General features: G+C 56.6%; 49 protein-coding genes, 4 tRNA genes, 1 pseudogene and 1 other annotated feature (2 of these 55 running past the window's edge). Of the genes and pseudogenes, 27 read left to right on the plus strand and 27 right to left on the minus strand.

Annotated elements, in window-relative coordinates:
• Positions 1–1,228, minus strand: the start of a protein-coding gene (locus HV355_RS03000; RefSeq protein ID WP_120157906.1) for a flavocytochrome c. It extends 1,553 nt beyond the left edge of the window; only the first 1,228 of its 2,781 coding nucleotides appear in the window; it begins with the start codon at positions 1,226–1,228; its stop codon lies beyond the left edge, outside the window.
• Between the two features lie 609 nt (positions 1,229–1,837).
• On the opposite strand from HV355_RS03000, the gene HV355_RS03005 reads away from it, so the two are divergent.
• Together HV355_RS03005 and fumA are read left to right on the plus strand one after the other, a co-directional pair.
• Positions 1,838–3,346, plus strand: coding sequence for an anion permease (locus tag HV355_RS03005; protein ID WP_108417534.1), 1,509 nt, complete (start codon positions 1,838–1,840; stop codon positions 3,344–3,346).
• A 53-nt stretch (positions 3,347–3,399) separates the two neighbouring features.
• Positions 3,400–5,049 carry a class I fumarate hydratase FumA gene (gene fumA / locus HV355_RS03010; RefSeq protein WP_182400838.1) on the plus strand — a complete coding sequence of 550 codons (1,650 nt, stop codon included), beginning with the start codon at positions 3,400–3,402 and terminating at the stop codon, positions 5,047–5,049.
• On the opposite strand, the gene HV355_RS03015 is transcribed toward fumA, so the two are convergent.
• Positions 5,038–5,919 carry a LysR family transcriptional regulator gene (locus tag HV355_RS03015; RefSeq protein ID WP_182401228.1) on the minus strand — a complete coding sequence of 294 codons (882 nt, stop codon included), beginning with the start codon at positions 5,917–5,919 and terminating at the stop codon, positions 5,038–5,040. The genes fumA and HV355_RS03015 overlap by 12 nt on opposite strands.
• 116 nt (positions 5,920–6,035) lie before the next feature.
• On the opposite strand from HV355_RS03015, the gene HV355_RS03020 reads away from it, so the two are divergent.
• The 3 genes from HV355_RS03020 (at position 6,036) to HV355_RS03030 (ending at position 9,874) form a co-directional block, all read left to right on the plus strand.
• Positions 6,036–7,334 carry a serine hydrolase gene (locus tag HV355_RS03020; protein ID WP_182400840.1) on the plus strand — a complete coding sequence of 433 codons (1,299 nt, stop codon included), beginning with the start codon at positions 6,036–6,038 and terminating at the stop codon, positions 7,332–7,334.
• Positions 7,335–7,774: 440 nt separating this feature from the next.
• Positions 7,775–9,070: an MFS transporter gene (locus HV355_RS03025; protein ID WP_182400842.1), complete on the plus strand. Its 1,296-nt coding sequence runs from the start codon at positions 7,775–7,777 to the stop codon at positions 9,068–9,070.
• A gap of 15 nt (positions 9,071–9,085) precedes the next feature.
• On the plus strand, positions 9,086–9,874 hold the full coding sequence (locus HV355_RS03030) for a substrate-binding domain-containing protein (RefSeq protein WP_182400844.1): 789 nt from the start codon (positions 9,086–9,088) through the stop codon (positions 9,872–9,874).
• Here the strand turns inward: HV355_RS03030 and HV355_RS03035 are convergent.
• From HV355_RS03035 to HV355_RS03045, 4 genes are all read right to left on the minus strand, one after another.
• On the minus strand, positions 9,849–10,748 hold the full coding sequence (locus HV355_RS03035; RefSeq protein ID WP_182400846.1) for a LysR family transcriptional regulator: 900 nt from the start codon (positions 10,746–10,748) through the stop codon (positions 9,849–9,851). The genes HV355_RS03030 and HV355_RS03035 overlap by 26 nt on opposite strands.
• A gap of 92 nt (positions 10,749–10,840) precedes the next feature.
• Entirely contained in the window at positions 10,841–11,431 is a 591-nt protein-coding gene (locus tag HV355_RS03040; protein ID WP_275943564.1) for a hypothetical protein, read from the minus strand.
• The gene (locus HV355_RS24100; RefSeq protein ID WP_249420816.1) at positions 11,386–11,649 is read right to left on the minus strand and encodes a cryptochrome/photolyase family protein; all 264 of its coding nucleotides are present in this window, start codon (positions 11,647–11,649) and stop codon (positions 11,386–11,388) included. Before HV355_RS24100 ends, HV355_RS03040 begins: the two co-directional genes overlap by 46 nt.
• Positions 11,646–11,792: a DUF2256 domain-containing protein gene (locus HV355_RS03045; protein ID WP_074147234.1), complete on the minus strand. Its 147-nt coding sequence runs from the start codon at positions 11,790–11,792 to the stop codon at positions 11,646–11,648. Before HV355_RS03045 ends, HV355_RS24100 begins: the two co-directional genes overlap by 4 nt.
• Before the next feature lie 213 nt (positions 11,793–12,005).
• On the opposite strand from HV355_RS03045, the gene mtfA reads away from it, so the two are divergent.
• Entirely contained in the window at positions 12,006–12,803 is a 798-nt protein-coding gene (gene mtfA / locus HV355_RS03050) for a DgsA anti-repressor MtfA (protein WP_120157898.1), read from the plus strand.
• On the opposite strand, the gene HV355_RS03055 is transcribed toward mtfA, so the two are convergent.
• Positions 12,800–14,011 (minus strand): MFS transporter, encoded by a 1,212-nt coding sequence (locus tag HV355_RS03055; RefSeq protein ID WP_182400848.1) that lies wholly within the window; start codon positions 14,009–14,011, stop codon positions 12,800–12,802. The genes mtfA and HV355_RS03055 overlap by 4 nt on opposite strands.
• A gap of 138 nt (positions 14,012–14,149) precedes the next feature.
• Between HV355_RS03055 and HV355_RS03060 the strand changes: the two genes are divergently transcribed.
• The 6 genes from HV355_RS03060 (at position 14,150) to HV355_RS03085 (ending at position 22,356) form a co-directional block, all read left to right on the plus strand.
• Positions 14,150–15,892, plus strand: a complete 1,743-nt coding sequence (locus HV355_RS03060) for an IucA/IucC family protein (protein ID WP_182400850.1) — start codon at positions 14,150–14,152, stop codon at positions 15,890–15,892.
• Positions 15,892–16,839: a GNAT family N-acetyltransferase gene (locus HV355_RS03065; protein WP_182400852.1), complete on the plus strand. Its 948-nt coding sequence runs from the start codon at positions 15,892–15,894 to the stop codon at positions 16,837–16,839. The genes HV355_RS03060 and HV355_RS03065 overlap by 1 nt, the downstream gene beginning before the upstream one ends.
• Entirely contained in the window at positions 16,836–18,578 is a 1,743-nt protein-coding gene (iucC, locus tag HV355_RS03070; protein ID WP_346010219.1) for an aerobactin synthase IucC, read from the plus strand. The genes HV355_RS03065 and iucC overlap by 4 nt, the downstream gene beginning before the upstream one ends.
• A complete protein-coding gene (locus HV355_RS03075) occupies positions 18,575–19,900 on the plus strand; it encodes a SidA/IucD/PvdA family monooxygenase (protein ID WP_108417521.1) in 1,326 nt (441 codons plus the stop codon). The genes iucC and HV355_RS03075 overlap by 4 nt, the downstream gene beginning before the upstream one ends.
• Before the next feature lie 26 nt (positions 19,901–19,926).
• Positions 19,927–22,116 carry a TonB-dependent siderophore receptor gene (locus HV355_RS03080; protein ID WP_010432111.1) on the plus strand — a complete coding sequence of 730 codons (2,190 nt, stop codon included), beginning with the start codon at positions 19,927–19,929 and terminating at the stop codon, positions 22,114–22,116.
• A gap of 164 nt (positions 22,117–22,280) precedes the next feature.
• Positions 22,281–22,356, plus strand: a tRNA-Asn gene (locus HV355_RS03085).
• A 54-nt stretch (positions 22,357–22,410) separates the two neighbouring features.
• Here the strand turns inward: HV355_RS03085 and HV355_RS03090 are convergent.
• From HV355_RS03090 to nac, 6 genes and pseudogenes are all read right to left on the minus strand, one after another.
• On the minus strand, positions 22,411–22,743 hold the full coding sequence (locus HV355_RS03090; RefSeq protein ID WP_089600503.1) for a type II toxin-antitoxin system PemK/MazF family toxin: 333 nt from the start codon (positions 22,741–22,743) through the stop codon (positions 22,411–22,413).
• Positions 22,744–23,001 carry an antitoxin gene (locus HV355_RS03095; RefSeq protein ID WP_045286302.1) on the minus strand — a complete coding sequence of 86 codons (258 nt, stop codon included), beginning with the start codon at positions 22,999–23,001 and terminating at the stop codon, positions 22,744–22,746.
• A gap of 276 nt (positions 23,002–23,277) precedes the next feature.
• Positions 23,278–24,237, minus strand: coding sequence for a zinc-binding alcohol dehydrogenase family protein (locus HV355_RS03100; RefSeq protein WP_148399955.1), 960 nt, complete (start codon positions 24,235–24,237; stop codon positions 23,278–23,280).
• A 22-nt stretch (positions 24,238–24,259) separates the two neighbouring features.
• Positions 24,260–24,358, minus strand: a pseudogene (locus HV355_RS03105) (RidA family protein); the annotation flags it as partial.
• Positions 24,359–24,568: 210 nt separating this feature from the next.
• A complete protein-coding gene (gene cbl, locus HV355_RS03110; RefSeq protein ID WP_010432106.1) occupies positions 24,569–25,519 on the minus strand; it encodes an HTH-type transcriptional regulator Cbl in 951 nt (316 codons plus the stop codon).
• Positions 25,520–25,615: 96 nt separating this feature from the next.
• On the minus strand, positions 25,616–26,533 hold the full coding sequence (gene nac / locus HV355_RS03115; protein ID WP_010432103.1) for a nitrogen assimilation transcriptional regulator NAC: 918 nt from the start codon (positions 26,531–26,533) through the stop codon (positions 25,616–25,618).
• Between the two features lie 319 nt (positions 26,534–26,852).
• On the opposite strand from nac, the gene HV355_RS03120 reads away from it, so the two are divergent.
• A tRNA-Asn gene (locus tag HV355_RS03120) sits at positions 26,853–26,928 on the plus strand.
• A 134-nt stretch (positions 26,929–27,062) separates the two neighbouring features.
• On the opposite strand, the gene ldtA is transcribed toward HV355_RS03120, so the two are convergent.
• From ldtA to HV355_RS03135, 3 genes are all read right to left on the minus strand, one after another.
• The gene (gene ldtA / locus HV355_RS03125) at positions 27,063–27,959 is read right to left on the minus strand and encodes a L,D-transpeptidase (protein WP_182400854.1); all 897 of its coding nucleotides are present in this window, start codon (positions 27,957–27,959) and stop codon (positions 27,063–27,065) included.
• A gap of 62 nt (positions 27,960–28,021) precedes the next feature.
• Positions 28,022–30,715, minus strand: coding sequence for a cation-transporting P-type ATPase (locus HV355_RS03130; RefSeq protein ID WP_126546511.1), 2,694 nt, complete (start codon positions 30,713–30,715; stop codon positions 28,022–28,024).
• A 47-nt stretch (positions 30,716–30,762) separates the two neighbouring features.
• The gene (locus HV355_RS03135; RefSeq protein ID WP_029741859.1) at positions 30,763–31,194 is read right to left on the minus strand and encodes a universal stress protein; all 432 of its coding nucleotides are present in this window, start codon (positions 31,192–31,194) and stop codon (positions 30,763–30,765) included.
• 397 nt (positions 31,195–31,591) lie between these two features.
• Between HV355_RS03135 and HV355_RS03140 the strand changes: the two genes are divergently transcribed.
• The 3 genes from HV355_RS03140 to HV355_RS03150 are packed head-to-tail and all read left to right on the plus strand — an operon-like array spanning position 31,592 to position 36,701.
• Positions 31,592–32,677, plus strand: coding sequence for an efflux RND transporter periplasmic adaptor subunit (locus tag HV355_RS03140; protein ID WP_182400856.1), 1,086 nt, complete (start codon positions 31,592–31,594; stop codon positions 32,675–32,677).
• Positions 32,677–35,739 (plus strand): efflux RND transporter permease subunit, encoded by a 3,063-nt coding sequence (locus HV355_RS03145; protein ID WP_182400858.1) that lies wholly within the window; start codon positions 32,677–32,679, stop codon positions 35,737–35,739. Before HV355_RS03140 ends, HV355_RS03145 begins: the two co-directional genes overlap by 1 nt.
• Complete coding sequence (locus tag HV355_RS03150; RefSeq protein WP_089600493.1) at positions 35,736–36,701, plus strand: acyltransferase family protein; 966 nt, start codon at positions 35,736–35,738, stop codon at positions 36,699–36,701. The genes HV355_RS03145 and HV355_RS03150 overlap by 4 nt, the downstream gene beginning before the upstream one ends.
• On the opposite strand, the gene pagP is transcribed toward HV355_RS03150, so the two are convergent.
• Positions 36,698–37,273 carry a lipid IV(A) palmitoyltransferase PagP gene (gene pagP, locus HV355_RS03155; protein WP_120157884.1) on the minus strand — a complete coding sequence of 192 codons (576 nt, stop codon included), beginning with the start codon at positions 37,271–37,273 and terminating at the stop codon, positions 36,698–36,700. The two genes, HV355_RS03150 and pagP, sit on opposite strands and share 4 nt — an antisense overlap.
• A 256-nt stretch (positions 37,274–37,529) precedes the next feature.
• Between pagP and shiA the strand changes: the two genes are divergently transcribed.
• The 3 genes from shiA (at position 37,530) to HV355_RS03170 (ending at position 42,156) form a co-directional block, all read left to right on the plus strand.
• The gene (gene shiA, locus HV355_RS03160; protein WP_182400860.1) at positions 37,530–38,846 is read left to right on the plus strand and encodes a shikimate transporter; all 1,317 of its coding nucleotides are present in this window, start codon (positions 37,530–37,532) and stop codon (positions 38,844–38,846) included.
• Positions 38,847–38,919: 73 nt separating this feature from the next.
• On the plus strand, positions 38,920–40,374 hold the full coding sequence (locus HV355_RS03165; RefSeq protein ID WP_010432073.1) for an AMP nucleosidase: 1,455 nt from the start codon (positions 38,920–38,922) through the stop codon (positions 40,372–40,374).
• A gap of 15 nt (positions 40,375–40,389) precedes the next feature.
• Positions 40,390–42,156, plus strand: coding sequence for an aminopeptidase P family protein (locus HV355_RS03170; RefSeq protein WP_182400862.1), 1,767 nt, complete (start codon positions 40,390–40,392; stop codon positions 42,154–42,156).
• 142 nt (positions 42,157–42,298) lie between these two features.
• Here the strand turns inward: HV355_RS03170 and HV355_RS03175 are convergent.
• Together HV355_RS03175 and emmdR are read right to left on the minus strand one after the other, a co-directional pair.
• Positions 42,299–42,374: transfer RNA gene (locus HV355_RS03175), tRNA-Asn, on the minus strand.
• Between the two features lie 103 nt (positions 42,375–42,477).
• A complete protein-coding gene (emmdR, locus tag HV355_RS03180) occupies positions 42,478–43,932 on the minus strand; it encodes a multidrug efflux MATE transporter EmmdR (RefSeq protein WP_182400864.1) in 1,455 nt (484 codons plus the stop codon).
• A 161-nt stretch (positions 43,933–44,093) separates the two neighbouring features.
• Here emmdR and HV355_RS03185 point away from each other — a divergent pair.
• Positions 44,094–44,169 (plus strand) — tRNA-Asn (locus tag HV355_RS03185).
• 53 nt (positions 44,170–44,222) lie between these two features.
• Positions 44,223–44,555, plus strand: coding sequence for a gamma-glutamylcyclotransferase family protein (locus HV355_RS03190; protein WP_182400866.1), 333 nt, complete (start codon positions 44,223–44,225; stop codon positions 44,553–44,555).
• Between the two features lie 49 nt (positions 44,556–44,604).
• On the opposite strand, the gene HV355_RS03195 is transcribed toward HV355_RS03190, so the two are convergent.
• From HV355_RS03195 to dacD, 4 genes are all read right to left on the minus strand, one after another.
• A complete protein-coding gene (locus tag HV355_RS03195; RefSeq protein ID WP_010432067.1) occupies positions 44,605–44,940 on the minus strand; it encodes a DUF496 family protein in 336 nt (111 codons plus the stop codon).
• Between the two features lie 147 nt (positions 44,941–45,087).
• On the minus strand, positions 45,088–46,146 hold the full coding sequence (locus tag HV355_RS03200) for an FUSC family protein (RefSeq protein ID WP_100165945.1): 1,059 nt from the start codon (positions 46,144–46,146) through the stop codon (positions 45,088–45,090).
• 91 nt (positions 46,147–46,237) lie between these two features.
• Positions 46,238–46,711, minus strand: coding sequence for a DNA gyrase inhibitor SbmC (gene sbmC, locus HV355_RS03205; protein WP_010432063.1), 474 nt, complete (start codon positions 46,709–46,711; stop codon positions 46,238–46,240).
• Positions 46,712–46,829: 118 nt separating this feature from the next.
• Positions 46,830–48,002, minus strand: coding sequence for a serine-type D-Ala-D-Ala carboxypeptidase DacD (dacD, locus tag HV355_RS03210; RefSeq protein WP_182401232.1), 1,173 nt, complete (start codon positions 48,000–48,002; stop codon positions 46,830–46,832).
• A gap of 201 nt (positions 48,003–48,203) precedes the next feature.
• On the opposite strand from dacD, the gene sbcB reads away from it, so the two are divergent.
• Positions 48,204–49,631 carry an exodeoxyribonuclease I gene (gene sbcB / locus HV355_RS03215; protein WP_182401234.1) on the plus strand — a complete coding sequence of 476 codons (1,428 nt, stop codon included), beginning with the start codon at positions 48,204–48,206 and terminating at the stop codon, positions 49,629–49,631.
• Positions 49,632–49,739: 108 nt separating this feature from the next.
• On the opposite strand, the gene HV355_RS03220 is transcribed toward sbcB, so the two are convergent.
• From HV355_RS03220 to HV355_RS03235, 4 genes are all read right to left on the minus strand, one after another.
• On the minus strand, positions 49,740–51,098 hold the full coding sequence (locus HV355_RS03220; RefSeq protein ID WP_010432055.1) for an APC family permease: 1,359 nt from the start codon (positions 51,096–51,098) through the stop codon (positions 49,740–49,742).
• A complete protein-coding gene (gene yoeI, locus HV355_RS03225) occupies positions 51,088–51,150 on the minus strand; it encodes a membrane protein YoeI (protein WP_174339947.1) in 63 nt (20 codons plus the stop codon). Before yoeI ends, HV355_RS03220 begins: the two co-directional genes overlap by 11 nt.
• Positions 51,151–51,369: 219 nt before the next feature.
• Positions 51,370–52,299 (minus strand): LysR substrate-binding domain-containing protein, encoded by a 930-nt coding sequence (locus tag HV355_RS03230; RefSeq protein WP_042716033.1) that lies wholly within the window; start codon positions 52,297–52,299, stop codon positions 51,370–51,372.
• Positions 52,300–52,340: 41 nt separating this feature from the next.
• On the minus strand, positions 52,341–53,165 hold the full coding sequence (locus HV355_RS03235; protein WP_042716031.1) for an SDR family oxidoreductase: 825 nt from the start codon (positions 53,163–53,165) through the stop codon (positions 52,341–52,343).
• 173 nt (positions 53,166–53,338) lie between these two features.
• On the opposite strand from HV355_RS03235, the gene hisL reads away from it, so the two are divergent.
• The 5 genes from hisL to hisB all read left to right on the plus strand — a co-directional run.
• Positions 53,339–53,389, plus strand: coding sequence for a his operon leader peptide (hisL, locus tag HV355_RS03240; protein ID WP_099516347.1), 51 nt, complete (start codon positions 53,339–53,341; stop codon positions 53,387–53,389).
• Positions 53,365–53,488 (plus strand) — a sequence feature (His leader region). It overlaps the preceding gene by 25 nt.
• A gap of 45 nt (positions 53,489–53,533) precedes the next feature.
• On the plus strand, positions 53,534–54,433 hold the full coding sequence (gene hisG, locus HV355_RS03245; protein WP_028018500.1) for an ATP phosphoribosyltransferase: 900 nt from the start codon (positions 53,534–53,536) through the stop codon (positions 54,431–54,433).
• 5 nt (positions 54,434–54,438) lie between these two features.
• A complete protein-coding gene (gene hisD / locus HV355_RS03250) occupies positions 54,439–55,743 on the plus strand; it encodes a histidinol dehydrogenase (protein ID WP_182400868.1) in 1,305 nt (434 codons plus the stop codon).
• Positions 55,740–56,801, plus strand: coding sequence for a histidinol-phosphate transaminase (gene hisC, locus HV355_RS03255; protein WP_089600480.1), 1,062 nt, complete (start codon positions 55,740–55,742; stop codon positions 56,799–56,801). The genes hisD and hisC overlap by 4 nt, the downstream gene beginning before the upstream one ends.
• Positions 56,798–57,671 carry the 5' portion of a bifunctional histidinol-phosphatase/imidazoleglycerol-phosphate dehydratase HisB gene (hisB, locus tag HV355_RS03260; protein ID WP_042716027.1) on the plus strand. Its footprint extends 194 nt past the window's final position, so the window shows 874 of its 1,068 coding nt (coding positions 1–874); its start codon is at positions 56,798–56,800; its stop codon lies beyond the right edge, outside the window. The genes hisC and hisB overlap by 4 nt, the downstream gene beginning before the upstream one ends.

Raw genomic sequence — 57,671 nt, forward strand, 5'->3', positions numbered from 1 at the left:
CGATGTCTGCAATGCGGTCGGTTTCGAGGCTGACGTTAATCACCAGCTCGCTGGCGTCGTCCTGCACTTTCTCAGTGAAGGTGCCCGGTTTGAATTTAGATTCACCCATGCTCATGTCGCGGATCATCGCTTCCACCAGCGAGAAGCGCCACAGCGGTTCAGGGATGCTCAGCGCCTCGCGCTGGGTGCTGTCCATAAACAGCTCAAGGCTTTCACCCGCTGCGATGCGGTCGGTCCAGTCAGGGTACGCAATGGTCGCGCGACCAACGGCAATCAGATCGTAACCATGGTCCAGCGCTTCATTGACGTCAGCGGCATTCACCACGCCGCCCACGCCCATGACCGGAACCTGCGCCAGCGTGTCAGAACGCATTGCGCAGTATTTTTCGATAAGCGGCGTTGGGTCCTGGGTGTCGACAATGGAAGGACGCAGGGTCGCGCCGACGGAGAAGTGCAGATAGTCCACGCCGCGCGCCGCCAGTTTTTCCAGCAGGTACATGGTGTCGTCAAAGCGAATGCCGGGGACTTCCATCTCTTCTGGCGAGAAGCGATAGCCAATAATGAACGCGTCGTCCGCGTACTGGCGCACCATTTTGTGGGTGATATCCAGAACCGCCAGCGGGAATTTCGCGCGGTTATCGCGGCTGCCGCCCCACTCGTCGTCGCGCTGGTTTGAATTCGGTGAGTAGAACTGCTGAATCAGATAGGTGTTTGCCCCGTGGATCTCCACACCGTCGAAACCGGCCTGAATGGCGCGGCGCACGGCTTCACCAAACTTACCGATCATGCCTTCCACTTCTGCAGCGGTCAGGGCAACCGGCGTTGCGGCACCTTCACGCGGCGCGGCAACGGCGCTTGGGCCAACCGGCGTACGGCCACCGATCAGTTTTGGGTCGACCATGCGGCCGCCGTGGTAGATCTGCAGCAGGGCTTTAGAGCCTTTAGATTTAATCGCCTCCGCGATTTTCGCCAGCCCGGCGATTTTTTCGTCGTTATCGATGCCGATCGCGCCCGGGAAGGCAAGGCCGAGATCGTCAACAAAACAGCACTCGACAATAATGGTCCCGATGCTGCCAGAACGCGCCCGATAGTACTCCACCAGCTCGCTGGTGACCGTGCCATCATAGTAGCCCGTGCAGGTTGTCATGGGTGCCATTAACAAACGGTTTTTCAGTTCAGTGCCATTCGGTAATGTGAAGGGGCTTAGAATACGTTCGTTAGTGCTCATAATAAAAACTCCAAACTTTAAAAATTAAGAATTCGTTATCGGGCTCAGTTTTATTTCGCGTTTTTATGCCGATGTCATGATAGTAATATAATGATTTTTTTAGTTTCTAAAGTTATTACGTTAGTTAAAAAACTATTTAATCCCTTCGATAACATTAATAACACATTGGTGTTAGCAACAATAATTCACCCGTTCACAATAATTTAAAATTCGTTAAAATAACAATGGTCTTACCATAGAGCCAGTAACAATACAAAAAGAATAATATCAACAACTTAAATTGCACCCCGCTTTTATCATGTTATCAGATTGATAAATTTAATCTTAAAAAAGCATAATACCCACATACGCCAGAGTGGTTATTAAAAAAAGAATAAAAATAGGACGGCAATTCTGTTTTTTTGATCGCGATCAATAGTTATGGCATCCAAAGGCGCAATATATAAACATCATATTTTTTAATTTAACGCACACCAATATGCGTTAAACCATTATTCCAGAAACGACAAAAACGCACCTTAAATAACTAAATAAAGCAAAAGAAACTAAAGAAAGCGAATTTGTCATTTCAGTATAAAAAGCATTCTTAACAACTTAAGACGTGAAACTATGAATACAAAAACTGCTGTAACGCCTCCTGTGGCGAATCAGGCATCAAATGGACAAGCAAAACGACTGCTTATGATGGCGCTGCCCATCGTTGTCGCCGTACTGCTGCTGTTTGTTCCCGTTCCTGAAGGGTTGCCGCCTTACGCATGGCACTACTTCGCTATCTTTGTTGGCGTGATCGTGGGTTTGATCTTCGAACCGCTGCCGGGTGCGGTGATCGGTCTGACCGGTGTGGTCGCCATTGCCCTCTGCAGCCAGTGGGTACTCTTCAGCCCGGAACAGCTGGCTGACCCGAAATTCAAGCTGGCAGGTGCCTCCTTTAAATGGGCGGTGAGCGGTTTTGGTAACTCAACCGTCTGGCTGATCTTCGGTGCCTTCATGTTTGCCGCAGGCTATGACAAAACCCGCTTCGGCCGCCGTCTGGCGCTGATTCTGGTGAAGTACCTGGGCCGTCGCAGCCTGACGCTCGGTTACGCTATCACCTTCGCGGACCTGCTGCTGGCACCGTTTACCCCGTCCAACACCGCGCGCAGCGGCGGGACTATCTACCCAATCATCGCTAACCTGCCGCCGCTGTACGGTTCAAAACCTAATGACCCAAGCGCGCGTAAGATTGGTTCGTACCTGATGTGGGTGGCGATCACCGCGGCCTGTATCACCAGTTCGATGTTCCTTTCTGCTCTGGCTCCTAACCTGCTGGCGCTGGCGCTGGTGAAAAGCACCGTCGGGATCAACATCTCCTGGGGCACCTGGTTCATTGCCTTCCTGCCGCTGGGCGTGCTGCTGATTCTGACCATGCCGCTGCTGGCTTACTGGTTCTATCCACCTGAAGTTAAAGTGAACGACGAAGTACCGCTGTGGGCGACCCGTGAACTCGAAAAACTGGGCAAACTGTCCCGCAACGAAATCCTGCTGCTGGTGTTCGTATGCTGTGCGCTGCTGATGTGGATCTTCGCTGCCGCATGGATTGAACCGGCAATGGCTGCCCTGCTTATCGTAGGTCTGATGCTGTGGACCGGCGTACTGGAGTGGAACGATATCACCGGTAACAAAGCCGCATGGAACACCTTCGTCTGGTTCGCCACGCTGGTAGCGCTGGCAGATGGCCTCTCCTCCACCGGCTTTATTAGCTGGCTGGGTAAAGAAGGCGGTCTGTTAATGAGCGGTATCTCGCCGGGTGTGGCCACCATCGTCCTGCTGCTGGCGTTCTACCTGCTGCACTACCTGTTTGCCAGCACCACCGCGCACACTACCGCGCTGCTGCCAGCGATGCTGACCATCGCCTCCACCATCCCGGGCATGAATATGGAAGTGTTCGTTCTGCTGATGGTGACCTCGCTGGGCGTGATGGGGATTATCACCCCGTACGGTACTGGCCCAAGCCCGATTTACTACGGTAGCGGCTACCTGCCAACCAAAGACTACTGGCGCCTCGGCACCATCTTCGGTGCCATCTTCCTGGCGGCCCTGCTGCTGATTGGTTATCCATGGATGTCCATGATGTTCTGATTCCTGACCGCCGGACTTCTCCTCCGGCGGTTTTATTTTTGTGGAGCAATACTATGTCGAATAAACCGTTTTTTTATCAGAACCCCTTCCCGCTTTCCCATGACGACACCGAATACTATCTGCTGACCAACGAGCATGTTTCCGTTGCCGAGTTCGACGGTCAGGAAGTCCTGAAAGTGGAGCCAGAAGCCCTGACCCTGCTGGCACAGCAGGCCTTCCACGATGCCGCGTTTATGCTGCGCCCTTCCCACCAGAAGCAGGTTGCCGCTATTCTCAACGACCCGGAAGCCAGCCAGAACGATAAATACGTTGCCCTGCAGTTCCTGCGCAACTCTGAAATTGCCGCAAAAGGCGTGCTGCCAACCTGTCAGGATACCGGCACCGCGATCATCATGGGCAAAAAAGGCCAGCGCGTCTGGACCGGCGGCGGTGACGAAGCCGCTCTGAGCCAGGGCGTCTATAACACCTACATTGAAGATAACCTGCGCTACTCGCAGAATGCGGCGCTGGATATGTATAAAGAGGTGAATACCGGCACCAACCTGCCCGCGCAGATTGACCTCTACAGCGTGGACGGCGACGAGTATAAATTCCTGTGCATGGCGAAAGGCGGCGGTTCTGCCAACAAAACCTATCTCTACCAGGAAACCAAAGCGCTGATCACTCCGGCGAAGCTGAAAAACTACCTGGTTGAGAAGATGCGCACCCTGGGTACCGCAGCCTGCCCGCCGTACCACATTGCCTTTGTTATCGGCGGAACCTCGGCGGAAGCCACGCTGAAAACCGTTAAGCTGGCTTCCACCCGCTACTACGATGCGCTGCCAACCGAAGGCAACGAACACGGTCAGGCGTTCCGTGATGTTCAGCTCGAACAGGAACTGCTCCAGGAAGCGCAGAACCTTGGTCTGGGCGCGCAGTTTGGCGGCAAATACTTTGCCCACGACATTCGCGTGATCCGCCTGCCGCGCCACGGTGCCTCCTGCCCAATCGGCATGGGCGTCTCCTGCTCCGCTGACCGTAATATCAAAGCGAAAATCAACCGCGACGGGATCTGGATTGAGAAGCTAGAACACAATCCGGGCCAGTATATTCCTGAGTCCCTGCGTCAACAGGGTGAAGGCGACGTGGTGAGCATCAATCTCGACAAGCCGATGAATGAGATCCTGGCGCAGCTTTCCGCGCACCCGGTCTCCACCCGCCTGTCGCTGAACGGCACCATCATCGTGGCGCGCGATATCGCCCACGCGAAGCTGAAAGAGCTGCTCGACAACGGGGAAGAACTGCCGCAGTACGTTAAAGATCACCCAATTTACTACGCAGGCCCGGCGAAAACGCCAGAAGGTTACGCGTCTGGCTCACTCGGCCCGACCACTGCGGGACGTATGGACTCCTATGTGGACTTACTGCAATCCCACGGCGCGAGCATGATCATGCTGGCGAAAGGTAACCGCAGCCAGCAGGTGACGGACGCCTGCCATAAACACGGCGGCTTCTACCTCGGCAGCATCGGCGGCCCGGCAGCGGTACTGGCGCAAAACAGCATCAAGAGCCTGGAGTGCGTCGCGTATCCGGAGCTGGGTATGGAAGCCATCTGGAAAATTGAAGTAGAGAACTTCCCGGCCTTTATCCTGGTAGATGACAAAGGCAACGATTTCTTCCAGCAGATCCAGAACGCGCAGTGCAAAGGGTGCTCACAGCGCTGAGTCTTTCCACAATGCCGGCAGCAGCGACAGCGTTTCATTAATTAACCCACGCTTGTCGCTGCCCGGTTTCCAGATCGTCACCATCGTCTGACCGATCCCCTGGCTGCCCACTTCGGTGTGCAGCCTTTTTACGTTTTGCCATCGCGCCGCCTGAAGATGCGTTGGCAAAAATCCCCAGCCGCACCCTTTCTCCAGCAGGCCGCGCAGCATCTCCAGCTCGTTGGTAAAAATCGTATGGCCGGAGATTTGCAGGCGACGCGCGACCGGCTCGTCAGACGCAGGGTGCATGACCACCTGCGGCACAAGGGAGAGGTCGAGGAGCGACACCGGCGACGCATTCTCCCTGAAAAGCACTTTCGAGGCGTAAAAATCCATATCAATGGCGCCGAGCGCCCGCCACTCCATCTCGTTACCGACGCTACGATTGCGCGCCTGGCAGATGCCCAGATCGGCCGCACCGCGCGCCAGCATCGCTTCCGCGTCGTCGCGCGAGGCGCAGGTCAAACTCAAGCGAACGTTGCGCGTCGCCATTTTCGCCAGCAGCGCCTGCAAAAAAGCCCTTGGCGTGAACGGATCGTAGACGAGGGAAATGTCCTGCATCGCGCTGTCCGGCACCGCTCTGGCAAACGCCTCGAAGGCCCTCACCTGCCGCATCAGCAGATGGGCCTGACGCTGAAGCTGCTCCCCTTCCGGCGCTAATTGCAGGTGGCGCCCCTCGCGCACGAACAGCGCGTAGCCCAGACCGTCTTCCAGAAAATCGATCAGATCGCGCAAGGTGGTGCGATCTTTTCCGAGCTTGCTGGCCGCCTTTATCAGGCTGCCGTGCTCAGCCACGGCGGTGAACGCCTCCAGCTGGGCAAACGAATACATCAATGTTGCCACACCACACTCCCGTTAATTTACGGGGGATTTTCCCCCATAACGCGTTTTTTATTATAGACCGCGGGTTCGTAAACTGAAGCCCTTCCTGACCAAACGAGATCAACATGAAAAACAAAACCTTAAAACTCACTCTGCTTGCCGGTCTGGTTTTCAGCAGCCTGTTCTCCCCCGCCGTCATGGCTGCCTGTCACGGCAGCGAGCTGACGGCCTGTCCTGCCCCGTATGATGCAAAACTGCCGGATGCGCATGCTATGCTGACCTGGAGCCAGACCGACCGCGTCGTGGGCTTTCGTAATGACTACCGCAACTATGCGGGAGACGTGTTCCGCCACGGCAACGCTACGCCGCTGCTGGCGGCAGACAAACCGCTCACCGATGCCCGTTACCGGGTTAACGGCAAGACCTGGAACCTTCAGGATTACCTGAAACGCCAGAACGTCAGCGGTATGCTGGTGCTGAAGAACGGCAAAGTGGCCTATAAATATCTGGGTGAAGGCAATACCGACTCCACGCTCTGGACCTCGCGTTCCGTGGGCAAATCGGTGGTCTCCGCGCTGGTGGGAGTGGCGCTCAAGGAGGGGAAAATTCATTCCCTGGACGATCTCATCACCCAATATGAACCGGATTTAAAAGGCACCGCCTGGGACGGCGTGACGCTGAAACAGCTCATCACCCATACCTCCGGCGTGGCGTGGAACGAAGACTACACCAACCCAAAATCAGACTTCGCGCAGCTTACCGAGTGTGAAGCGAAGCCGGGCACCTACGACTGCGTGCGAACGCTGGTGAAGGGGTTACACCGCGAGCATCCCGCGGGCGAAAACTGGTCCTACTCCTCGGGCGGCGCATGGCTGCTGGGGGACGTGCTTGAACGCGCCACCGGCATGACGCTCGCGGCGTATCTGGAGAAAAGCATCTGGCAGCCTTACGGTATGGCGAGCGACGGCGTATGGCATGCCTACCGCAAAGGCCAGCACGACGTCGGCGCCCACGGCTTTAATGCCACGCTGGAAGACTGGGGCCGCTTCGGTCTATTCATCCTTCATAACGGCACATTGCCGAACGGGAAGTCGATCCTGCCCGCAGGCTGGGTGAAGCAGTCCGCAGACTGGACGCAGGCAACGGGATCGGTGTCAAAGGCACACCCGAAAGGGTTATACGGCTATCAGTGGTGGAATAACGAAGTGCCCGCCACGGCCACGGGGGTTAAGCCCGCGGTGCAGGATTCGCTGAAAGATTCACTCTGGGCGCTGGGGATCTTTGGCCAAATGATTATGGTGAATCAAAAGGAAAACCTGGTCATCGTCCAGTGGTCAACCTGGCCGCAGGCGGAACCGTCATTCAGCGCCCAGCCGCTGGAAGCATCGCTGATGTTTAGCGCGATAGCTCAGGCGCTGCGCTGAATAGTGCACTTTATTGATATTACTGCCGCTCGTAGAAGGCGGCTAAGTTGTTGATCACGAGCACTCTGCGCGTTTCGCCCGGCGGCGCTACGCTTGCACGGGCCTACGGGTTTTGTAGGTCGGGTAAGCGTAGCGCCACCCGACAAGAAGGCGGCTAAATTGTTGATAGCGGGTTAGCCATCCATCTCGGCCAGGCCCTGCCTGGCTTCTCTTCTGCGCGATGTCACAAAACAGCGATATCAGCCACTTAGTGGAATATGGTGAATGAGAAATCAATGAATTGTTAAGTTATTGTTAGAACTGTAAATCCTGGTCAACGCCCTGTCATTGATGCACAGCACGCATCAGTTCATGCGCGATTTGCGCTTATTAAATTCCCTTTATTGAGCCAGTTTTCAGAAACAGACGAGCATAACGTCACGATAAAACTGGAGACAATCATGATTTCCTCGACCCCACCTGCAACCGTTCGTGCAAGAGCGGGCGCGATACTTCGCGTCACCTCCGGCAACTTCCTTGAGCAATTCGACTTCTTCCTGTTCGGGTTCTATGCCACCTACATCGCGCACACCTTCTTCCCGGCGAGCAGTGAATTTGCCTCGCTGATGATGACCTTCGCCGTCTTTGGCGCAGGTTTCCTGATGCGCCCTGTCGGCGCCATCGTCCTCGGGGCTTATATCGACAAAGTTGGCCGCCGCAAAGGGCTGATCGTCACGCTGTCGATTATGGCGGCGGGAACCTTCCTGATCGTGCTGATCCCCTCCTATGAGAGCATCGGCCTGTGGGCGCCGCTGCTGGTGCTAATGGGGCGCTTGCTGCAGGGTTTTTCCGCCGGAGCGGAGCTTGGCGGGGTGTCGGTCTATCTGGCGGAAATCGCCACGTCGGGCCGCAAGGGCTTTTATACCAGCTGGCAGTCCGGCAGCCAGCAGGTGGCGATTATGGTGGCGGCGGCAATGGGCTTTGCCCTGAACGCGCTGATGGAAGAGAGCGCCATCCGCGAATGGGGCTGGCGCATTCCGTTCCTGTTTGGCTGCTTAATCGTGCCGTTTATCTTTTTCCTGCGCCGTAAGCTTGAAGAGACGGAAGAGTTTCGCGCGCGCCGCCACACGCTGGCGATGCGTCAGGTCTTTACTACCCTGCTGGCGAACTGGCCGGTTGTGGTTGCGGGCATGCTGATGGTGGCGATGACCACCACTGCGTTCTATCTGATCACCGTCTACGCGCCGACCTTCGGCAAAAAGGTGTTGATGCTGAGCGCCTCTGACAGCCTGCTGGTCACGCTGCTGGTGGCGATCTCTAACTTTATCTGGCTGCCGGTAGGCGGCGCGCTGTCGGACCGCTTCGGACGCAAACCGGTACTGATTGCCATGACGCTTCTGGCGCTGGCGACCAGCTACCCGGCGCTAACGCTGCTGGCGCAGGCCCCAAGCTTCTCCATGATGCTGAGCGTGCTGCTGTGGCTCTCTTTCCTGTACGGCCTGTATAACGGCGCGATGATCCCGGCGCTAACGGAGATCATGCCGGTTGAGGTGCGAGTGGCCGGGTTCTCACTGGCGTACAGCCTGGCTACCGCCGTCTTCGGCGGGTTTACGCCAGTCATTTCAACGGCCCTGATTGAGTACACCGGCGACAAAGCCTCTCCGGGTTACTGGATGAGCTTCGCGGCAGTCTGTGCCATGCTGGCAACGCTCTATCTCTACCGTCGCAGCGCGCTGCATCTGCAAACAGCCCGTTAATCCGGAGAGGATGATATGCACACATTTATACGTACAGGACTGACCGGGCTGGTATTGCTGGCAACCAGCGCAGCGGCGCTGGCCCAGGAGGTGACCGTCATGATCTCGGGCGGTTTTAAAGCCGCCCTGGAAAAGCTCGCGCCGGAATATGAACACCGCACCGGGGATAAAATTGTGATTATCCCCGGCCCCTCAATGGGCACTACGCCGCAGGCCATCCCTAACCGCCTGGCGCGCGGTGAAAAAGCAGACGTGGTGATTATGGTCGGTGATGCGCTGGAGAAGCTTGAAAAAACCAGCCAGACCCTGCCGGGCTCGCGAACTGAACTCGCAGATTCCCCCGTTGGCATGGTGGTGAAAAAAGGTGCGGATGTCCCTGATATCAGTAGCGAGGCGACTCTGCGTAACGCGCTGCTGCAGGCCAGCTCCATCGCCTACTCTGACAGCGCCAGCGGCAGGTATGTCAGCCAGGCGTTGTTCAAAAAGCTGGGGATTGAAAAGGAAGTGGCGGGCAAAGCGACAATGGTCGAACGTATTCCGGTCGCCTCTGAAGTGGCGAAAGGAAAATACGCCGTGGGTTTCCAGCAGGTCAGCGAGCTGCTGCCGGTTCAGGGCGTCACCTTTATCGGGAAAATTCCTGATAATCTGCAATACATCACGCGCTTTGCGGGTGCGGTCACCCGCCATGCAGAGCATCCCACGGAGGGGAAAGCGCTGCTGACCTATCTCGCCTCACCGCCCTCCTGGACCGTCATCGAGAAGACGGGGATGATCCCCGTTACGTCCGGCGGTACTGCGCGGTGATCTGCTTTTCCAGTTCAGCCGCAATGTAAGACTGGATGCGCCCCCGGCGCCGGATAAGCCCCACGGTACGTTTCACTTCCGGTGCCACCAGCGGCAGATGCGTCAGCAACGTGTGCGCTGACGTCGGCATCGACATGGCGGGCACGGCAGCAATGCCAATCCCCGCCTCCACCATCCCCAGCATCGTGGTAACGTGGCGCGTTTCACAGACGCTGGGGCGCTCGGGAACGATATTCCCCAGCATCCTATCGAGCAGGTTACGGTTGCCTGACGTTTTATCGAGGGAGATATAATCCTGCTGATAAAATGCCTTCCACGTCAGGTGACTCTTCTGCGCCAGCGGGTGATCCTTTCTGCACACCGCAACATAGACATCCTCCACCAGCGGGAAAAATTCAATTTCCGACGGTAAGTTTCCTGCGAAGGAGATGCCAAAATCCGCCTGGCTTCGGGCCACAGCGTCAATCACATTCCCCGCGCTGCTGTCGATGATCTTAATGCGAACGCGCGGATAGCGGGACTGAAAACGACGGATCACATCAGGCATAAAGTAACAGGCGGCGGAAGGTACCGTGGCAACCGTAATCAGCCCCGTCCGCTCTTCACTGACTTTATCAACATCCGCGAGCATTGACTCAACGTTGTCGAGCAGCTGCGCGGAGCGTTCAGCAAAGTTTTGCCCGTATAACGTTAAGGCCACGCGGCGGGTGGTACGATCGAACAGCCGGTTTCCCAGCGCGGCTTCCAGCTTTTCAATCCTGCGGCTCAGCGCCGACTGGGATAAGCAGATAGATTCAGCAGCGACACGGAAGTTACCGTATTCCACTAACGCTCTGAAAGCATAAAGATCGTTAAGGTCAAAATTCACGGGCATAGCGTCTGGATGTCCTGTCAGGGAATACGCAACAAAGTCAAAAATAATAGCGTCTTATTGACCTACCGCAACCGGTGCGGTGTTGAAATACGTCAGAGGTCGTTGAGATGCAGGCGAACATACCCGGCGCGATCGGCAAGGGCCTGCCGCTCCTCTTCCTTCATGTTCGCAAGCTGTTTAAAGACGATGCCCAGGCGGGGATTGTTACCCAGACGCGCCTGATTGCGCGCAAAGAAATCCCAGTAAAGGGCATTGAAGGGACACGCCAGCTCTCCGGTACGCTGATTGTGCTGATACCGGCAGCCCTGACAGTAGTTACTCATCTTATGAATATATGACGCGCTTGAGACGTAGGGCTTGCTGGCCAGTAACCCGCCATCGCCAAACTGGCTCATGCCGAGGGTATTGGGCAGCTCCACCCATTCAAAAGCATCAATGTAGACCCCCAGATACCATTCATGAACCGCCTGCGGCGACAGGCCGCTGAGCAGGCTAAAGTTCCCGATGACCATCAGGCGCTGGATATGGTGGGCGTAAGCCTCGGTGAGCGACTGTCCAACGGCATGCGCCAGGCAGCGCATCTGCGTCTTGCCCGTCCAGAACCAGTCCGGCAGCGGGGTGTGCTGGTCTAAGGCATTCAGCTCCCGGTAGCCCGGCATCTGCGACCAGTAAATCCCGCGCACGTACTCCCGCCATCCGAGAATCTGTCGGATAAACCCTTCAACGGCAGGCAGCGGCGCATGGCCGCGAAGATGGCGATAACTTTCTGGGCGTGGTGAAGCACATACGCGGTTTCTGCCCGCAGTTCCAGCATCACGTAAATGACATTCGGATTGCAGTCATCAAACCAGCCGTGGTGTGGATTAAGCTGATCGCCCAGAATCAGGCGCAGTTCGGTCAACGGTGGCTCCTGCGACAACGCTCAGAACAGTATTTGACCTCATCCCAGCATTTCGCCCATTTCTTTCGCCACGTCATAGGCCGCTGGCAGTGCACGCATGCTCGGCTGGGCAGATCCTGCTTGTTACCTTTGAAATCGCTCATTTTTCAATACCGTACTGATTTCTTCACTGAACCTGTGGGCTAAGGCTACGACAGACTTCACAAAATGAAGGTGATGCCCGCAAACCGCTACCCACTGCTACGTACGAATGATAGTTTATTCAGGCTGGAATTGTCGCAGTGAGCGATTTTCTGGCATCTTAACTGAACCTGACTTTCCCTTTTTGTTCAAGTGACGAGTTTGCGAGCAAAGCGATGATTAAGTGGCCCTGGAAAACGAATGAGGCTGGCCGGGATATGGCGCTGCCGTGGGATGACGCGCTGGCGATCCCTGTTCTGGCTAATCTTAAGCCGGATGAACAATCGAAACTGGTTCAGATGGCGGATCGTTTTTTGCAGCAAAAACGCCTGGTTCCGCTACAGGGGTTCGAGCTGGATCCGCTGAAAAATACCCGTATCGCCCTGCTTTTCTGTCTGCCGGTGCTGGAGCTCGGCATTGAGTGGCTGGATGGCTTCCACGAAGTGCTGATCTACCCTGCCCCCTTTATCGTCGATGACGAGTGGGAAGATGACATCGGGCTGGTGCACAACCAGCGCGTGGTGCAGTCCGGTCAGAGCTGGCAGCAAGGGCCGATCATCCTTAACTGGCTGGATATTCAGGACTCGTTTGATGCCTCAGGCTTCAACCTGATTATTCATGAAGTGGCGCACAAGCTGGATACCCGCAACGGCGATCGCGCCAGCGGCGTGCCGCTGATCCCGCTGCGTGAAGTGGCCGGATGGGAGCACGACCTTCATGCGGCGATGGAGAATATCCAGGATGAGATAGACCTGGTGGGGGAAAGCGCGGCCAGTATTGATGCCTATGCCGCAACCGATCCTGCCGAGTGTTTTGCGGTGCTGTCAGAGTATTTCTTTAGCGCACCGGAACTCTTTGCCCCGCGCTTCCCGGCGCTGTGGCAGCGTTTTTGCCAGTTTTACCAGCAGGATCCGTTGCAACGTCTGCGGCAAAACGAGGAATCTGACGGCCATCCTTCCCGCAAGATCCATTAAGCTTTTTCAGCAGGGGGACGCGCGGAGCAGCGTACCCCTATGCTCACCAGCAAAAACAGCAGCGCCATTCCCCATGCGGCAGCAATTAAAAACGACTCACCGAAAAAGCGAGTGACGACAGGCACCAGCATCGCACTCACCCCGTATCCTAGCGTATGGCTGGTGGCGATAACGCCCGCCCCTTTCCCTGTCGTCAGCCTGTCGTTTAACAGAAGCTGATATCCCGGCGTCGCCATGGCCGCCCCGAGTGAAGTGATAACAATCCCCACGTAGAATAGCGTTAAACCCGCGACAGACATCAGCCCAAGTCCTGCCACCATTAACACCGCCGCGATGCAGAGCAGCGTCATCGGGCTGAAATGCTGCGGGCGGACCACCAGAAACTGCGCCGCGAGCGTGGCCAGTGCGGCCAGGCTCAGGAGCATCGCAACATGATGGCTGATTTGCACCGGGTCGCCCTGTAGCAACGGATGCAGATGCGGTGACAGGCCAAGCTGCATCAGGCTCACCAGCGCCGCCAGCAGCAGTGCCAGCCCCAGAAACGGCAGCATCGATACCTTCAGCCGCGTCGACTGGTGCGCCACCGGCGGCAACGGCGGATCGGCGGCTTCGCGCAGCACCAGCAGCAGCGCGATGAAAGGCGCTATTGCCATTAGCCAGAGCGGCGCCACCGGGTTAACGCTGAGCATCAGCGCCGCCAGCGGCGGCCCCAGCAGGCGTCCGCAGCTGAGACCCGAGCTAATGGTCGCCAGCGCCGCCATTCTCTTCTCCAGACCCGCGCGCTGAATGGCCCACGTCTGCGCGGCGGGCACCAGCCCGGAGACCGTCAGGCCGTACAGCGTGCGCGAGAGAACAAGCCCCGCCAGCCCCCACAAAGCATTTAACACGCCGTTGCTCATCGCCCAGACCACCAGCGCCATCACCAGGAAACTGGCCAGATAACCACCGAGGGAGGCGATCATGACCACCTTGCAGCCGTGCCGCTCGCTCTGTCGCCCCCACCAGGGAGAGGCGGGTAAAAAGAGCATTGAGCCAAACATCAGTAGCCCCGCCCAGACGGAGAGTGAGAGTCCGGTCAGGCTGACCAGCTGCGGCAGCATGACCAGCAAACCATTTTGCCCGATACCTAATAAACCTGCGCACAGCGCCAAGGGCCAGTTCGCTTTCGGGGTGACGTTGTCCATCAGAGTTTCAGAGTATGGGTGCATAGAATTGTGAAGATAGTGTCAATAAATATGTGGAAATTATGAAGTTTATGAAAACAAATATTGCAAAAATAGTTGCGACTGTAAACAGAATGAATATCATAACGAGAATTATTATCAGTCATGGAATGAGGTACTTTTATGCGTGCTCTGCCCCGCTCCGCCGGTACAGACGTTGCGGCCCAGTGTTTTTTGAACGCGCTGCTGCGCGAAACGAAGGACTGGCGCTATCACCCCGCTACCGATGCGGATGAGTTATCGCAGATTCATATCCCGCTTTCCCAGACCCAGGCTATTCGGGTTCCCGTACGCTATTTTTCGCCTACCCAGCATCACCAGTATCGTTTTCCGGCAACGCTGATCCACGCCGACAGCGATAGCGGTGACGCCGTCACCTTTACGCAATTGGTTGATTTAATTCTTGAAAAAGTTTCCGTAAAAGGCTCACTGGATAGCGAAACGCTGGCACGCTTTAAACAGCGCGTCCTTGAGAGCCATGCGCACACCTGGCAGGCAATCGATCTGCGCCACAGTTGGGCAACCTTGCGCGATAAACCGCTGACGTTTGCCGAGGCGGAACAGGCGCTGCTGGTCGGCCACGCGTTTCACCCTGCGCCAAAATCCCACGAACCGTTCAGCGAAACCGAGGCGCGGCGCTATCTGCCTGATTTCGCCTCCCGTTTCCCGCTGCGCTGGTTTGCCGTTGAGAGCACGCTTATTGCCGGCGATAGCCTGAACGTCTCCCTGCGCGAACGTCTGCTGCGCTTCGCCGCACAGAGCGCGCCTGAGCTGCTCGGCCACTTCACCGACACCCGCTGGCTGCTGCCGATGCATCCGTGGCAGGCCGACTATCTGCTGGAGCAGGCGTGGTGCCAGCGTCTGGCGGAAAAAGGTTCATTGCAGGATCTCGGCGAAGCGGGCGCGCAGTGGCTGCCCACCAGCTCGTCACGCTCGCTGTACAGCGAAACCAACAGCGACATGATTAAGTTCTCCCTCAGCGTGCGCCTGACCAACTCCGTGCGTACGCTGTCGGTGAAAGAAGTGAAGCGCGGGATGCGCCTGGCGCGCCTGGCGAAAACGGAACGCTGGCAAGGTTTGCAGGCACGCTACCCGACCATGCGCGTGATGCAGGAAGACGGCTGGGCTGGTCTGCGTGACGAAAACGGCATCGTTCAGGAAGAGAGCCTGATGGCCCTGCGCGTCAATCTGCTGTTCGATACGCCAGACACCCAGACCAACGTGCTGGTGAGCCTGACCCAGGCCGCGCCGGACGGCGGTGACAGCCTGCTGGCCGCGGCGGTGCGCCGTCTCAGCCAGCGTCTGGAATTACCGCTCGACCGGGCCGCCCGCTGCTGGCTCGACGCCTATTGCGACCGCGTGTTACTCCCGCTGTTCAGCGCCGAGGCGGACTACGGCCTTGTCCTGCTGGCACACCAGCAGAATATCCTCGTTGAAATGCAGCAGGATTTCCCCGTCGGGCTTATCTACCGCGACTGCCAGGGCAGCGCGTGGACCGAAGGGGCCGATGCGTGGCTGAAAGAGGCGGGTGAAACGGAGGTGGAAAACCGCTTCGGCGACAGCCAGCTGCTGCGCTACTTCCCGTACTACCTGCTGCTGAACTCTACCCTTGCCGTCACCGCCGCCCTTGCCGCCGCCGGTTTTGACAGCGAGGAGAGCCTGATGTCCCGGGTGCGCGACGCGCTGGCCGAACTTCGCAAGACGGCATTGCAGACCCGCTGCCTCGACTACGTGCTCGACAGCCCGACCTGGAACTGCAAAGGCAACTTCTTCTGCTACCTGCACGATCGCAATGAAAACACCATCGTCGATCCGGCGGTGATCTATTTCGACTTTAGCAACCCGTTTTACAAGGAGAAGGCGTGATGGCCATTGCGAATATCGTCCATTCCGGCTACGGCTTTCGCTGCACGGCCACGGAAAAAAACCTGCCGCTGACGCTGGGTCTTGACGACAGCGCGGTGCTGGAGCGTCTGAACGGGATCCCGGACGGCTGGCTGGCCGAGGCGCTGGATCAGCTGTTTGTTGCCGCACCCACGCTGACCGGCATCACCCTGCCCTGGGCAACCTGGCAGGATGAACCGCAGGCGCAGGCGCTGTTTCGTCTGGCAAGCGGGGATTATCTGGCGCGTGAAACCTTCTGGCAGCTGCCGCTGTGGCTAAAAGGCGAACAGCCGCAGTCCAGCGGCGGGATGCAGTTTGATGAGAGCCGTCAGCTGTACTTCCCGCTGCGTCCTCGCCGCCCGCAGGGCGAAGTGTACCGCCGTTACGATCCGCAAATTAAGCGCACCCTGAGCTTCCGCGTGGCCGACGTGGCGCTGGACGGCGAGCGCTTTACGCAATGGATGAACAACCCGCGCGTGAACGCCTTCTGGGAGATGGCGGGCCCGCAGGCCGAGCAGGAAAACTACCTGCGCCGCCAGCTTGACTCGACCTACTGCTACCCGGTTATCGGCTGCTTCGATGACCAGCCGTTCGGCTATTTTGAGCTCTACTGGGCGGCGGAAGACCGCATTGGCCGTCACTACCGCTGGCAGCCGTTTGACCGCGGGCTGCACATGCTGGTGGGTGAAGAGAACTGGCGCGGAGCGCAGTACATCCGCAGCTGGCTGCGCGGCCTGAGCCACTATTTATATCTCGATGAACCGCGCACCGCGCGCATTGTCGCCGAGCCGCGCTTCGACAACCAGCGCCTGTTCCGCCATCTGGCATCCGCCGGTTTTGACACGATGAAAGAGTTCGACTTCCCGCACAAGCGCTCACGCCTCATCATGAGCCAGCGCCACCGCTTCTTCAGCGAGGTGGGCCTGTGAACGCGCTCTGGCAGAAAGTGAACCGCGAGATGGTAGCGAAGATCCTCGCCGAGCTGGAATACGAACGCACCCTGCGCGCTGAGCCGGTTTCGTCGGACGTCTGGCGCATCACCATGGGCAGCGAGTCCTGGCAGTTTCGCGCCGCGCGTGGGATCTGGGGCTGGCTGCACATCGATCCTGCCAGCCTGACCACCGCCAGCGGCGATGCCGTGGAAGCGGAAAGCGCACTCCTGCAGCTGGCGACGGTGCTGGAGATGAGCGACGCGCAAACGGCAGAGCACATGGAAGATCTCTACGCCACGCTGCGCGGCGATATGCAGCTGCTGCAGGCGCGTGAAGCGCTGGACGCGGACGCGCTGATCCACATCGACCCGGACGAATTACAGTGTCTGATGAGCGGTCACCCGAAGTTTATTTTCAACAAAGGTCGCCGCGGCTGGGGGCTGGACGCGCTGCGTCAGTACGCGCCCGAGTATTGCGGACGTTTTCGTCTGCACTGGGTTGCCGTTCAGCGAGAGCATCTTGTCTGGAGCAGCGATGCCGATTGCGAGATCAACGATCTGCTGGCGAGCGCCATGGACAATACCGAGCGCGCCCGCTTTGACGCCCGCTGGCAGGCGCTGGGTCTCAACGACGGCTGGCTGCCAGTGCCGCTGCACCCGTGGCAGTGGCAGCAGAAGATCGCCATTCATTTCCTGGCGCAGCTGGCGCGCGGAGAGATGGTCGAGCTGGGCGAGTTTGGCGATGAGTATCTGGCGCAGCAGTCCCTGCGCACCCTCACCAACGCCAGCCGTCGCGCGCCGTATGACATCAAGCTGCCGCTGACCATCTACAACACCTCCTGCTATCGCGGCATTCCGGGCAAGTACATTGCCGCCGGGCCGCTGGCCTCGCGCTGGCTGCAGCAGCAGTTTGCCACCGACGCCACGCTTGCCCGCTCCGGTGCGCAGGTGCTTGGCGAACCCGCCGCCGGCTATCTGTCGCATCCGGGCTATGCCGCGTTGCCGAAAGCGCCCTACCGCTATCAGGAGATGCTGGGGGTGATCTGGCGCGAGAACCCGTCCTGTTATTTAGAGGACGGTGAACAGGCGGTGCTGATGGCGGCGCTGATGGAAACCGATAACGCAGGGCGCCCGCTGATCGACGCGTGGATAACACGCTCGGGGCTTAGCGCCGACGCCTGGCTGGAAAAGCTGTTTGAAGCAACGGTGATCCCGTTCTATCACCTGCTCTGCCGCTACGGCGTGGCGCTGATCGCCCACGGACAGAACGTGACGCTGGTGATGAAGGACTACGTCCCGCAGCGCATCCTGCTGAAAGATTTCCAGGGCGATATGCGCCTGGTGGATGAAGACTTCCCGCAGGCGCAGAGCCTGCCGGAGCAGGTGAAGGCCGTCACGGCGCGCCTCAGCGCGGATTACATCATTCACGACCTGCAAACCGGCAACTTTGTGACGGTGCTGCGTTTTATCTCGCGCCTCACCCTGCAATGCGGCGTCAGCGAAACGCGCTTCTACCAGATTCTGGCCGAGGTATTACGTGGCTATATGGCCGCACACCCGGATCTGGCAGAACGCTTCGCCAAATTCGATCTCTTCAAGCCGCAGATTATTCGCGTGATCCTCAACCCGGTCAAACTGACCTTCTCCGAACACGACGGCGGCAGCCGCATGCTGCCGAACTACGTTACCGATCTTGATAACCCTCTTTTTCTCGCCTCCCGGGAGTCAGCGCAATGAAAACCTATGATTTCATCGGCATTGGTATTGGCCCGTTTAACCTCAGCATCGCCGCTCTGGCCGAAGGGCTGGACGGCTTTAGCTCGCTGTTCCTAGAGCGTAAACCGCATTTTTCCTGGCACCCGGGGATGATGGTGCCGGACTGTCACATGCAGACCAGCTTCCTGAAGGATCTGGTCAGCGCCGTGGAGCCCACCAACCGCCACAGCTTCCTGAACTACCTGGTGCAGCGTAAAAAGTTCTACCGCTTTCTGACCACCGAGCAGCGCACCGTCTCCCGCGAGGAGTTTGCGGACTACCTGTGCTGGGCGGCGGAAAACCTCACCAACCTGTCATTCAGCCAGCAGGTGCAGCAGGTGAGCTTTGATGAGAAAAGCGGCCTGTTTGAGGTGGTGACCCAGCGAGACCGCTTCCTGGCGCGCCACGTCTGCGTGGGGATTGGCAAACAGATCAACCTGCCTGACTGCGTCACGATGCAGGACGATACCTGCTTCCACGCCAGCGAGATGATGCTGCGCACGCCGGATCTCGCGGGCAAGCGCGTCACCGTGATCGGCGGTGGCCAGAGCGGTGCCGACCTGTTCCTGAACATCTTCCGCGGTGAATGGGGCCAGCCGCGGAGCCTGAACTGGGTATCGCGCCGCAACAACTACAACGCGCTGGATGAAGCTGCCTTCGCCAACGAATACTTTACGCCAGAGTACGTGGACAGCTTCTCCACGCTCGGTGAAGAGGCGCGTCGCCAGATGCTGCACGAGCAGAAGATGACCTCTGACGGCATCACCACCGAGTCCCTGCTGGCGATTTACCGCGCCATGTACCACCGCTTCGAAGTGCTGCGTGAAAAACCCTGGGCTCACCTCCTGCCATCCCGCTCGGTGACGGCCCTCACGCGCCAGGAAAACGGACATCGCCTGAGCATTCAGCATCATCTTGATGGCGGTCAGGAACAGCTGGAGAGCGACGTGGTGATTTTCGCCACTGGCTACCGCGCCGTGCAGCCTGCGTTCCTCGCGCCGCTGTCTCACCGCCTCCATCGGGATACGGATGAGGCCTTCTGCATTAACAACGATTTCACCCTTGAATGGGACGGTCCACAGAGCAACCGCCTGTTTGCCGTAAACGCCGGGATGCACCGTCTCGGCATTGCCGAACCCCAGCTCAGCCTGATGGCCTGGCGCGCGGCGCGAATTCTGAATCGCGCGCACGATCAAGAGCCGTTTGAACTGGCTACCACCCCTGGCGTTATCCACTGGCGAAGCACCGCCAGCCCGGAAAGTAGCCAGGTTTTTAAATCTTTAGCAAAAACGACCGAGTACTGACACACACATTCAGGATCAACATAACAATGAAACGTTCTCATCTTTGGGTTTTAAATCCTTGCTTGCTTGCAATGCTTTCTACCTCTGCGTGGGCGGAAGAACAAAAGGAAGAAGATATCGTGGTCTCTGCCAGCCGTGCTCACCGCAGCGTGGCTGAAATGGCGCAGACTACCTGGGTCATTGAACGGGCTGAAATTGAGCAGCAGGTTCAGGGCGGGAAAGAGATTAAAGAAGTGCTGGCCCAGCTGATCCCGGGCATGGACGTCAGCAGCCAGGGGCGCACCAACTACGGCATGAACCTGCGCGGTCGTTCGATGATGGTGATGGTGGACGGCGTGCGTCTGAACTCGTCACGCAGCGACAGCCGCCAGCTCGACTCTATCGATCCGTTCAATATCGATCGTATTGAAGTGATCTCCGGTGCCACCTCGCTCTACGGCGGCGGCAGCACCGGCGGCCTGGTGAACATCGTCACCAAAAAGGGCCAGCCGGATACCGAAGTGGAGTTCCAGACCGGGACAAAGAGCGGGTTTAACAGCCACAACGATCACGATGAGAACGTGTCGGCAGCCGTCAGCGGCGGCAACGATAAGGCCTCCGGTCGTCTGTCGGTGTCGTATCAGCGCTACGGCGGCTGGTATGACGGCAACGGCGACGAGGTGATTATCGATAACACCCAGACCGGCCTGCAGTATTCCGACCGTATTGACGTGATGGGCACGGGCACCATCAACATTGACGATCATCAGCAGCTGCAGCTCACCACGCAGTACTACAAGAGCGAGTCCGACGGGAAGCACGGTTTGTTCCTCGGCGAGAACTTCTCGGCGGTGACGGGCGATGCAAAAGCCTACAACAAAGACAACCTCAACTCCGATCGTATCCCCGGTACCGAGCGTCACCTGATTAACCTGCAGTACTCGAATACCGATTTCTGGGGCCAGGACCTGGTCGCGCAGATTTACTATCGCGATGAGAGCCTGACCTACTACCCGTTCCCGACGCTGAGCAAAGGTGCGGTGACCAGCATTGGCGCATCCCAGCAGAAAACCGACTTTTATGGCGGCAAGCTGACCCTGAACAGCAAGCCGGTGGATGATTTGACCCTCACCTGGGGTGTCGATGCCGACCATGAAACCTTCGATGCCAACCAGCAGTTCTTCGATCTGAGTAAAGCGGCGGCAAGCGGCGGCATGGATCTGGAAAATGCCTACAACGTGGGCCGTTATCCGGGTTACAGCATTACCAACCTTGCCCCGTTCCTGCAGGCCAGCTATGACATTGATGCCATCACCCTGAGCGGCGGCGTGCGCTACCAGTACACTGAAAACAAGGTGGATGACTTTGTTGGTTACGCCCAGCAGCAGGCCATCGCTAACGGGAAAGCCACCTCCGCCGACGCGGTGCCGGGTGGGAAAACGGATTACAACAACTTCCTGTTTAACGCCGGGATACTCGGTCGCCTGACCGAACAGCAGCAGCTGTGGTTTAACTTCTCGCAAGGCTTTGAAATCCCTGACCTGGCGAAATACTACGGCTCTGGCACCTACCAGCTCGTCGACGGCCACTATCGCCTGCTGAACAGCGTGAACGTGAACGACTCGACGCTGGACGGGATCAAGGTCAACGCCTACGAGCTGGGCTGGCGTTTCACCGGCGACAACCTGCGCACGCAGGTCGCGGCGTACTACTCGCTTTCCGATAAAACCATCACCATCAACAAGAGTGACATGACCATCAACCTCGAAGACGATAAACGTCGTATTTACGGGGTCGAAGGCCAGGTAGACTACTTCTTCACCGACAGCGACTGGAGCACAGGCGCGAACTTTAACGCCATTAAGTCTGAGACGCGTGAAAACGGAAAATGGGAGAAGCTGACGGTCGACAGCGCCAGCCCGTCGAAGGCCAGCGCATGGGTTAACTGGGCACCGGGCGACTGGGCGCTGCGCGTGCAGAGCACGCAGACCTTTGACGTGTCTGACGCCGACGGTAAGAAGATTGATGGCTATAATACCATTGATTTCCTGGGCAGCTACGCCCTGCCGGTGGGCAAGGTCAGCTTCAGCGTGGAAAACCTGCTGGACAAAGACTACACCACCGCCTGGGGCCAGCGCGCGCCGGGGCTGTATAGCCCAACCTACGGCGCACCGGGCCTGTATACCTATAAAGGTCGCGGACGCACCTTTGGTCTGAACTACTCCGTACTGTTCTGATCCTGCGCGCCGCCTGCGGGCGGCGCATATTGCTGTGTAATTTCAACGCGAATTTGCTATAAAATCAGCGATTTGCTGAAATTGTCGGCAAACGAACGAAAAGTTTACTTTCCCCCTTTGACAAGGGGAACGCAGGTCGATAATATTCGCCCCGTTCACACGATTCCTCTGTAGTTCAGTCGGTAGAACGGCGGACTGTTAATCCGTATGTCACTGGTTCGAGTCCAGTCAGAGGAGCCAAATTTAAGAAGCCTGCTTTTGAAGCAGGCTTTTTGCTTTTCTGCGTCTCTGATGTTAATTCAGAATCGCATCCAGCCTGGCAAGTACTTCATTTACAACGGCGTCAGGTATACGTTCCAGCCGCATGCCGTTCCGGGCAGCCATATCAATGGTTCTGGGCTGGTCGCAGCGAATAACGCCCGTTGTTTTTGTCCCCGCCCCTTCCAGTGAAACGGTGAAACCTGCTGTACGAGCAAAGTTTCCGCCGCTGGTGACGGGAACCACTACCGGTAGCCGGGTCAGCTTGTTAAACGACGCCTTCGATACGATAAGCACCGGACGTTTTCCACTTTGCTCGTGGCCAGCAATCGGATCCAGTGAAACAAGCCAGATTTCCCCTCTGTCCATTTACAGAATCTCCTTGCCTACCGCAGGCGCATCAATCCATTCCCGCTCCTCTTCGCTCATTTCAGCGTGCGGATCGCACTGCGCCAGCAGCTCCTCAAGTGAATAATGAGGCCGTTTCTGGGGTTCGATAATCAGGCAGCCATTATTAATGGTCATGCCGACTTCGCTGTCCGTCGAGAGCTCCAGCGTTTTCAGTACGGCGGGAGGAACCGCCAGCATGATGGATCCGCCGACCTTTTTCAGGCGAGTTGTATACATAGCGCACCTCCGAATATTATATTTTAATATAACATTCAGGACGGGAGGTGCGCAATTATTCATCAGATTCATGGTGATTTCCTTTTCGTAATGAAGTGGGCAGAAAGCCGTTATCTATCGAAGGGCAGTGCAGGTGGGAACGAAGTGCGTCACTAAGAAGGTAGATAATAGAAAACTATTTTTGCGGTTCAAAGGATTTTGGCGGATAGGATAATCGAAATGCGAGGCGGCTTCCGGATCGCTGCTGTGTGGGGGCCAGGTTGAGGTCCCCCTCTCTCACGGCTTCATAACGATGCGGCCAAGCGGTTTCGCTGTCTCAGCGTATTCATGGGCCGCGGCGGCGTTAGCCAGGGGGAAGATGCGGTCAATGACAACCCTGATGCGCCCTTCTGCCACAGCCTGCAAGATGTCGTCCACGCTTGTCCGAACGCCGGGCCTTTCAAAAAGGGGCCCCATGAATACCCCCATGAGTGTCTGGTTAGATTGCATTGGCGGCCACAAGTCGACAGTCAGACTGCCACCGCCCGCATTACCGACGAAGACGAGACGTCCTTGCGGAGCGAGTGCAGAAAGCGAAACAGGCAACGTCGTCCCTACCGGATCGATGACGAGGTCAACACCGGCGCCACGGGTGCACTCTCGGACACTGTCAACGATGTTGTCCTCTACACGATCCACGACATAATCGGCACCCAATTCAAGCAACCGACTTCTTCGCTGCGTCCCGCTTGCCACAGCGATAACCGTCGCGCCTGCTTGTGAGGCAAGCTGAACGGCCGCGAGCCCCACGCCCCCTGCTGCTGCCTGAATCAGGACGGTTTCTCCATGCCGGAGCATGCCTCGAGTGAAAAGGCAATGATGCGCGGTTCCAAAAGAAATCGGTACCACCGCCGCGTCTGCTGCATCCACCCCATCCGGTATAAGCCAGGTTCGTTCCGCAGGCACAGCCCAACGTTCCGCATGCGATCCCTGCATGCTAAACGCAGTCACTCTGTCTCCAACCCTGCGATGACGGACTTTCGAACCGACGGCAACCACTGTGCCCGCGGCCGCGTAGCCAACGATCCACGAAGGAAGAGGCGGCGGAGTTGAACGCCGGTTGATCAGATCTCCCCCTTCAATCGAGATTGCCTCGACAGAAATCAGGACGTCATCAGGCCCTGCGACCGGATCCGGGACATCAATGTATTGCAGGACGTCGGGAGCGCCTTCCACGTCATAAACCGCTGCTTTCATTAATTTTCCTCTGTCATATCAAGACCCGTAGGAAACCGCTAGATTTGATGGCAGGTGAGTACCGATTACGATCATAGAGCGCCTGCCGTCCGAAGGGGAAAACGGCTTCGCGTGTTGTCATGTTTGTACCTTTGTAATGGGGCGAAATCTGTCCGGTGAACACAAAGACACTTTACAGGTGCCAGATCGGGCGGATAAACCAGCGACGTTTTCCATCATTCTTTATAAGCTGCTCAAGGGTTCTTCCCATCGTGCTATTCCCTCTCTAAAAACAATCCTTTCAACTGAGCGACGAGCCCGGCCAGCGCAGCGCTACCGGGCAAGCCAGCAGCTAGATCTGGTAATCAATCGCCACTTCTTCCGGCTCCATTACCTGACGTTTAATCTCGTCCACAGACAGCCCGGCATTGCATAGCTCGATAAAGCGCCAGACATAGTTGCGCTGCAGCTGTCCGCGCTTCAGCCCAAGCCAGACGGTATTGGCGTCAAACAGGTGACGCGTATCAAGACGCACGAGGTTCCCGTCTTCGCGTTCCCCGCTGGACTGTTCCGCCACCAGGCCTATACCCAGACCCAGCTCGACGTAGGTTTTGATCACATCGGAGTCCTGCGCGCTCAGCACCACGTCCGGCGTGAGCCCTTTGCGGTTGAAGGCTTCATCAATGCGCGAGCGTCCGGTAATGCCCTGGCGGTAAGTGATCAGCGGCCATTTCGCAATGTCTTCCAGCGTCAGGGGAGAGACCTGATTCAGCGGATGATCGACTGGGAGTAATAAACTGTGGTACCAGCGGAACCACGGGAAGGCCACCAGCAGCGGATCGTTGCTCAGACGCTCGCTGGCGATGCCGATATCTGCCCCGCCGTTTTGCAGCAGCACTTCAATTTCCTGCGGCGTGCCCTGAATAAGCTCCAGACGGACATCTGGGAAAAGTTCGCGGAAGGCTTTAATCACCGGCGGCAGGCTGTAGCGCGCCTGGGTGTGGGTAGTGGCGATGGTGAGCACGCCCGAGGCGTCATTGGTGAAGAGATCCGCCAGACGACGCACGTTGCTGGCCTCGTTGAGGATCCGCTCAGCAATGGTCAGCAATGCCTTGCCCGGCTCCGTCATCCCAAGCAGACGCTTGCCGCGACGGATAAAAATCTCTATCCCCAGTTCCTCTTCCAGCTCGCGAATATGGCGGCTGACGCCAGACTGGGATGTATAAAGCATGTTAGCGACTTCGGTCAGGTTGTAGTCCCGCCTGGCCGCCTCACGGATAATTTTAAGTTGCTGGAAATTCACGATTCACTCCGGCGCATCTGACATAGCTCTATTGTTAGAGTCAGCTGAGCTGCAGAACAAATAATAAAAACCAGCATCTTATGCTTTTATGGAATATCAACTCACGAGCTGGAGTTCACGGTTCTCAAGCGACGGCTTGCTGACCAGCGACATCAAAATCTCTTTTACCGCCTGCGCCTGCGGCGACAGCGATCCGCGTGCGGACATGTTCAGCGACAGCGGCAGGCTCATTGAAGGCGTGGTGATGCGCGCCATCCAGCCGTTTGCCGCACTGCAAAGCGAGCGGGCGGCGGACTCCGGCAGGACTGTTACGCCCATTCCGCTGGCAATCGCTGCCGTCAGCGTGGAAATAGAATCAATTTCGCCAATAATTTTGGCCGTCAGGCGACGCAGGGAGAACGCTTCATCCACGCGCACGCGCACCGCGCTGTAATCGCGCGGCAGGAAGAGATTCATCTCGGCCACGGCGGTTAAATCAACGCTCTGACCCGGGCAGTCGCGGGTGCCGACCAGATAAAGATCTTCTTTCAGCAGCGGCTGGCTGGTGATCCCGGCGACGGGAGAGCGATCGTAAAGGACGGCCATATCCAGCTGGCCGTTGAGCAGTTTGTCATTCAGAACGGAACCGCTGTTTTCATGCAGGTAGACCAGCACTTCAGGCAGCTCAGCACGAACGGCCTGCAGCAGTGGCATGGTGATAGACGATGCCGCGGTTCCTGGCGCTAAACCAATGGAAACGTGGCCGCTCAGGGTCTGGCCGACATTGTTCACCGCCAGCTGCGCCTGTTCACACTGACGCAGAATAGTGCGGGCATGGGTATACAAAATTTTGCCTGCTTCTGTTGGCGTCACGCCGCGCTTGGTGCGGATCAGTAATTGCTGGTCCATCTCGCCTTCCAGCGTAGCCACCTGCTGGCTCAGCGCAGGCTGCGCGATATGCAGCACTTCTGCCGCTTGAGTCAGGCTGCCGATATCGACGATTTTTACGAAGTATTTCAGTCGTCTTAAGTTCATTTTGCCCCCTGTTCAAAAAACTGTGCCGGAACCGGCTGTCGTTGTTGAACTGGTTTTGCAATATGAATGCCAGTTTTGCGAAGAGGTCTGATTTGTTGCTAAGCGGCTGAAAATAAGGAAAGCTAATCATGGATGGGGGTTTAATGACTGAAACAGCGGTTTATGATCTGCCCCATTAGAGGTATGCTTGCACCATGACGGTGCATTACGTTGGCAAAAGCGTCACTTTGCTGATTTTGTCAGCAAACGATCAAAAGGTGTTGATCCATCCTTTGACAAGGCGAACGCAGGTCGATAATATGCGCCCCGTTCACACGATTCCTCTGTAGTTCAGTCGGTAGAACGGCGGACTGTTAATCCGTATGTCACTGGTTCGAGTCCAGTCAGAGGAGCCAAATTTGAAAAGCCTGCTTTTAAAGCAGGCTTTTTGCTTTTCTGCGGCGGGTAAAATTGTCGGGTGGCGGCTTCGCCTTACCCGACCTACGGGACTGTAGGCCCGGTAAGCGCAGCGCCACCGGGCGAAACGAACTCAATGGCTGAGCTTCACCGGCATCCCCGACCGCCGCTCCAGTTCTGCTCCCGCCCCCTCGTTTACCAACTGTGTCCGCTGTGCGGCTGAAATGGGCAGAGGCACTTTCCGTGTTGACTCAAATTCCGCGCGGTTACGTGATAATGGCTCATGAACCTCAACCCAGCGGCTGCCGTCCGGCTCGGTGGTGCTTTTAACGGGCCTGTCGATAAGCTGCACGCGGGTTCCTACGGGGACATTATCGAAAAGGTATTTGATGTCGTTATTACGCAGACGAATACAGCCCTGGCTCACCCGCAGCCCGATGCCGAAATTCGAGTTTGTGCCGTGAATGGCATAGAGCCTGCCGATATAAATCGCATACAGCCCCATCGGGTTATCCGGCCCGGCGGGCACGAACGCCGGAAGCGTTTTCCCCTCTGCCGCATAGGCGCGGCGCGTGTTCGGCGTCGGAGACCAGGTTGGCCCCTCCTGCTTACGCTCAACGGCCGTCACCCAGTTACGCGGGGTTTCGCGTCCGGCCTGACCGATGCCGATGGGCAGCACTTCAACGGTGTTGCCGACAGGCGGATAGTAGTAGAGGCGCATTTCCGCCGCATTTACGATGATCCCCTCGCGGACGGTGTCAGGCAAAATCAGCTGCTGAGGTATTACCAGACGGGTGCCGGATTTAGGCAAAAAAGGATCCACGCCCGGGTTTGCTTCCAGCATATTGCTCAGCCCCTGCCCGTACTGCGCGGCAAAGGCCTCCAGAGGCAGCGTGTTGCCTTCGGGAACGGTGATGATAATCGGGGTTCCCACCAGACGACTGCCTTCCGGCGGTAGCGTATAGGTTACGGCAAACGCACCGGGAACAGCGGCGCACAGCGTAAGGACGAACCAGATAAGTCGAATCATAGTTTCCTGTGCTCATAAAAAGAGAAAGCCCGGGCTCAGGCAGGCTTTCTCAGTTTACGCTATCACGCCTCGGTTTTGCGCCACCTGCGCGTCAGTACTTTTTCCGCCTCGACAATAAGGAACATCACAAAACCAATCAGCAAGGTGATGACCCAGTAGCGGAACGGCAGCGCCTCGGTGCCAAACAGCATCTGCATGAAGGGTGCGTAAATAATAAGAAGCTGTAGCGCCAGCAGTACGCCGCTGACGATCCAAATCCCTTTGTTCGCCAGCAGGCCTTTGCTCAGCGAGAAGCCGTCATTCACGCGACAGTTGAGCATGTAGAACCACTGCGCAGTGACCAGGGTTTGCAGCAGCACGGTGCGGATAAATTCCGCCGAATAGCCGCGCGGCTGTAGCCAGGCTTCCAGCACGAAGGCGCTGATGGCAATCATCAGACCGACAAACACCACGCGCCAGATGGCATAGCCGTCCATCACATGGAGATTCGCCTTGCGCGGTGGCCGGTTCATGATGTTTTTCTCACCCGCTTCAAACGCCAGGCCAAACGACAGCGTGGCCGATGTCGCCATGTTCATCCACAGGATCAGGACCGGCGTCAGCGGGATCAGGTTCCCCGCCAGCAGCGCGATGATGATCAGCAGAGCCTGCGCGATGTTGCTGGGGATAACGAACAGAATGGTCTTTTTCAGGTTATCGTAAACCCGACGTCCCTCGTGCACCGCACGGGCAATGGTGGCAAAGTTGTCATCCGTTAACACCATATCGGCGGCTTCCTTGGTGACTTCCGTTCCCTTAATCCCCATGGCGATACCCACATCCGCCCGCTTGAGCGCTGGGGCATCGTTTACGCCATCCCCGGTCATGCCCACGACTTCCTGTTTACTTTGCAGAGCCTGCACAAGGCGGAATTTATCCTCCGGGCTGGTTCGGGCGAAAATATCGTACTGCTGGGCGGCATCACTCAGCTGACGATCGTCCATCGCCTCCAGCTCACGTCCGGTGATAGCGCTTGCGGCGTTACCTATCCCCAACATTTGCCCAATGCTCATTGCCGTTTGCGGGTGGTCGCCGGTAATCATTTTCACGCGGATCCCGGCCTGCAGACAGTCGGCAATGGCGGTAATGGCCTCCGGACGCGGCGGATCCATCATTCCTGCAATACCCAGCAGGATCACGCCATCATGCAGGTCCGGGTGATCCAGCTCGCGCTGTCCCTCGCGAGCAGGTTTCCAGGCCGCAGCCACCATGCGCAATCCTTCCCGGGCATACTCTTCAATCTTCCCTTCCCAGTAAGGCTGATCGAACGGCTGTAGTCCGTCATTCGTCTGCTGATACTGGCAGAGGCGGAACAGGACGTCCGGCGCGCCGGTGATTAAAATCACCTCTTCATCGCCCAGCCGGTACAGCGTGGACATGTATTTATACTGCGAATCAAACGGGATTTTACTGCGCATTTCGGTATCGAGCGGTGGGAGCGGGATTTTCGCCGCCAGCACCTTCAGCGCGCCCTCGGTTGGGCCCCCGGTGATTTTCCACAGCCCCTGCTCGTCTTTGATCAGCTGGCTGTCATTACAGAGGTCAATGGTGCGCAGGTAGCGTTCCAGCAGGGAACCCTGCGTCACGCTGACGGGCGTCGGGTCATCGACGGGGTGAATATTCCCCACCGGTTCGTAGCTGTCGCCCTCCACGCGATAGGTCGTGTCAGCGGTAATCACCGCTTTGACCGTCATTTCATTCATCGTCAGGGTGCCGGTTTTATCCGAGCAGATGACCGTCATTGCGCCCAGCGTTTCCACCGTGGGCAACTTACGAATGATGGCCTTGCGACGCGCCATGGCCTGTACGCCAAGCGAAAGAATGATGGAAATGATGGCCGGCAGGCCTTCCGGCACGGCGGCAACGGCGAGGCTGATAAGCGACAGCACCAGTTCAGAAACCGGCATATCCCGGAACAGGAGACTAAAGACAAACAGCGCCACCATCATCACCAGGATAGTGATGAAGATGGTCTTACCGAGCTTATCCATCTGCACCATCAGCGGCGTGCGGTGTTTTTCAATGTCGGACATCATCTGATTGATGTGGCCCAGCTCGGTCTCGCCCCCGGTTGCCACCACCACGCCTTTACCGCCGCCGGAGCTGACGGTAGTGCCTGAGTAGAGCAGATTATACCGGTCACCTAAGGGCAGTTCCCCGCTTAACGCATCGCTGTTTTTCTCAACAACGGTGGATTCGCCGGTCAGGATGGCCTCCTCCACGCGCAGGTTGTGCGCTTCAATCACGCGCAGATCCGCAGGGATACGATCCCCGGCACGGATCACCACGATATCACCCGGGACCAGCGCCGTGGTGGGGATCGTTTCATGATTCCCCTGCCGTACCACCACGGCTTCGCTGGAGAGCATATTGCGAATGCTCTGCAACGATTTTTCGGCATTGCTCTCCTGGATATGGCCAATCAGCGCGTTAATGATGGCAACCCCAAGGATCACAAACATGTCTACCCAGTGGCCCATAAAGAGCTTAAGCAACGCGGCCACCAGCAGCACGTAAATCAAAACATCGTTAAAATGCGCCAGGAAGCGCAGCCAGGCGGGTTTGCCCTTTTTTTGCGGTAACGCATTCTCACCGTGCTGCTGAAGTCGGGCTGATGCCTCAGTGCCGCTAAGGCCTTCCAGGGTGGAGTGGATATTCGACAGGGTTTCGTCAACGGTTTGTTGATAATACGGACGTTCAGGTTTTCCTGTTTTCATCGTTCCTTCCTCAGGTTCTATTCAGAAATCACCTTGCTTCTCTGTAATTAACGAATAACGAAAACAGGGACATGAGCGTAACGAACAATACTTGCCGCCTCTGATCCTAACAAATGGGTTTGAATATTGGGATTTCGCGAGCCAACAATAATCGCGCCGACAGCCAGTTCATCCGCCAGCTTAATAACCTCATCACGAACATTCCCGCTACGAACATGGAGATGAACACGTTCTTCTGGCAGATTCACTTTTTTGACCAGGTCAGACAGCTTTTCTTTCGAATTATTAATCATATATTCATCCATTTTGCGCGCATCTGAAATAAAACCACGCGTCAGTTCGGCTGAAAATTTGGGCATGACGTGCAGCAAATGAATGTCACCCGATGCGCTTTGCGCCAGAAACTGTGCATGCTGCAACGCTTTATCCGCCAGGCTTGTCTCGTAGACATCCACCGGAACGAGAATGTTTTTATACATATCGAGCATCCTTTTTATAACCAACACGAGAGTGAATGAAGCAAAAAAACGCATTAAATGCAGGGGGTTGCCCTTAATGCCAGTTACGGTAAAAAGAGATGAATAATATTAAACGTAGCACAGGAATATCAGGTTTAGCGCTTCCCCACTGATTATGGTTATTTAACATTTATCTTTTCGCCGACTATGCTCATAGTCAGCCACCGCTTCCGGCTCATGGAGGAATGTATGTATGGTTTAAGCCTGATCCGCCTGGGTATGTTTATTGCACTCGCCATTATCGCCAGCACGGCGATTGGTTTATTTACCTATATGGTCGTCACTGTTCTGGCAGAATAGTGTCACCCCCTGTCCAGGTTATGGGATAAATAAAACAGTTATTTATTAGGGGAATACAGTGAACCGCTACCTCTCTCTTTTACCGTTCGTTTTGTTAACGCTCACGGCGTGCGACCCGAAACCGAAGCAAGCCTCCCCCCTGCCCAGGATGGTAAAAGTGGCGGAGGTGACGGTTCCCGGCCACGCCCAGCAGCGCGTTTTCCCCGCCCGCATTGAATCGGGCGATGCCACAGACCTTTCCTTCAAGCGCGCAGGGCAAATTGAAGCGCTCGATGTACGTCAGGGTGCTGCCATTAAACAGGGGCAACAGCTTGCCAGACTGAACGCCCGAGAAGCCCAGCAGCGGGTTAACGACAGACAAACGGCGGCGACGCTGGCCCAGAGGCAATTCGACCGCTTCCAGACGCTGGCAGGACGACAGGCCATTTCAAAAGCCGAGATGGACGTGCAGCGTGCGAACCGCGATTCGGCGAATGCGGCGCTGCAGATTGCCCGGGAAGAGCTAAATCAGATGACGCTCGTTGCGCCCTTCAGCGGGACGGCGGCCAGCGTGCACGTGCGAAACCATCAGGTGGTGTCCGCCGGTCAGCCCATCGCGACGTTAACCCGTACCGATCTGCTGGACGTGGTGTTCAGCATCCCTGAAAACCTGTTTAAGACCTTTGATATCCGCAACGCGCAGTATCGCCCCGTGGTGAAAATTAACGCCCTTCAGGATCGAGAATTTACCGCCGTCTACAAAGAGCATTCGGGCAGCAGCGACAGCAATACCCTGACCTGGCAGGTGATACTCACCATGCCGCGGCCAGATGATTTTCCCGCCGTCGGTGGCGTAAGCGGTACGGTGACCATCAATTTAACCAACCTCCCGGCCGGTGCGGGTGCTCAGGCGCTCGTCGTACCGGTTGAGGCAGTCTTTAACCCGGACAACAGCCCGCGCAATGAGCCGCACGTCTGGGTAGTAACGGGCGAAGGCGACACGCTCCATCTTGAAGACCGCAAGGTGAGCGTGGGGCAAGTGAGTACCGAAGGCGTGGTGATTACCAGCGGGCTGAAGGCGGGCGAGCGCGTGGTGGCCGCAGGCGTTGGGGAACTCCATGCTAAACAGCCGGTGCGTATCTGGACGCGTGAACGGGGACTGTAATGGATATCTCTCGTCAATTTATTAATAACCCTGTTCGCGTCTGGCTAACGATCCTGCTGCTGGGCGTCGGGGGGATTTTCGCCCTGTTGAATATCGGCAGGCTGGAAGATCCCGCCTTTACCATCAAAACCGCAGTGGTGGTTACCCACTACCCCGGCGCATCCGCTCAGCAGGTTGAAGAGGAGGTAACGCTTCCGCTGGAGAATGCCCTTCAGCAGTTGCCCTATCTGGACAACGTGAGCTCCATCTCGTCAAACGGTCTGTCGCAAATCACTGTTAACATCGCTTCCCGCTATCACTCGAACGAACTGCCGCAGATTTGGGATGAACTTCGCCGCCGCGTGGGCGATGCCTCGCGTCAGTTCCCGCCCGGCGTCGTCACGCCCTTTGTGAATGACGATTTCGGCGACGTGTTCGGCTTCTTCTTCGCCATTTCCGGAGTTGAATTCAGTAATCCTGAACTGGTGAGATATGCGGAGCAGCTGCGCCGGGAGTTGATTCTGATCCCCGGCGTCGCGAAGGTGGCCATCGGCGGGGCCATTAGCCAACAGGTCAACATCGATATCTCCCTGACCAAAATGGCCGCGCGCGGCATTACGCTGAACCAGCTTTCCGCCCTGCTCAGCAGACTTAACGTCGTTTCCAGCGCCGGAGAAATCACCTCCGGCACCGAATCCATTCGCCTGCACCCGACCGGTGAGTTTGAGAATCTTGATGAACTGGCGGATATCATCATCACACCTTCCGGCACCGGGGCGGCGACGCGTCTGCGGGATATCGCCACGCTGTCGCGCGGGCTGAACGAATCGCCAGCCAGCATTTACCATGCCAACGGCAAAAAAGCCGTTACCATGGGCGTCTCGTTTATTCCCGGCGTGAACGTGATCGACGTGGGCCACGCGCTGGAGGCGAAGCTAAGCCAGATGTCGGCGGAAAAACCGGCAGGCATACAGATAGACCTGTTTTACGATCAGGCAGCCGAAGTGGGCCACTCCGTTAACGGTTTTATTATTAACTTCCTGATGGCGCTGGCGATTGTCATCGGCGTGCTGCTGATCTTTATGGGCGTGCGCAGCGGGATCATCATTGCGTTTTCTCTCGCGCTCAACGTGCTCGGCACGCTGCTGATTATGTATCTGTGGGGCATTGAGCTGCAGCGCATCTCGCTCGGGGCGCTGATTATCGCCCTCAGCATGCTGGTGGATAACGCCATCGTGATTGTCGAAGGGGTGTTGATTGCCCGACAGCAGGGCTCGCCTCTGCTGGCCGCCGTGAACTACATCATCCGCCGCTCCGCCCTGCCGCTGCTGGGGGCGACGGTGATTGCCATCCTGGCGTTTGCCCCTATCGGGCTGTCGCAGGATTCCACCGGGGAATACTGTAAATCCCTGTTCCAGGTGCTGCTGATTTCCCTGATGCTGAGCTGGTTTTCGGCGCTCACCCTCACCCCGGTGCTGATTAAGTGGTGGTTGTTTAAAAACGACAACACCCCCGATAAAACCGATGAGTCAGATCCTTACGATAAACGACTCTACCGCGCCTACCAGCGCCTGCTTAACACGCTGCTGCACTATAAGGCACCGACGCTCATTGTGATGGCTGCGCTGCTGGCAGCGTCTGTCTGGGGTTTTGGCGCCGTACGGCAAAACTTTTTCCCGTCGTCTAATACGCCGATTTTCTTTGTCGACCTCTGGCTACCCTACGGCACCGATATTAAATGGACCGAGAAAATGACCGGCGATATCGAAAAAACCATTAACGGCCAGCCGGGCGTGGAAACCACCGTTTCAACCATCGGTCAGGGAAGTATGCGGTTTATTCTGACCTACAGCGGACAGCGGCAGTACAGTAACTATGCGCAGATCATGGTGCGCATGGACGACCAGCGCAACATCTCCGCCCTGACGCGCCACGTGGACGAGTACATCGCGCGAAACTATCCGCAGGTCAACGCCAGCAGCAAACGCGTGATGTTTGGCCCCTCCGGCGACAGCGCCATTGAGGTGCGCATTAAAGGTCCAGATCCTGACCGGCTGCGCCTGATTGCCAGCCAGGTGGACGACATCCTCACCCGCGACCCGGCCACGGGCAGCGTCAGGAACGACTGGCAAAACCGCAGCAAGGTGATCCGTCCACAGTACGTTGCCGCCCTGGGCCGCGAGCTTGGCGTAGATAAGCAGGACGTCGACAACGCGCTGGAGATGAACTTCTCCGGCAGCCGGGCGGGGCTGTACCGGGAAGGCAGCGACCTGCTGCCCGTGGTGGTGCGCCCGCCTGAGAGCGAACGGCTGGACGCCAATCACCTGAACAACGTGCTGGTGTGGAGCCAGACGCGGCAGCAGTATATCCCGCTGAGTAACGTCGTCAGCCGCTTCTCGCTGGAGTGGGAAGATCCGCTCATCCTTCGACGCGACCGTTCGCGGGTACTGACGGTGCAAACAGACCCGGACCCGCTAAGCCAGCAAACCTCCGGCGACATCCTCGCCCGCGTGAAGCCGCAGGTAGATGCCCTTCCCCTGCCGCACGGCTACAGCATTGAATGGGGGGGCGACGCGGAAAACTCCAGTGAAGCGCAGCAGGGGCTGTTCACTACGCTACCTCTCGGGTATCTGGTGATGTTTGTCATTACGGTGCTAATGTTCAGCTCGGTAAAAAATGCCGTCGCCATCTGGCTGACCGTACCGCTGGCGCTGATCGGCGTGACGCCGGGATTTTTAATTACCGGCATTCCCTTTGGCTTTATGGCGCTGATTGGCCTGCTGAGCCTGAGCGGAATGCTCATCCGCAACGGCATCGTGCTGGTGGAAGAGATTGAACAGCAGAAAACGCAAAAGGATCAGCACGAGGCGATCGTGTACGCTGCCACTTCGCGTCTGCGCCCCATCCTGCTCACCGCGTTTACGACCGTACTGGGCCTGGCTCCGCTGCTGCTGGACGTTTTCTTCCAGAGCATGGCCGTTGTGATTATGTTTGGACTGGGGTTTGCTACAATCCTGACGCTGCTGGTACTCCCCGTGATCTATGCATGTTTCCATCGTAAGGACGAAGCCAAACAACAATGAATGCGACAGGGCTGAACATTATCAAGACGCTGGGCTGTATGACGGCGGTGACCTTCTTTACCATCTACAATACCTGGGATCATTATGATTATGACTATCACTGGATCCTGGGGTTTTTAACTTTTATTTCGACCATCGCCACGCCGCTGTTTTTTGTGGTTTCGGGCTATCTCGACGGACAGTCCCGGCACGGCACCCGCTGGCAGCTGGGTAAAATTAAAAGCCTGGTGATTGTTTTTCTGTTCTGGATAACGATCTACTACCTGTGGGAGCCCTATCAGCGCGGGTATTTAATCCAGCCCTGGTTCGTGTTCGCCTTTGTCGTGATTTACACCTTCCACCCGGCGGTGGAGTGGCTAAGCCAGCGACGAGCGCTATTCTGCGGGGCGATTGCCGCCCTGTTGCTCTTTTCCTACGGATACGATCTGCTATCGGCGCTTTATCCTGAAACACACATCTTTTCCCTGTCACCGCAGTATCGGCTGTGGACATGGCTGCTGTTTTATCTGACGGGGCAACTCTTCTGCGACCCGAAAATCGCCGAGTGGATTAGCCGCAAAAATGTCGTCAGGGCGGCGGTTGTCGCCATCCCGTTTATCTATCTCTTCACCTGGTTTTACGAGCGCCACTTCTTCTTCGCGCTGTTCAAGGCGGACAGAAACGCCTTTATTCTCACCGGCTCTCAAATTTACATTTTGATCATCGCGCTGGTGATTGCGGCGAACGGCGTGCGCTTTCGTCGCAACGCCGAATTCAAAGAGTCGGTTCTGGCCGCCATCAGCAAAACGATGACCGGCGTGTATATTGTGCACTACTCGGTGTTTCACCTGCTGACGGCGCTGATACCGGTGACCTCCCTCGGTATAAAGCTTTCGCTGATTGTGCTCACGTTCGTCACCTCTGTTCTCTTCTCCATGCTGGTATTGTCTAACGCCGTGGCAAAAAAGGTGATTACCCTTTAAAAGCCTAAGCGCAGCCAGGCAAAGAGCACGTTGCCGTTGTTATACGTCCCGGGAATATAGGTGAACTGAACGGTAACGCGCTTATACCCGGCCGAAAACAGCGGAAAGATGAACGGTAGCGGCACGTAGTTGGCAAAATCATCTCGCGCCGTGATGCCCGCTGCAGCACCAAGCCCCAGGCGGAAATCCTTCGCATTATCCAGATACCAGCCCTTCTCCCAGCCATAGCCCATCGCGGGCTGCCATTCGTTGTGCGAGTCCTTGAACATCATCGCGAAGAGCGCGCTCCAGTTGCCCTCTTCGTTATAGCGGGAAACGCCCAGCCCGCCGCCCCACGGCATTTCATTGTAATTGTCCGTTTTTTCTTTGTCGTACATAAAGCGAGCGTGCCAGCTCAGGAACGGCAGGTACAAATCGTAACGCTGAGGCTCTTCCCAGGTCTGGGAGATATCCTCCGTCAGCGTATTCCACCAGCCGCTAATTCGCTGTTCTCCATAGACTTTCGACTCGGCATGAAGCGGTGCGGCGAATAAAAACAGGACAATCCATATGGCCGAAAAGGTGCGTTGCATCGTTTTTCCCTCAGCTTAAGTCACGCAGCGGTTTCTATTACTGTAATCCATTCAGCACTAACCGGAGCCAAACAGACTGATTTATCTCGAGGCAGGGGAAGATGAAATTTATTTATTCAGCGCCTTCCGGAAAGATAAAAACGTTTTCTCAGGCGTTTTGTCGCGGTAGTCTCATAGGTTCCGTTTATATGACGGACGCAATGTGAGTGACCTTTTCTTATACCAATAATTAAAAATCAGTACAGACAGGACAACTATGGACTCCACCCTCATCTCCGAACGTCCCAACGAGGAGACGCCTTCGCTCAACCGTGCCCGCCGCGCAGCCTTAGGCAGCTTCGCGGGTGCCGTCGTCGACTGGTATGATTTTCTGCTCTACGGCATCACTGCCGCCCTGGTGTTTAACCGCGAATTTTTTCCCCAGGTCAGCCCCGCGATGGGCACGCTCGCGGCGTTTGCCACCTTCGGCGTCGGCTTTCTGTTTCGCCCGCTGGGCGGGGTGATTTTCGGCCACTTTGGCGACCGCCTCGGCCGCAAGCGCATGCTGATGCTCACCGTCTGGATGATGGGGATCGCCACTGCGCTTATCGGTATTCTCCCCTCGTTTGCCTCCATCGGCTGGTGGGCGCCGGTACTGCTGGTCACCCTGCGCGCCATCCAGGGCTTCGCCGTAGGCGGTGAATGGGGCGGCGCGGCGCTGCTGTCCGTCGAGAGCGCGCCGAAGCACAGGAAAGCCTTTTACAGCAGCGGCGTGCAGGTGGGTTATGGCGTCGGCCTGCTGCTCTCCACCGGGCTGGTCTCCTTAATCAGCCAGTTCACCACCGACGAGCAGTTCCTGAGCTGGGGCTGGCGCATTCCGTTCATCTTCAGCATTGTGCTAGTCATCGCCGCGCTGTGGATCCGCAACGGGATGGAAGAGTCTGCGGAATTCGAACAGCAGCAGCGGGAAAAACCGGTCGCTAAAAAACGGCTGCCGGTGATGGAAGCGCTGGTTCAGCATCCTGGCGCTTTTCTGAAAATTATCGCCCTGCGCCTCTGTGAACTGCTGACGATGTATATCGTCACCGCGTTTGCGCTGAACTACTCGACGCAGAACCTCGGACTTCCCCGCGAGCTGTTCCTCAATATCGGCCTGCTGGTCGGCGGGATAAGCTGCCTGACTATCCCCTGCTTCGCCTGGCTGGCGGACCGGTTTGGTCGCCGTCGCGTCTATATTACCGGGGCGCTGATTGGCACCCTCAGCGCCTGGCCGTTCTTTATGGCGCTGGAGGCCCAGTCGATCTTCTGGATTGTCTTCTTCGCCATCATGCTCGCCAACATCGCTCACGACATGGTGGTGTGCGTGCAGCAGCCGATGTTCACCGAGCTGTTTGGCGCAAGCTACCGCTACAGCGGTGCGGGCGTGGGCTATCAGGTGGCAAGCGTAGTCGGTGGCGGGTTTACGCCGTTTATTGCCGCCGCGCTGGTGACTTTCTCTGGCGGAAACTGGCACAGCGTGGCGATTTATCTGCTGGCCGGTTGCCTGCTCTCTGCCGCCACGGCGCTGTTTATGAAAGAGCCGCGCCACACCTGATCTCACTTTTGTTTCACGGGCGTGTGACATACTATCGGGTAGAGTCACACACCTGTGGAACAAGGAGACAGAGATGAATAATAAGGGCTCCAGCCTGACCCCGGCTCAGGCGCTGGAAAAACTCGACGCGCTGTATGAACAGTCCGTCAACGCGCTGCGCAGCGCCATCAGTGAATACATCGAATCAGGGAAACTTCCCGATGAAAAGGCCAGAACTCAGGGCCTTTTTGTTTATCCTTCGCTCTCTGTTACCTGGGACGGCAGTGCCAGCAGTAATCCCAAAACCCGGGCCTACGCGCGCTTTACCCACTCCGGCTGTTACAGCACCACCGTCACCCGCCCTGCGCTGTTTCGCCCCTATCTTGAGGAACAGCTGACGCTGCTGTATCAGGATTACGGCGCGCACATTTCTGTAGAACCTTCGCTGCACGAAATCCCTTATCCGTACGTGATAGACGGCTCGGCGCTGACGCTGGATCGCTCCATGAGCGCGGGGCTGACGCGCCACTTCCCGACCACCGAGCTTTCCCAGATTGGTGATGAGACGGCTGACGGCATCTATCACCCGGCTGAATTTTCTCCCCTGTCGCACTTTGATGCGCGCCGCGTGGACTTCTCGCTGGCGCGCCTGCGTCACTACACCGGCACGCCTGCGGAGCACTTCCAGCCGTTTGTGCTGTTCACCAACTACACCCGCTACGTGGATGAGTTTGTCCGCTGGGGCTGTAGCCAAATTCTCGATCCGGACAGCCCTTACATCGCCCTTTCCTGCGCGGGCGGGATCTGGATCACCGCGGAGACCGAAGCGCCCGAGCAGGCTATCTCCGACCTGGCGTGGAAAAAACACCAGATGCCCGCGTGGCACCTGATCACCGCCGACGGACAGGGCATTACGCTGATCAACATCGGCGTGGGCCCGTCAAACGCCAAAACCATCTGCGACCATCTGGCGGTCCTGCGTCCGGACGTATGGCTGATGATTGGCCACTGCGGCGGCCTGCGCGAAAGCCAGCTGATTGGCGATTACGTGCTGGCCCACGCCTATCTGCGTGATGACCACGTGCTGGACGCGGTACTGCCGCCGGACATCCCGATCCCGAGCATCGCCGAAGTACAGCGCGCGCTCTATGACGCCACCAAAGAGGTCAGCGGTATGCCGGGTGAAGAGGTTAAGCAGCGCCTGCGTACCGGCACGGTAGTGACGACGGATGACCGCAACTGGGAGCTGCGCTACTCCGCCTCCGCGCTGCGGTTCAACCTGAGCCGCGCGGTGGCGATTGATATGGAGAGCGCCACCATTGCCGCGCAGGGATATCGCTTCCGCGTCCCTTACGGCACGCTGCTGTGCGTCTCCGATAAGCCGCTGCACGGCGAGATTAAGCTGCCGGGCCAGGCCAACCGTTTCTACGAAGGGGCTATCTCTGAGCATCTGCAGATCGGTATTCGTGCGATTGATTTACTTCGCGCGGAAGGCGACAAGCTGCATTCACGCAAGCTGCGCACCTTCAACGAGCCGCCGTTCCGCTAATAACAAGGAAAAACCATGCACACCACATCACCGCTCTCTGCCCTGCGCCACTGGCTTGAAGCCAGCCATCTCGACGGGATGATCGTCCCGCGCGCGGATGCCTGGCAGAGCGAATACTGCGCACCGTACGACGAAAAGCTGGCCTGGCTGACGGGCTTTGACGGCTCGGCCGGTCTGGCTCTGGTGCTGAAAGACAAAGCGCTGCTCTTCGTCGATGGTCGTTATCAGGTTCAGGCCCGCGTTCAGGTCAATATGGACGAGATTGAGATCCACCATCTTCACAACGAACCGCTGGCTGAGTGGCTGGCGAAAAACGTAGAGGCAGGGACGCGCATTGGCTTTGACGCGATGCTGATGACAAATTCAGAGTTTGAGCAGCTGTCTGCCACGCCGTGCGAGCTGGTGCCTCTGAAGGACTCGCCGTTTGACACGCTGTGGACTGACCGCCCAGCGGTGCCTGCGGGGATTATCCGCGAAATGCCCGTTGAGGTCAGCGGTGAAAGCAGCGCAGAAAAACGTCAGCGTGTTGCCGCCGTGCTGGCAGAACACAATGCGGATTTCCTTGCCGTGACGCTGCCGGACAATATCGCCTGGCTGCTGAACGTGCGTGGATCAGATATCCCCTTTAGCCCGGTTCCTCTCTCCTTCGCCCTGCTCAGCCATGATGGTAGCGTGGAGTGGTTTGTTGACGATGCGAAGCTCACCGCGTTGCCGGCTCCCGTGCGTGATGCTTTCACTCTCTCACCGCAGAGGGCGTTTATTGAACGCTGCCAGCAGCAGGCTGCGGGCAAACGGGTGCTGGTCGATGCCGATTCTGCGCCTGTTGCATTACGCTTTGCCATCGAGCCGCAGGGAGAGATCGTCTGGCAGACCGATCCCATCACCCTGATGAAAGCCACGAAAAACCCGATGGAGCTGGCGGGCTATCGCGAATGCCATCATCAGGACGGTGCCGCGTGGGTTAATTTTCTTGCCTGGCTGAGTCGGGAAGTTCCACGACGCGAGGCGGCAGGGAAACCGTTGACCGAACTGGAGGTACAGGCACAACAGCTGGCGTTCCGCAGGCAACAGCCCGGTTTTATTGAGCAGAGTTTTGCGACCATTTCCGCGTCGTCGAGCAATGCGGCAATGTGCCATTACCACTCAAACGAAGCCAGTAATAAGCCCATCGGCCATGACCATTTTTATCTGAATGATTCCGGTGGTCAGTACCACAACGGCACCACCGATGCCACGCGCACGCTGGCGTGGGGTAAAGTCGATCCGCAGCAGCGCCTGCACTATACCGCCGTGCTGAGAGGCTTCCTGTCGCTCATTACCCTGCAGTTCCCTTCAGGGACTCAGGGACATCAGCTGGATGCCTTCGCCCGTCGTCCGCTGTGGGAGATGGGGTTGGATTACGATCACGGTACCGGGCACGGCGTGGGGCATCAGCTGCTGATCCATGAAAACCCACATCGCATCGCCAAAAAGGTCAATCCGTGGCCGCTGGTGGCGGGGAATATCATGACCATCGAACCGGGCTACTATCTGGGCGATAGCCACGGCATTCGCATTGAAAATCAGGTGGAGATTGTTGAAAGCCGCCCGGGGTTCTGCACGTTTGCCTCGCTGACGCTGATCCCGATTGACCTAAGCCAGGTGGAATTGCATCTGTTGAGCGAGCAGGAAAAGCAGTGGCTGGATGAATATCATCAGCAGGTACGGGAGGCGCTGTTACCTCTGGTGAACAGCGATGCGCGAGCGTGGCTGGAAGAAGCGACCGCCCCGATGAGTATCTAACATCGTGCGGTCTGATGCCCGGTGGCGCTGCGCTTACCGGGCCTACCTATCCCGTAGGTCGGGTAAGGCGAAGCCGCCACCCGACAATTTTACCCGCTGCAGAAAAGCAAAAAGCCTGCTTTAAAAGCAGGCTTTTCAAATTTGGCTCCTCTGACTGGACTCGAACCAGTGACATACGGATTAACAGTCCGCCGTTCTACCGACTGAACTACAGAGGAATCGTGTGAACGGGGCGCATATTATCGATGCTCCCCGATGATGTCAAAGGCAGAATGCAGATTTCCGTTCGTTTGCCGATTTATTCTCCATTTCGCGCATTTGTCAGGCATTCTTCCGTGGATATTTCCATAACCAACGCCCACTTACCATGCGCCAGTAGAACAGTGCACCGCGGACGGCCCAGTCCAGGAACATACCCAGCCAGACCCCTACAACGCCCATTCCCAACATAATCCCCAGCGTATAACCCGCCACCACGCGGCACCCCCACATCCCGAGCATGGATACCCACATGGCAAACCGGGCATCGCGCGCGCCCTTTAAGCCAGCGGGCAACACCCAAGACGCGGCCCAGATCGGCATAAACGCGGCGTTGAGCCAAATCAGGATCTTAACCACCTCTTTAACATCGTTTTCGTGGGTGTAAAACGAGGCCATCAACCCGGCAAAAGGCGCGGTTCCCCAGGCTATCATTGTCAGCCCAATGGTCGATAGCCAGAAGACATGCCGGAGCTGACGCTCCGCCTGCCCTATCTGCCCTTTCCCGAGCCGTTTGCCGGTGATAATCGTGGAGGCGGAACCAAGGGCGTTGCCCGGCAGGTTAATGAGCGAGGCGATGGAGAAGGCGATAAAGTTACCGGCGATAACATCCGTTCCCATACCGGCCACAAACATCTGCGTGAGCAGCTTGCCGCCGTTGAACAACACCGACTCAATGCTGGCCGGAATACCGATGCCCATCACTTCCCAGATAATGGCAAAGTTAAACGGCCTGAAATAGCTTTTCAACGTGAGGCGCAGCGACGGGGTGATCCCCGTCATCAGCACGCCGATAATCGCTGCCGCGCCAATGTAACGTGAAATAGTCAGGCCAAGGCCAGCACCAACAAACCCCAGACCGTCCCAGGAAAAGGCCCCGTAAATCAGTACACTACTGATGATAATGTTCAGGATATTCATCCCGCCGTTGATCAGCAGCGGAATTTTGGTATTGCCCGCCCCACGCAGCGCACCGCTACCAATCAGAGCAATAGCCGCCGCCGGATAGCTTAACACCGTCATTTCCAGGTATGTCAGCGCAAGGTCTTTTACCTCACTGGTCGCCTCACCCGCGACAATATCAATAATCTCTTTGCCGTAGTAATGGATAACCGCCGCCAGAACGATCGAAAAGAGGGTCATGATCATCAGCGACTGGCGTGCCGCCTCGCGCGCTCGCTTCGGATCAAGTTTCCCCAGACTAAAGGCAACGACGACCGTTGTGCCCAGATCGATGGCGGCAAAGAAAGACATCACCACCATGTTAAAGCTGTCCGCCAGCCCTACCCCTGCCATCGCTTCTTTGCCCAACCAACTGACCAGGAACGTACTTAGCACGCCCATCAGCAGTACGCAGGTATTCTCCAGGAAAATAGGCACAGCAAGAGGGGTGATTTCACGCCAGAACAGAACACGATAACTTTTACGTTTTGCATACCAGGGCGTGCGCATGATCGCCTGGCGTAAGGGGGCAGTGACGTTCAAAATGGACCTTAGCGAGAAAAGTTGAAACTCCATTTCAAATGATGGGGGAGAAATGGCTATCCTGCAAAGTATTTCCATAAAAAAGATGTTTGGATTTACAACAAACTGACGACAGAATCAGCAGTCAGTCGATTTTCCCTAAGATCAGGTTTGACAAAACTTTTTTCGCCGCTAAGATAAGCCTCCACAACGATTCCTCTGTAGTTCAGTCGGTAGAACGGCGGACTGTTAATCCGTATGTCACTGGTTCGAGTCCAGTCAGAGGAGCCACATTTAGAAAAGCCTGCTTTCGAGCGGGCTTTTTGCTTTTCCGGTGAGGATAAATGGACGCACTGTTTGTTTACGGCACACTACGCCCCGGTCACTCTAACGCGCATATTCTTGAAAACATTGGCGGTGAATGGCTCGCTGGCTTCGTATCCGGTACGTTTTACGAACGCGGCTGGGGCGCTGCAGCGGATTTCCCGGGGATTGTGCTCCACCCGGACGGCCCCCGCGTCGAAGGCTATTTGTTTATCTCTGAGAACCTTGCCGCACACTGGCAAATGCTGGATGAGTTTGAAGACGGCTACGATCGGGTTGAGGTCACGGTGACTACCCTTGAGGGTAAACAGGTTAAGGCCTGGATTTATCAGCTACAGCCGCGCTCTGCGTAATAAAAAAGGCTCTCTGTCACCAGAGAGCCTTTTTCACAATTAGCAGCGATTACTCGCTTTTTGCTTCAGCGTTTTTGATTTCGCCCATCACTTTCAGCTTCTTGGAGATGTCGCGACGCTCTTTGGACAGCTCAGCATTTTTGATGATGTAGTCATCAACGCGGTCTTCGTAATCGCTCTTCATGCTGGCGATGATGCCCTGAATAGCTTCAACGCTCATGCCTGGCTTGATGTAGTCGCTCAGGTTGTCGAGCAGCAGAACACGTTTCTGGTTGTCACGGATCTTCTTCTCAACGTCCTGGATTTCACGCTGCAGTTTGTTTTTGCGGCGGAACAGGCGGACGAATTCCAGAACATCCTGGAACGAAGGCTTGGTAGTTTCCATTTTTACACCCCTGATAATGTGAGATTCGGATTCGTTAAGGCAACCGTTGTAACAGACAGCGGCTGCGAATGACAATGAGTATATCGTTTAAATCTATCATAACCCCAATTGCTGCTGAATCGAAGCAGCAGGCGTCACATACGCCTTTTATTTGCGCAGCGCCCGGCAAATAAGATGCGATAAGAGCTCTAGCTGCCGCGCCAGTTCCATACTCAGCCAGACGTAGCCATGAATGGGCGTTTCCGCCACGTTATCGCTCTGGCGTTCATTGATTAGCTGCTTCAGCTCCGCGACGATCTCATTCAGTCGCTCGCTATTGGCCAGTATCGGCTGCGGATTGCCTTCATAGAGCGCATGGGCGATGGTCAACAGCGTTTGCTGCGTCATCTGCTGGGTCTCTTTGAGCGTATGCGCATTAAGCATCAGCAGATGGCTGGGACGCGAGGCCCAGTGGGCGTTGATCTGCAGCTCAAGCATGCAGACCAGATTGCGGCTTACCGTCTGGATGGCTTCGAAAATCGCTTTCTGAATATGGGTTTCTTTGCTGGCGGGCGTGATCAGGCCGCGCATTTTGACGACATCATTGAGGATCTTCTGCAGGTGTTTTTCCAGCCGTGGCCGTTCAACCAGATTCGGGGAAAAGCCGGCCTGATAGACACGGTTAAATGCCGTCACGTAATTCGCCATCTGGATGCGCCAGTGCAGAAAGGCGCGTTGCGGCCAGATCCCCGTAAACAGCATCGCCAGCAACGAGCCGAGCACCACATCCCCGCTTCGCCACAGCGCCGTAGTCATATCCCCGGCGGGCGCACCGACCACCACCGCGAGCGTAATCCCAATCAGCAACGCCTGATACGGTCTTTTGCCCAACGCCAGCCAGCCGCAGAGGAACATGGCGGCGCCGCACCATGCCAGCATGACAGGAAAGGAGATCAGCTCCAGTTTCAGGGCGATTAGCCCAAGGGCGGAGCCTAATACGGTCCCGCCAATTCGCTCAAGCGCGCGCGGAACAACGTTTCCCCAAAAGGAGATGGGTCCCATCACGACCACCAGCGTAATCAGCGGCCACGTCCCCTCCGGAACATCTAGCAAGCGAACCAGTACAAACGTCAACACGAACGCCAGCGCGATGCGACACCCATGCACCACGCGGTAATGTTTGTACAACCGAATTTCAAACGGCGTTAATGATTTGTCGGGACGCACACCCGCTCTCCAGCTACACGGCAAATCACAATTGTACTGTGTTTTCAGCCGGGTGGATCGCCCCCGGCTAAAAATCCCACTTTTTACAGGGTTAACCCGCTTTATGCTCTACCGCGACGAACATCTCAATGTCCCAGTAGCCATCTGCATTACCATCATTGAGATAGCGTTCGAAGCAGGGTTTTGGAGCAATCTGGTACTTATTGTCCTGCAGAAGGGAATTAAAGAACTGATACCACGGGGTCGCAAAGTCGTAATTTTCAACACGTGCCGTCGCGACCGCATAATCCCCGGCCACAATTTCGGTCATCATCACCCCTTCACTGTTATCGGGAATGATAAAGTCGTCGGGTACCGTGACGGCGGTGTCACAGCGCAGTTTTTCTGCCGGGACCTCATCAGGATTATCGTAGTAAACCGCTACCCACTCCAGCGGCTGAATGTGACGCCCATCCACCCACATGACCAGTTGTTCAAAGCCCTGCTTAACGGTTTTTTCCCACGGCCCAACAAGGTGAAAACCTGCGATTTTACGTTTCTGTTGCTGCTTGATGCTGTAGTCCATGCTGCCTCCGTTTATTACTGTATATTTATACACTATAAAGCAGAATGAATATTATCGGCAAACGAGGAGTGTTTATTATGCGAGCAGACTCGCAACCCTGCCAGTCTGCTCAGAAAGGTTAGATGGTGTGATGCAGATAATCACTCAGGCGGGAGAAAATACCGCCTTTATCAACGCGTTCCAGCGTGACCAGCGGCCAGTGCGCCACCAGCTTATCGCGGTCGTACAGCTGAATTTCACCGACCCGCTGATGGGCGGCAATTGGGGCTTCCAGCGCTTTTGTATCCAGTACGTATTTAGCCTTAATGTTCGGTACTTCCACTTTTGGCAAGGCCAGCCAGAAGTCCTGATCGGTTCCCAGGTTTACCTGTTCTTTATCACCGTACCAAATCCGCTCGGTCCCCACTTTTTTACCGCTGTGCAGGATCTGCACCGTATCAAAGTTCTGTTGTCCCCAGTGGAGCAGCTTGCGCGCCTGATCTTCACGCCCCTTCGGGCTGTCTGCGCCCATCACCACGGCGATCAAGCGACGCTGCCCGTCCACCGCGGAGGCAATCAGATTAAAGCCCGCGCCGGAGGTATGCCCCGTTTTCAGACCGTCCACGTTCATGGTTTTATCCCACAGCAGGCCGTTGCGGTTCTGCTGGGTGATCCCGTTCCAGGTCAGGCTCTTCTCGCTGTACATATGATAAAACTCTGGCTCACCGTGAATGATCGCGCGGGAGAGAACGGCCAGATCGTAAGCGGAGCTGTGCTGCCCAGGCGCATCCAGTCCGTGAACGGTTTCGAAATGGGTGTCGCGCAGGTTCAGCTTTTGCACATAGTCATTCATCATATTCACGAACTGCGGCTGGCCACCCGCGACGTGATCGGCCAGCGCCACGCAGGCATCGTTACCGGAGTCGACAATCAGGCCCCGGCTGAGATCGCGTACGGAAACGCGATCGCCCTCTTTCAGAAACATCAGAGACGATCCGTCAAAGACCGGGTTACCTTTCGCCCACGCGTCGCGCCCAACCGTGACGATATCATCCGGGCTGATGCGATGGCTGTCGATAGCGCGGTCGACGACGTAGCCCGTCATCAGCTTGGTCAGGCTTGCCGGATTACGCTGTTGATGTTCGTTGCCCGCCGTTAATATCTGACCAGTAGTGTAATCCATCAGCACCCAGGACCCCGCCTGGATGGCCGGTGGCTGCGGGGAGAAATCCAGCGGATCGGCAGCCAGCGCAGATGTGATACTCGAAGCAAGTAAAGAAACAGCAATAAACAGACGGCGTTTCAACGGTATATCCTCAGGTCATTAAAAATCGATGACCTTTTTACGGGAGTTCTGCTGCCGTTACCTGCCTTAATTGCAAAAAAATGTGACAGAGTGCATATTTTTCTCTGACGGTGTCTCGCAAATTTCACGCATGACGGCGCTTTTTATTCGGACTGCTTAGCGCGATCGTTTACCATAGCGTCGTGTATTTTTTACAGGATGATATTACTGGTGTCTGATTCTGCCGCGCGCCCAACTTTTTTGTTCCACGATTACGAAACCTTTGGCACCCACCCGGCGCTGGACAGACCGGCGCAGTTTGCTGCCATCCGTACCGACGACGAATTCAACATCATTGGCGAGCCAGAGGTTTTTTACTGCAGGCCCGCGGATGATTATCTGCCGCAGCCAGGCGCGGTGATGGTTACGGGCATTACACCGCAGGAAGCGCGGGAAAAAGGCGTGAGCGAAGCGGAGTTTGCCCGCCGCATCCACGATCTGTTTACCGTTCCCCATACCTGCGTGGTCGGCTACAACAATATTCGTTTCGATGATGAAGTGACGCGCAATATCTTCTACCGCAACTTCTACGACCCCTATGCCTGGAGCTGGCAGAACCGCAATTCGCGCTGGGATTTACTCGACATTATGCGCGCCTGTTACGCCCTGCGTCCTGAAGGTATTAACTGGCCGGAGAACGAGGATGGGCTGCCGAGTTTCAGGCTTGAACACCTGACGCGCGCCAACGGCATCGAGCACAGCAATGCCCACGACGCGATGGCTGACGTCTATGCCACCATTGCCATGGCAAAGCTGGTGAAAACCGCCCAGCCGCGTCTGTTTGAGTATCTGTTGAGTCACCGCAGCAAACAGAAGCTGACTACGCTGATTGATGTACCGCAGATGAAGCCGCTGGTACACATCTCCGGGATGTTCGGGGCCTGGCGCGGTAATACCAGCTGGGTTGCGCCGCTGGCATGGCATCCCGACAACCGTAATGCCGTTATCATGGTGGATTTGGCGGGCGATATCTCCCCGCTGCTGGAGCTGGACAGCGATACGCTGCGTGAACGGCTTTACACGCCGAAAAACGAGCTCGGCGATCTGCCTGCGGTACCGGTGAAGCTGGTTCACATCAATAAATGTCCGGTGCTGGCGCAGGCCAATACGCTGCGACCGGAAGATGCTGACAGGCTGGGTATTAATCGTCAGCACTGTCTGGATAACCTGAAGGTGCTGCGCGACAACCCGCAGGTACGGGAAAAAGTGGTCGCTATCTTTGCGGAAGCCGAACCGTTTGTACCGTCTGAGAACGTCGACGCACAGCTTTATAACGGTTTCTTCAGCGATGCCGATCGCGCGGCAATGAATATTGTCCTGCAAACCGAGCCGCGTAATTTACCGGCGCTGGATATTACCTTTGCAGATAAGCGCATTGAAAAGCTGATGTTCAATTACCGGGCGCGAAACTATCCGGGTACCCTGGACGAAGTGGAGCAGGAACGCTGGCTGCAGCATCGACGTAACGTGTTTACACCGGAATTTCTCAACAGCTATGCGCAAGAGCTGGAAATGCTTTACGGCCAGTATGAAGGGAATGCTGAGAAACTGGCGCTGTTGAAATCCCTGTTCCAGTATGCGCAAGAGATTGTTTGAGTGATGGGTACAAAAAAGCCGGAGACATTGTCTCCGGCTTTTTTTTCGCCCGGTGGCGCTACGCTTACACGGGCCTACGGGTGTGCAGGTCGGGCACCCGACATTATGTTACGCAACGTCTTCGTACTGAGGTACCGGGTTACGGAAGCTTTTGGTTACGCAAGCCAGATAGATCAGACCGATAGCACCCCAGATCAGACCCAGAACCATTGAGCTCTCTTCCAGGTTAATCCACAGCGCACCCACCGTCAGCGCGCCACACATTGGCAGCACCAGATAGTTGAAGTGGTCTTTCAGCGTTTTATTACGCTTTTCGCGGATCCAGAACTGAGAGATCACCGAGAGGTTAACAAAGGTAAACGCCACCAGCGCACCAAAGTTAATCAGCGCGGTTGCCGTCACCAGGTCAAACTTAATGGCCATCAGTGCGATTGCGCCAACCAGCAGTACGTTCCACGCCGGGGTACGCCATTTCGGATGGACGTAGCCGAAGAAACGGGTTGGGAACACACCGTCACGACCCATTACGTACATCAGGCGAGAAACACCTGCGTGTGCCGCCATACCGGATGCCAGTACGGTTACGCTGGAGAAGATCAGCACGCCCCACTGGAAGGTTTTCCCTGCAACATACAGCATGATTTCAGGCTGTGATGCGTCCGGCTCTTTAAAGCGAGAGATGTCCGGGAAGTACAGCTGCAGGAAGTAGGAAGCACCGATAAAGATCATACCGCCAATCAGCGCGGTCAGGAAAATCGCTCTCGGGATCACGCGCTCGGCGTCTTTGGTCTCTTCAGACAGAGAAGAGATACCGTCGAAGCCCAGGAACGAGAAGCACAGGATGGTCGCACCGGTGATCATCGGCACAACGTGCGCGCCTTCAGACCAGAACGGACGGGTGCTGGCCAGCGTACCTGCGCCTTCACCGTGGGACACGCCGTAAATGATCAACCCCACGATAACCGCAACGATACCCATCTGCAGAATAACAATCAGGGTGTTGAAGTTAGCCACGGTCTTGATGCTGCGCAGGTTAGAGATGGTCATAAAGGCCACGAGCGCCACCACGAAGATCCACGACGGTACGGAAGGTACCAGCGCTTCGAAGTAAATTTTTGCCAGCAGAATGTTGATCATCGGCATGAACAGGTAGTCCAGCAGAGATGACCAGCCCACCATAAAGCCAACCGCCGGGCTAATGGATTTCTGAGCATAGGTGTAGGCAGAGCCTGCAGACGGGAAACGGCGAACCAGTTTTCCGTAGCTCAGCGCTGTAAAGAGAATGGCGACCAGCGCAAAGGCGTACGCCGTTGCAACGTGACCGTCAGTAAGGCCTGATACGATACCGAATGTATCGAACAGCGTCATCGGTTGCATATAGGCAAGGCCCATCATAACAACCGGAATCAACGTAAGCGTTTTACGTAATTCCACGCGAGAGGTGTTTGGAGTTGCGTTATGCGACATTGTTATTCTCCTTTACGGTAATAACCGCCACGTAAGCGAAAAATTGCCCCATTTCTTTCTTCCTCAGCGACAACAACTGTCGGATTTTAGTAAATATCTATCCGGTACGAAGCCCGGCCTCTTGGTTTTTAGTTTCGTTTCGTACATGCAAAAAAAAATAACCGACGCCTTTTATATCGTCGATTATTCATTTGTTTGCAGCGGCGGCATTTTGCCCCACATCAGATACAAAAGGCAATAGTTTGCAACGCACCGGGCAATTTTCTTTTTTCTAACTGGCTGATTTCTCGACGCTGCCCTGCGAGTAAACTGCAGCGATAGCACTATTTGCTAAAATTTCGTCCCGCCACCATGCGCTGGCAAGCCCGGCAGTTTGTTCATTCCAGCCCACCCACACCGATTCGTTGCTGCTTTGAGCAAGTACCTGTTTTTCAACAAGCGCACCGCTATCAATAAAGCGCTGTGCCAGATAGCGCGGCAAATAGCCGCACCCCAGACCGCTTATTTGCAGTTCCAGCTTGGTTTTAAAATCAAACACGGTAATCGCCTCTTGCTCATCAAGCAGCTGCGAAGAGACGCCACATTCAGGCCGGGAGCTGTCGCCCACCACAATGGCACGGTAGTTTTTAATAATACGGCGGTTAATGGGCTCCGGTTCATTCGCCAGCGGATGATGGGGCGCGACGGCAAAAATTTGCTCCAGTATACCCAGTCGCGCAAAGCCAAAATCGCTCAACTGGGGGGGCTCATGCAGTGCCCCAACGATGATATCCGCCCTGCCCCGCGTCAGGGCATCCCAGGAGCCGCCCAGCACACCATTAATGAAGATTAACCGGGTCACGCTGTGGCGCTGATAGAACGCTTCGATCAGCGGCGTCAGGAGAGAAAAGGGAAAGGTATCATCCACGCCGATCACCAGTTCGTTTTCCCAGCCCTGATGAAGTTTGATGGCCTGTTTTTCCAGTTCGCGAACCGTATGGAGAACGTCACGCCCCTTTTCCAGCAGCATCTGTCCGGTTCGCGTAAAACGCGCGCGATGCCCGGAGCGATCCAGCAGCTCAATGTTCAGATCGCTTTCAAGTTTATGCACGGTATAGCTGAGCGCCGAAGGCGTTTTATAAAGCTTCGCTGACGCCGCGGCGAAGCTTCCCTCTTTTTCCAGTGCATCCAGAATAATAAGAACATCCAGCAGCGGTTTCATCTTCGCCCCCTTACGGTGTGCGATCGTCTCCGCTGATGGCATTATTCCATGGGCATCACCAGCGGATCGGGATACTGATACTCAAATCCCAGTTCATGACAAATTCGATTGCCATCAACAATTTTGCCTTTCCCTTCCCCTTTCGCATCGCCAAAGACTGGCGGAGCCAGACCCAATTGACGAGCCATCAGCGGATAGAAGGTACTTCTCGATGGATGAGAGGGTGCACATATATTATAGATGTGCCCACCTTTCGGAGCCTGTAATAGCAGCTCAATTGCCCCAATAACATCCTCAAGATGGACGAGATTGACGCCATGTTGTCCATCCGGAGCCGATTTTCCGGCAAAGAATCGTCCTGGATGACGACCCGGCCCCACCAGCCCGGCCAGACGCAGAATATCTACCTGAGTGCCCGGCAGGTTATGCAGCCAGTCCTCCAGCTCTTTCAGCACGCGACCACTCGCGGTTACCGGTTGACGTTCACTGTTTTCCTTCACCGTCCCCTCAACGTCACCGTAGACTGAGGTGGAACTGGTGAAAATGATGCGCGGGATGTGATGCGCCAGCGCGCTGTCGACAATCTCCTGCATCGCCTGGAGATAAAAAGACTCTCCCGGCCCGCTGCGACGGGCGGGTAAGGTAATAACCAGCGCATCGACATCCATCAGCGCATCCAGATCGTCAGCATCACAAACCAGTTCCGGCTCAAGGCGCAGCTCAACGCCCTCGATACCACACATGCGTGCGGCTTCTACCCCATCCGACGTGGTTTTGCTCCCGGTCACCTGCCAGCCTTTCGCGGCTAATGACATCGCCAGCGGCATTCCTAACCATCCTAAACCGACAATCGCGACCTTTTTCATGAAAACTCTCCGCTTACACATGCTTGTATTAAGGCTACGCCAGCCCGGCAGAACACACAATTCATAGCATCAATATGAAATGAATTAATGATCACAAAAAGCCCTTGCAATCTGCCGGGCAAGTGGTTTAGGTTAAAAGACATCAGATGCATAAGCATTCAACGAGAATTTATATGACACGCGTTCCATTTAAAAACCACCATCACCACCATCATCCTGACTAGTCTTTCAGGCGATGTGTGCTGGAAGACGTTTGGATCTTCCAGTGGTGCGCGAACGCAAGAGAAAGCCCCCGGAAGATCATCTTCCGGGGGCTTTTTTTTGGACCGCATTCAGACAGGTTAAAACAGGTTAACGAGGAATAAAGAATGTTAGATAACTCACGTTTACGCATAGCTATTCAAAAATCAGGCCGTTTGAGTGACGATTCACGCGAACTGCTGGCCCGCTGCGGGATTAAAATCAACCTGCACACCCAGCGCCTGATTGCCCTGGCTGAAAATATGCCTATCGATATTCTGCGCGTGCGTGATGACGATATTCCTGGCCTGGTGATGGATGGCGTCGTTGATCTCGGCATCATTGGCGAAAACGTGCTGGAAGAAGAGCTGCTGACCCGCCGCGCGCAGGGCGAAGACCCACGTTACTTCACCCTGCGTCGTCTGGACTTCGGCGGCTGCCGCCTGTCGCTGGCTACGCCGGTCGATGAAGCGTGGGACGGCCCGGCTGCGCTGAACGGCAAGCGTATCGCCACCTCATACCCTCACCTGTTAAAGCGTTACCTCGACCAGAAAGGCGTGCAGTTTAAATCCTGCCTGCTGAACGGCTCTGTTGAAGTGGCACCCCGTGCAGGTCTGGCTGACGCCATTTGTGACCTGGTCTCTACCGGCGCGACGCTGGAAGCGAACGGTCTGCGCGAAGTGGAGGTTATCTACCGCTCCAAAGCCTGCCTTATTCAGCGCGACGGCGACATGGCCGATGCCAAGCAGCAGCTCATCGACAAACTGCTGACCCGTATTCAGGGCGTGATTCAGGCGCGTGAATCCAAATACATCATGATGCACGCGCCGACCGAGCGCCTGGACGAAGTGATTGCCCTGCTGCCGGGTGCGGAGCGTCCAACCATTCTGCCGCTGGCAGGCGATCAGCAGCGCGTGGCGATGCACATGGTGAGCAGCGAAACCCTGTTCTGGGAAACCATGGAAAAGCTGAAGGCACTGGGCGCAAGCTCTATTCTGGTGCTGCCAATTGAGAAGATGATGGAGTAATGGCCATGAGCTTTAACACAATCATCGACTGGAATACCTGTAGCGACGCACAACAGCGCGAGCTGCTGATGCGTCCGGCGATTTCCGCGTCGGAAAGCATTACCCGTACCGTGGCCGAGATCCTCAACAACGTCAAAACCCGTGGCGACGACGCGCTGCGTGAATACAGCGCGAAGTTTGATAAAACAGAGGTTGGCGCGTTAAGGGTCACCGAAGAGGAAATCGCGGCAGCGGAAAGCCGTCTTGGTGACGAGATCAAACAGGCGATGGCCGTCGCGGTGAAAAACATTGATACCTTCCACACCGCGCAGAAATTACAGACCGTTGATGTGGAAACCCTGCCCGGCGTGCGCTGCCAGCAGGTGACGCGCCCGGTTGCGTCGGTCGGCCTTTATATCCCTGGCGGCTCTGCCCCACTGTTTTCCACCGTACTCATGCTGGCGACCCCTGCGCGTATCGCCGGATGTCAGAAAGTGGTGCTCTGCTCTCCACCGCCGATTGCCGACGAGATCCTTTACGCCGCGAAACTGTGCGGCGTGCAGGAGGTGTTTAACGTGGGCGGTGCGCAGGCAATTTCCGCGCTGGCCTTTGGCACAGAGTCCATCCCGAAGGTTGACAAGATTTTTGGCCCGGGCAATGCGTACGTGACCGAAGCCAAGCGCCAGGTCAGCCAGCGTCTGGACGGCGCGGCAATTGACATGCCAGCCGGTCCGTCTGAAGTGCTGGTGATCGCAGACAGCGGCGCGACGCCGGATTTCGTGGCCTCCGACCTGTTATCTCAGGCGGAACACGGCCCTGACTCGCAGGTCATCCTGCTGACGCCGGATGCCGATATGGCGAAACGCGTAGGCGAAGCCGTTGAGCGCCAGCTTGCGGACCTGCCGCGTGCCGAAACCGCACGCCAGGCGTTGTCCGCCAGCCGCCTGATTGTGGCGCGCGATCTCGACCAGTGTATTGCCATCTCCAACCAGTACGGCCCGGAGCACCTGATTATTCAGACCCGCAGCGCGCGCGATCTGGTCGACAGCATAACCAGCGCGGGCTCGGTGTTCCTCGGTGACTGGTCACCGGAGTCCGCGGGCGATTACGCCTCCGGCACCAACCACGTGCTGCCGACATATGGTTACACCTCCACCTGCTCAAGCCTGGGTCTGGCGGATTTTCAGAAACGGATGACCGTGCAGGAACTCTCCCGCGAGGGGTTTGCATCACTGGCTTCCACCATTGAAACCCTGGCCGCCGCCGAGCGCCTGAGCGCCCACAAAAATGCCGTGACCCTGCGCGTTGCCGCCCTGAAGGAGCAAGCATGAACATTGAAGAATTAGCCCGCGAAAATGTCCGACGACTGACTCCGTATCAGTCTGCCCGTCGCCTGGGCGGTAACGGCGATGTCTGGCTGAACGCCAACGAATTTCCGACAGCGGTACAGTTCGAGCTTTCGCAGCAAACGCTGAACCGCTACCCGGAGTGCCAGCCGAAAGCGGTTATCGAAAACTACGCCCAATACGCGGGCGTGAAGCCGGAGCAGGTGCTGGTCAGCCGCGGTGCGGATGAAGGTATCGAACTGCTGATCCGCGCATTCTGCGAGCCCGGTAAAGATGCGGTGATGTACTGTCAGCCTACTTACGGCATGTACAGCGTCAGCGCGGAAACCTTCGGCGTGGCGTGCCGCAACGTGCTGTCCCTGGAAGACTGGCAGCTCGATCTGCAGGGCATCGCCGACAACCTCGACGACGTGAAGGTGGTCTTCGTCTGTAGCCCAAATAACCCGACCGGCCAGATTATCAACCCGCAGGATATTCGTACCCTGCTGGAAATGACCCGCGGCAAGGCGCTGGTGGTGGCGGATGAAGCCTATATTGAATTCTGCCCGCAGGCGACGCTGGCTGGCTGGATTGAAGAGTACCCGCACCTGGTGGTGTTGCGTACGCTGTCGAAGGCTTTCGCCCTTGCGGGCCTGCGCTGCGGCTTTACGCTGGCCAATAAAGAGGTCATCGACCTGCTGCTGAAAGTCATTGCCCCTTACCCCCTCTCTACGCCGGTTGCCGACATTGCCGCACAGGCGCTGGCGCCGCAGGGTATTAACGCCATGCGTGAACGCGTGGCGCAAATTCTGGAAGAGCGTCAGTACCTGGTGACGGCCCTGAAAGCGATCCCCTGCGTAGAGCAGGTGTTTGACTCTGAAACCAACTACATTCTGGTTCGCTTTACTGCTTCAAGCTCCGTATTTAAATCTTTATGGGATCAGGGCATTATCTTACGAGACCAAAATAAACAACCATCCTTAAGCGGCTGCCTGCGTATTACCGTCGGCACCCGTGCAGAGAGCCAGCGCGTGATTGACGCCCTGAAAGCGGAGAAAGTATGAGTCAGAAGTATCTCTTTATCGATCGTGACGGCACCCTCATTTCGGAGCCACCTACCGATTTTCAGGTCGATCGTTTCGACAAGCTGGCTTTTGAACCCGACGTAATCCCGGTTCTGCTCAAACTGCAGAAGGCTGGCTTTAAGCTGGTGATGATCACCAATCAGGACGGGCTGGGTACGGACAGCTTCCCGCAGGCCGACTTCGACGGCCCGCACAACCTGATGATGCAGATCCTCACCTCGCAGGGCGTGGCGTTTGATGAAGTGCTGATTTGCCCTCACCTGCCAGCCGACGAGTGCGACTGCCGTAAACCGAAAGTGAAGCTGGTTGAGCGTTATCTGGCGGAAGAAGCGCTAGATAAAGCCAACAGCTATGTGATTGGCGATCGCGCCACCGACATCACCCTCGCCGAAAACATGGGCATCGCGGGCCTGCGTTACAGCAGCAGCGATCTCAACTGGGCGAAGATTGGCGAACAGCTGACCAAACGCGACCGTTACTCACACGTTGAGCGCAACACCAAAGAGACGCAGATTGACGTGAAGGTCTGGCTGGACCGTGAAGGCGGCAGCAAGATCCACACCGGTGTCGGATTCTTTGACCACATGCTGGACCAGATTGCGACCCACGGCGGTTTCCGCATGGAAATTACGGTAAAAGGCGACCTTTACATTGACGATCACCACACCGTGGAAGATACCGGCCTGGCGCTGGGCGAAGCCCTGAAGCTGGCACTTGGTGACAAACGCGGCATCAACCGTTTCGGCTTCGTCCTGCCGATGGACGAGTGCCTGGCGCGCTGTGCCATGGACATCTCGGGTCGCCCGCACCTGGAATATAAAGCCGATTTCACCTACCAGCGCGTGGGCG

This window comes from Enterobacter sp. RHBSTW-01064 (assembly GCF_014103035.1).
GTDB classification, from domain to species: Bacteria; Pseudomonadota; Gammaproteobacteria; order Enterobacterales; family Enterobacteriaceae; genus Enterobacter; species Enterobacter mori.

What these genes read in the sequence shown, in the direction of transcription:
- HV355_RS03055 (WP_182400848.1), bottom strand. Translation starts at nt 14,011, where the DNA reads ATGCACCCATACTCTGAAACTCTGATGGACAACGTCACCCCGAAAGCG.
- HV355_RS03025 (WP_182400842.1), top strand. Translation starts at nt 7,775, where the DNA reads ATGATTTCCTCGACCCCACCTGCAACCGTTCGTGCAAGAGCGGGCGCG.
- shiA (WP_182400860.1), top strand. Translation starts at nt 37,530, where the DNA reads ATGGACTCCACCCTCATCTCCGAACGTCCCAACGAGGAGACGCCTTCG.
- nac (WP_010432103.1), bottom strand. Translation starts at nt 26,533, where the DNA reads ATGAACTTAAGACGACTGAAATACTTCGTAAAAATCGTCGATATCGGC.
- ldtA (WP_182400854.1), bottom strand. Translation starts at nt 27,959, where the DNA reads ATGATTCGACTTATCTGGTTCGTCCTTACGCTGTGCGCCGCTGTTCCC.
- HV355_RS03065 (WP_182400852.1), top strand. Translation starts at nt 15,892, where the DNA reads ATGGCCATTGCGAATATCGTCCATTCCGGCTACGGCTTTCGCTGCACG.
- HV355_RS03045 (WP_074147234.1), bottom strand. Translation starts at nt 11,792, where the DNA reads ATGAGCGATTTCAAAGGTAACAAGCAGGATCTGCCCAGCCGAGCATGC.
- hisG (WP_028018500.1), top strand. Translation starts at nt 53,534, where the DNA reads ATGTTAGATAACTCACGTTTACGCATAGCTATTCAAAAATCAGGCCGT.
- emmdR (WP_182400864.1), bottom strand. Translation starts at nt 43,932, where the DNA reads ATGGAGTTTCAACTTTTCTCGCTAAGGTCCATTTTGAACGTCACTGCC.
- HV355_RS03095 (WP_045286302.1), bottom strand. Translation starts at nt 23,001, where the DNA reads ATGTATACAACTCGCCTGAAAAAGGTCGGCGGATCCATCATGCTGGCG.
- HV355_RS03035 (WP_182400846.1), bottom strand. Translation starts at nt 10,748, where the DNA reads ATGCCCGTGAATTTTGACCTTAACGATCTTTATGCTTTCAGAGCGTTA.
- HV355_RS03060 (WP_182400850.1), top strand. Translation starts at nt 14,150, where the DNA reads ATGCGTGCTCTGCCCCGCTCCGCCGGTACAGACGTTGCGGCCCAGTGT.
- mtfA (WP_120157898.1), top strand. Translation starts at nt 12,006, where the DNA reads ATGATTAAGTGGCCCTGGAAAACGAATGAGGCTGGCCGGGATATGGCG.
- HV355_RS03080 (WP_010432111.1), top strand. Translation starts at nt 19,927, where the DNA reads ATGAAACGTTCTCATCTTTGGGTTTTAAATCCTTGCTTGCTTGCAATG.
- pagP (WP_120157884.1), bottom strand. Translation starts at nt 37,273, where the DNA reads ATGCAACGCACCTTTTCGGCCATATGGATTGTCCTGTTTTTATTCGCC.
- HV355_RS03170 (WP_182400862.1), top strand. Translation starts at nt 40,390, where the DNA reads ATGCACACCACATCACCGCTCTCTGCCCTGCGCCACTGGCTTGAAGCC.
- HV355_RS03135 (WP_029741859.1), bottom strand. Translation starts at nt 31,194, where the DNA reads ATGTATAAAAACATTCTCGTTCCGGTGGATGTCTACGAGACAAGCCTG.
- fumA (WP_182400838.1), top strand. Translation starts at nt 3,400, where the DNA reads ATGTCGAATAAACCGTTTTTTTATCAGAACCCCTTCCCGCTTTCCCAT.
- sbmC (WP_010432063.1), bottom strand. Translation starts at nt 46,711, where the DNA reads ATGGACTACAGCATCAAGCAGCAACAGAAACGTAAAATCGCAGGTTTT.
- HV355_RS03075 (WP_108417521.1), top strand. Translation starts at nt 18,575, where the DNA reads ATGAAAACCTATGATTTCATCGGCATTGGTATTGGCCCGTTTAACCTC.
- HV355_RS03090 (WP_089600503.1), bottom strand. Translation starts at nt 22,743, where the DNA reads ATGGACAGAGGGGAAATCTGGCTTGTTTCACTGGATCCGATTGCTGGC.
- hisD (WP_182400868.1), top strand. Translation starts at nt 54,439, where the DNA reads ATGAGCTTTAACACAATCATCGACTGGAATACCTGTAGCGACGCACAA.
- HV355_RS03190 (WP_182400866.1), top strand. Translation starts at nt 44,223, where the DNA reads ATGGACGCACTGTTTGTTTACGGCACACTACGCCCCGGTCACTCTAAC.
- HV355_RS03230 (WP_042716033.1), bottom strand. Translation starts at nt 52,299, where the DNA reads ATGAAACCGCTGCTGGATGTTCTTATTATTCTGGATGCACTGGAAAAA.
- HV355_RS03195 (WP_010432067.1), bottom strand. Translation starts at nt 44,940, where the DNA reads ATGGAAACTACCAAGCCTTCGTTCCAGGATGTTCTGGAATTCGTCCGC.
- HV355_RS03015 (WP_182401228.1), bottom strand. Translation starts at nt 5,919, where the DNA reads ATGTATTCGTTTGCCCAGCTGGAGGCGTTCACCGCCGTGGCTGAGCAC.
- HV355_RS03020 (WP_182400840.1), top strand. Translation starts at nt 6,036, where the DNA reads ATGAAAAACAAAACCTTAAAACTCACTCTGCTTGCCGGTCTGGTTTTC.
- HV355_RS03030 (WP_182400844.1), top strand. Translation starts at nt 9,086, where the DNA reads ATGCACACATTTATACGTACAGGACTGACCGGGCTGGTATTGCTGGCA.
- HV355_RS03220 (WP_010432055.1), bottom strand. Translation starts at nt 51,098, where the DNA reads ATGTCGCATAACGCAACTCCAAACACCTCTCGCGTGGAATTACGTAAA.
- HV355_RS03150 (WP_089600493.1), top strand. Translation starts at nt 35,736, where the DNA reads ATGAATGCGACAGGGCTGAACATTATCAAGACGCTGGGCTGTATGACG.
- HV355_RS03005 (WP_108417534.1), top strand. Translation starts at nt 1,838, where the DNA reads ATGAATACAAAAACTGCTGTAACGCCTCCTGTGGCGAATCAGGCATCA.
- HV355_RS03235 (WP_042716031.1), bottom strand. Translation starts at nt 53,165, where the DNA reads ATGAAAAAGGTCGCGATTGTCGGTTTAGGATGGTTAGGAATGCCGCTG.
- hisC (WP_089600480.1), top strand. Translation starts at nt 55,740, where the DNA reads ATGAACATTGAAGAATTAGCCCGCGAAAATGTCCGACGACTGACTCCG.
- HV355_RS03145 (WP_182400858.1), top strand. Translation starts at nt 32,677, where the DNA reads ATGGATATCTCTCGTCAATTTATTAATAACCCTGTTCGCGTCTGGCTA.
- HV355_RS03130 (WP_126546511.1), bottom strand. Translation starts at nt 30,715, where the DNA reads ATGAAAACAGGAAAACCTGAACGTCCGTATTATCAACAAACCGTTGAC.
- HV355_RS03100 (WP_148399955.1), bottom strand. Translation starts at nt 24,237, where the DNA reads ATGAAAGCAGCGGTTTATGACGTGGAAGGCGCTCCCGACGTCCTGCAA.
- HV355_RS03165 (WP_010432073.1), top strand. Translation starts at nt 38,920, where the DNA reads ATGAATAATAAGGGCTCCAGCCTGACCCCGGCTCAGGCGCTGGAAAAA.